Origin of the sequence: Oceanospirillum sediminis (genome assembly GCF_014164585.1) — a bacterium.
GTDB lineage: Bacteria > Pseudomonadota > Gammaproteobacteria > Pseudomonadales > Halomonadaceae > Oceanospirillum > Oceanospirillum sediminis.
On sequence record NZ_JACJFM010000009.1, the window covers coordinates 57,672 to 115,342 of the forward strand.

At 45.8% G+C, this 57,671-nt stretch carries 47 protein-coding genes; 18 read left to right on the top strand and 29 right to left on the bottom strand.

Translation table 11 applies throughout. The annotated features are described in order from the left end of the window. Positions 1–255: 255 nt before the first annotated feature. The 5 genes from H4O21_RS09145 to H4O21_RS09165 all read right to left on the bottom strand — a co-directional run bounded on the left by H4O21_RS09145 (position 256) and on the right by H4O21_RS09165 (position 8,776). Entirely contained in the window at positions 256–1,524 is a 1,269-nt protein-coding gene (locus H4O21_RS09145; RefSeq protein ID WP_182808555.1) for an SLC13 family permease, read from the bottom strand. A gap of 269 nt (positions 1,525–1,793) precedes the next feature. Next, a complete protein-coding gene (locus tag H4O21_RS09150) occupies positions 1,794–2,702 on the bottom strand; it encodes an NAD(P)-dependent oxidoreductase (RefSeq protein ID WP_182808556.1) in 909 nt (302 codons plus the stop codon). 285 nt (positions 2,703–2,987) lie between these two features. Then, positions 2,988–6,113, bottom strand: a complete 3,126-nt coding sequence (locus H4O21_RS09155; RefSeq protein ID WP_182808557.1) for an efflux RND transporter permease subunit — start codon at positions 6,111–6,113, stop codon at positions 2,988–2,990. Beyond that, the gene (locus tag H4O21_RS09160) at positions 6,110–7,312 is read right to left on the bottom strand and encodes an efflux RND transporter periplasmic adaptor subunit (RefSeq protein ID WP_182808558.1); all 1,203 of its coding nucleotides are present in this window, start codon (positions 7,310–7,312) and stop codon (positions 6,110–6,112) included. Before H4O21_RS09160 ends, H4O21_RS09155 begins: the two co-directional genes overlap by 4 nt. Before the next feature lie 66 nt (positions 7,313–7,378). After that, positions 7,379–8,776, bottom strand: a complete 1,398-nt coding sequence (locus H4O21_RS09165) for a TolC family protein (RefSeq protein ID WP_182808559.1) — start codon at positions 8,774–8,776, stop codon at positions 7,379–7,381. A gap of 732 nt (positions 8,777–9,508) precedes the next feature. Between H4O21_RS09165 and H4O21_RS09170 the strand changes: the two genes are divergently transcribed. Both H4O21_RS09170 and msrC read left to right on the top strand, forming a co-directional pair. Then, entirely contained in the window at positions 9,509–10,798 is a 1,290-nt protein-coding gene (locus H4O21_RS09170) for a cyclic di-GMP phosphodiesterase (RefSeq protein ID WP_182808560.1), read from the top strand. Positions 10,799–11,028: 230 nt separating this feature from the next. Then, positions 11,029–11,514, top strand: coding sequence for a free L-methionine (R)-S-oxide reductase MsrC (msrC, locus tag H4O21_RS09175; RefSeq protein WP_182808561.1), 486 nt, complete (start codon positions 11,029–11,031; stop codon positions 11,512–11,514). A gap of 113 nt (positions 11,515–11,627) precedes the next feature. Here the strand turns inward: msrC and H4O21_RS09180 are convergent, their stop codons facing one another. The 3 genes from H4O21_RS09180 to H4O21_RS09190 form a co-directional block, all read right to left on the bottom strand. Beyond that, positions 11,628–12,371: an amino acid ABC transporter ATP-binding protein gene (locus H4O21_RS09180; protein ID WP_368737539.1), complete on the bottom strand. Its 744-nt coding sequence runs from the start codon at positions 12,369–12,371 to the stop codon at positions 11,628–11,630. After that, entirely contained in the window at positions 12,364–13,314 is a 951-nt protein-coding gene (locus H4O21_RS09185) for an amino acid ABC transporter permease (protein ID WP_182808562.1), read from the bottom strand. Before H4O21_RS09185 ends, H4O21_RS09180 begins: the two co-directional genes overlap by 8 nt. Positions 13,315–13,413: 99 nt before the next feature. Next, entirely contained in the window at positions 13,414–14,223 is an 810-nt protein-coding gene (locus H4O21_RS09190) for a transporter substrate-binding domain-containing protein (RefSeq protein WP_182808563.1), read from the bottom strand. Positions 14,224–14,720: 497 nt separating this feature from the next. On the opposite strand from H4O21_RS09190, the gene H4O21_RS09195 reads away from it, so the two are divergent. After that, on the top strand, positions 14,721–14,930 hold the full coding sequence (locus tag H4O21_RS09195) for a hypothetical protein (protein ID WP_182808564.1): 210 nt from the start codon (positions 14,721–14,723) through the stop codon (positions 14,928–14,930). 128 nt (positions 14,931–15,058) lie between these two features. Beyond that, positions 15,059–15,874 carry an exodeoxyribonuclease III gene (xthA, locus tag H4O21_RS09200; RefSeq protein ID WP_182808565.1) on the top strand — a complete coding sequence of 272 codons (816 nt, stop codon included), beginning with the start codon at positions 15,059–15,061 and terminating at the stop codon, positions 15,872–15,874. Between the two features lie 154 nt (positions 15,875–16,028). Here xthA and gbdR read toward each other — a convergent pair whose 3' ends face one another. The 4 genes from gbdR to gbcB all read right to left on the bottom strand — a co-directional run bounded on the left by gbdR (position 16,029) and on the right by gbcB (position 21,668). Beyond that, positions 16,029–17,165 (bottom strand): choline metabolism transcriptional regulator GbdR, encoded by a 1,137-nt coding sequence (gbdR, locus tag H4O21_RS09205; RefSeq protein WP_182808566.1) that lies wholly within the window; start codon positions 17,163–17,165, stop codon positions 16,029–16,031. A 630-nt stretch (positions 17,166–17,795) separates the two neighbouring features. After that, entirely contained in the window at positions 17,796–18,512 is a 717-nt protein-coding gene (locus H4O21_RS09210; protein WP_182808567.1) for a 3'-5' exonuclease, read from the bottom strand. Continuing rightward, on the bottom strand, positions 18,509–20,389 hold the full coding sequence (locus H4O21_RS09215; RefSeq protein ID WP_182808568.1) for a DUF294 nucleotidyltransferase-like domain-containing protein: 1,881 nt from the start codon (positions 20,387–20,389) through the stop codon (positions 18,509–18,511). Before H4O21_RS09215 ends, H4O21_RS09210 begins: the two co-directional genes overlap by 4 nt. A gap of 148 nt (positions 20,390–20,537) precedes the next feature. Next, positions 20,538–21,668: a glycine betaine monooxygenase reductase subunit gene (gbcB, locus tag H4O21_RS09220; RefSeq protein WP_182808569.1), complete on the bottom strand. Its 1,131-nt coding sequence runs from the start codon at positions 21,666–21,668 to the stop codon at positions 20,538–20,540. 343 nt (positions 21,669–22,011) lie between these two features. Between gbcB and gbca the strand changes: the two genes are divergently transcribed. The 9 genes from gbca (at position 22,012) to H4O21_RS09265 (ending at position 31,789) form a co-directional block, all read left to right on the top strand. Further along, positions 22,012–23,283: a glycine betaine monooxygenase oxygenase subunit gene (gene gbca, locus H4O21_RS09225; protein ID WP_182808637.1), complete on the top strand. Its 1,272-nt coding sequence runs from the start codon at positions 22,012–22,014 to the stop codon at positions 23,281–23,283. Between the two features lie 540 nt (positions 23,284–23,823). Beyond that, the gene (locus tag H4O21_RS09230) at positions 23,824–24,555 is read left to right on the top strand and encodes a DUF6602 domain-containing protein (protein WP_182808570.1); all 732 of its coding nucleotides are present in this window, start codon (positions 23,824–23,826) and stop codon (positions 24,553–24,555) included. A 92-nt stretch (positions 24,556–24,647) separates the two neighbouring features. Next, complete coding sequence (locus H4O21_RS09235) at positions 24,648–26,384, top strand: ATP-dependent nuclease (RefSeq protein WP_182808571.1); 1,737 nt, start codon at positions 24,648–24,650, stop codon at positions 26,382–26,384. 147 nt (positions 26,385–26,531) lie between these two features. Beyond that, on the top strand, positions 26,532–27,518 hold the full coding sequence (locus H4O21_RS09240; protein WP_182808572.1) for a hypothetical protein: 987 nt from the start codon (positions 26,532–26,534) through the stop codon (positions 27,516–27,518). 85 nt (positions 27,519–27,603) lie between these two features. Continuing rightward, on the top strand, positions 27,604–28,041 hold the full coding sequence (locus tag H4O21_RS09245; RefSeq protein WP_182808638.1) for a GNAT family N-acetyltransferase: 438 nt from the start codon (positions 27,604–27,606) through the stop codon (positions 28,039–28,041). 610 nt (positions 28,042–28,651) lie between these two features. Then, complete coding sequence (locus tag H4O21_RS09250; protein WP_182808573.1) at positions 28,652–28,927, top strand: hypothetical protein; 276 nt, start codon at positions 28,652–28,654, stop codon at positions 28,925–28,927. A gap of 229 nt (positions 28,928–29,156) precedes the next feature. Next, on the top strand, positions 29,157–29,468 hold the full coding sequence (locus H4O21_RS09255; protein ID WP_182808574.1) for a hypothetical protein: 312 nt from the start codon (positions 29,157–29,159) through the stop codon (positions 29,466–29,468). A 505-nt stretch (positions 29,469–29,973) separates the two neighbouring features. Further along, positions 29,974–31,230: an EAL and HDOD domain-containing protein gene (locus H4O21_RS09260; protein ID WP_182808575.1), complete on the top strand. Its 1,257-nt coding sequence runs from the start codon at positions 29,974–29,976 to the stop codon at positions 31,228–31,230. Between the two features lie 148 nt (positions 31,231–31,378). Continuing rightward, positions 31,379–31,789, top strand: a complete 411-nt coding sequence (locus H4O21_RS09265) for a hypothetical protein (protein WP_220495590.1) — start codon at positions 31,379–31,381, stop codon at positions 31,787–31,789. 541 nt (positions 31,790–32,330) lie between these two features. On the opposite strand, the gene H4O21_RS09270 is transcribed toward H4O21_RS09265, so the two are convergent. From H4O21_RS09270 to H4O21_RS09285, 4 genes are all read right to left on the bottom strand, one after another. Continuing rightward, on the bottom strand, positions 32,331–33,509 hold the full coding sequence (locus H4O21_RS09270) for a TonB-dependent receptor (RefSeq protein WP_182808576.1): 1,179 nt from the start codon (positions 33,507–33,509) through the stop codon (positions 32,331–32,333). After that, a complete protein-coding gene (locus tag H4O21_RS09275; RefSeq protein ID WP_220495591.1) occupies positions 33,502–34,701 on the bottom strand; it encodes a methanobactin export MATE transporter MbnM in 1,200 nt (399 codons plus the stop codon). Before H4O21_RS09275 ends, H4O21_RS09270 begins: the two co-directional genes overlap by 8 nt. Further along, entirely contained in the window at positions 34,701–35,597 is an 897-nt protein-coding gene (locus H4O21_RS09280) for an MbnP family copper-binding protein (protein WP_182808577.1), read from the bottom strand. Before H4O21_RS09280 ends, H4O21_RS09275 begins: the two co-directional genes overlap by 1 nt. 181 nt (positions 35,598–35,778) lie before the next feature. Continuing rightward, positions 35,779–37,350 carry a BCCT family transporter gene (locus H4O21_RS09285; RefSeq protein ID WP_182808578.1) on the bottom strand — a complete coding sequence of 524 codons (1,572 nt, stop codon included), beginning with the start codon at positions 37,348–37,350 and terminating at the stop codon, positions 35,779–35,781. Between the two features lie 899 nt (positions 37,351–38,249). Here H4O21_RS09285 and H4O21_RS09290 point away from each other — a divergent pair. Both H4O21_RS09290 and H4O21_RS09295 read left to right on the top strand, forming a co-directional pair. Further along, the gene (locus H4O21_RS09290; RefSeq protein WP_182808579.1) at positions 38,250–39,125 is read left to right on the top strand and encodes an AEC family transporter; all 876 of its coding nucleotides are present in this window, start codon (positions 38,250–38,252) and stop codon (positions 39,123–39,125) included. A 105-nt stretch (positions 39,126–39,230) separates the two neighbouring features. Further along, positions 39,231–39,818 (top strand): GNAT family N-acetyltransferase, encoded by a 588-nt coding sequence (locus H4O21_RS09295; RefSeq protein ID WP_182808580.1) that lies wholly within the window; start codon positions 39,231–39,233, stop codon positions 39,816–39,818. A 185-nt stretch (positions 39,819–40,003) separates the two neighbouring features. Here H4O21_RS09295 and H4O21_RS09300 read toward each other — a convergent pair whose 3' ends face one another. From H4O21_RS09300 to efpL, 5 genes are all read right to left on the bottom strand, one after another. Beyond that, the gene (locus H4O21_RS09300; protein WP_182808581.1) at positions 40,004–40,888 is read right to left on the bottom strand and encodes a DMT family transporter; all 885 of its coding nucleotides are present in this window, start codon (positions 40,886–40,888) and stop codon (positions 40,004–40,006) included. 382 nt (positions 40,889–41,270) lie between these two features. Beyond that, positions 41,271–42,854, bottom strand: a complete 1,584-nt coding sequence (locus tag H4O21_RS09305; RefSeq protein WP_182808582.1) for a sensor domain-containing diguanylate cyclase — start codon at positions 42,852–42,854, stop codon at positions 41,271–41,273. Between the two features lie 278 nt (positions 42,855–43,132). Beyond that, entirely contained in the window at positions 43,133–44,191 is a 1,059-nt protein-coding gene (locus H4O21_RS09310; protein WP_182808583.1) for a GlxA family transcriptional regulator, read from the bottom strand. Between the two features lie 307 nt (positions 44,192–44,498). Continuing rightward, positions 44,499–46,436 carry a RecQ family ATP-dependent DNA helicase gene (locus tag H4O21_RS09315; RefSeq protein ID WP_182808584.1) on the bottom strand — a complete coding sequence of 646 codons (1,938 nt, stop codon included), beginning with the start codon at positions 46,434–46,436 and terminating at the stop codon, positions 44,499–44,501. A gap of 189 nt (positions 46,437–46,625) precedes the next feature. After that, positions 46,626–47,192, bottom strand: a complete 567-nt coding sequence (efpL, locus tag H4O21_RS09320) for an elongation factor P-like protein EfpL (protein ID WP_182808585.1) — start codon at positions 47,190–47,192, stop codon at positions 46,626–46,628. Between the two features lie 284 nt (positions 47,193–47,476). On the opposite strand from efpL, the gene H4O21_RS09325 reads away from it, so the two are divergent. Both H4O21_RS09325 and H4O21_RS09330 read left to right on the top strand, forming a co-directional pair. After that, a complete protein-coding gene (locus tag H4O21_RS09325) occupies positions 47,477–48,160 on the top strand; it encodes a pseudouridine synthase (protein ID WP_182808586.1) in 684 nt (227 codons plus the stop codon). A gap of 201 nt (positions 48,161–48,361) precedes the next feature. Beyond that, positions 48,362–48,937, top strand: coding sequence for a YceI family protein (locus H4O21_RS09330; protein WP_182808587.1), 576 nt, complete (start codon positions 48,362–48,364; stop codon positions 48,935–48,937). A gap of 115 nt (positions 48,938–49,052) precedes the next feature. Here the strand turns inward: H4O21_RS09330 and H4O21_RS09335 are convergent, their stop codons facing one another. From H4O21_RS09335 to H4O21_RS09355, 5 genes are read right to left on the bottom strand one after another with little or no spacing between them, the layout of a single operon-like run. Then, positions 49,053–49,385: a hypothetical protein gene (locus tag H4O21_RS09335; protein ID WP_182808588.1), complete on the bottom strand. Its 333-nt coding sequence runs from the start codon at positions 49,383–49,385 to the stop codon at positions 49,053–49,055. Continuing rightward, the gene (locus H4O21_RS09340) at positions 49,382–49,699 is read right to left on the bottom strand and encodes a Bor family protein (RefSeq protein WP_182808589.1); all 318 of its coding nucleotides are present in this window, start codon (positions 49,697–49,699) and stop codon (positions 49,382–49,384) included. Before H4O21_RS09340 ends, H4O21_RS09335 begins: the two co-directional genes overlap by 4 nt. Further along, positions 49,696–51,039 carry an ATP-binding protein gene (locus tag H4O21_RS09345; protein ID WP_182808590.1) on the bottom strand — a complete coding sequence of 448 codons (1,344 nt, stop codon included), beginning with the start codon at positions 51,037–51,039 and terminating at the stop codon, positions 49,696–49,698. Before H4O21_RS09345 ends, H4O21_RS09340 begins: the two co-directional genes overlap by 4 nt. A gap of 3 nt (positions 51,040–51,042) precedes the next feature. Further along, entirely contained in the window at positions 51,043–51,720 is a 678-nt protein-coding gene (locus H4O21_RS09350; protein WP_182808591.1) for a response regulator transcription factor, read from the bottom strand. 3 nt (positions 51,721–51,723) lie between these two features. After that, complete coding sequence (locus H4O21_RS09355) at positions 51,724–52,179, bottom strand: PepSY domain-containing protein (protein ID WP_182808592.1); 456 nt, start codon at positions 52,177–52,179, stop codon at positions 51,724–51,726. A 407-nt stretch (positions 52,180–52,586) separates the two neighbouring features. Between H4O21_RS09355 and H4O21_RS09360 the strand changes: the two genes are divergently transcribed. Then, positions 52,587–53,393, top strand: coding sequence for a MipA/OmpV family protein (locus tag H4O21_RS09360; RefSeq protein WP_182808593.1), 807 nt, complete (start codon positions 52,587–52,589; stop codon positions 53,391–53,393). Between the two features lie 502 nt (positions 53,394–53,895). Here the strand turns inward: H4O21_RS09360 and H4O21_RS09365 are convergent. The 3 genes from H4O21_RS09365 to pedF form a co-directional block, all read right to left on the bottom strand. Next, positions 53,896–55,680, bottom strand: coding sequence for a PQQ-dependent methanol/ethanol family dehydrogenase (locus H4O21_RS09365; protein WP_182808594.1), 1,785 nt, complete (start codon positions 55,678–55,680; stop codon positions 53,896–53,898). 588 nt (positions 55,681–56,268) lie between these two features. After that, positions 56,269–57,159 (bottom strand): substrate-binding periplasmic protein, encoded by an 891-nt coding sequence (locus H4O21_RS09370; protein ID WP_182808595.1) that lies wholly within the window; start codon positions 57,157–57,159, stop codon positions 56,269–56,271. After that, positions 57,146–57,577 (bottom strand): cytochrome c-550 PedF, encoded by a 432-nt coding sequence (gene pedF, locus H4O21_RS09375; protein WP_182808596.1) that lies wholly within the window; start codon positions 57,575–57,577, stop codon positions 57,146–57,148. The genes H4O21_RS09370 and pedF overlap by 14 nt, the downstream gene beginning before the upstream one ends. Between the last annotated feature and the right edge of the window lie 94 nt (positions 57,578–57,671).

A 57,671-nucleotide genomic window follows, 5' to 3' on the forward strand; every position in this document is an offset into this window, starting at 1 on the left:
TATGAACAAAAAAACATCCAGTGCTAATAACCTTCCGGAAAGACATAACCCTGTCAGAAGCAGAATAACCTTAACCAAAGCACATCCCTCTCTTAAGAATTGCTCATAGCAGCGTACAGCTTTTACGACCCTAAGTTTGAGAATAGCAGTAAATTCAAAAGACTACTTCAAATAAATTACCATGAATTCTCCGACATCTCATGACATAAACAACAAGCACACTCAGCCTCAGATCAGCTATAGCGACAGAATAGATCAGCGCAACCCGACTCCGACCAGAATGGGTAAAATAGCGACGCTGAGCAACGAGCCAACTCTGATCATCTCTTTCTGTGGAATAAAACCACTGCCGAAGACAATGGCATTGGGGGGGGTTGCCACCGGTAATGTGAAAGCACAAGAGGCCCCCACCGCAATGAGTACCGCCAGTGAACTGCTTTCCAGACCAATGCTCTCAGAGAGAGGCAAAAAGATCGGTAGTAATAGCGCTGCACTGGCAGTATTACTGGCTACTGCTGTCAGCACCATCACAAAGACAATCAGGCAGATCACAAACAACAAAACCGGAGTATCCTGAATAAGGCTGATTATTACCCCTGCAATCATTGCACTGGCGCCTGATACCGATAACACAGCGCTCAGAGTTAAGCCTCCTCCAAACAGCAATAAGATGCCCCAATCTGTTTGCTCATTAAGTTCTTTCCATTCCAATAATCTCAAACCGGCCAGCAAAATAATCGCTGAAACAGCGATCAAAGCATCAATGCTACCATTAATATCCAGCATAACAGCCAGAGGTTTACTGAAGATCCAGCCTGCAACAGTCAATAGAAAAACGGCTATCGTCATGACCTGCGGTAAAGTAAGCGGATCGCTGGCACTCAAATCTTCTGTGACTGCAACAGGGTGTTGCAAATCAGGTTTACAACATAACCGCAGAACCAGAATCATCACAGGCATCAGAATCACAACAACAGGCAAGGCGACCAGCATCCATTCGGTAAAACTCATACCTATAGCAGCCGCTGCAATTGCATTAGGGGGACTTCCGACAAGAGTACCAATACCGCCAATGTTGGCAGAAAATGCGATGCCCAGCAGAAAATAGATATAAGTCTTTCGATGCTCAGCGGAGTCCAGTGCAGACAACACTCCCAGGGTCAACGGTAGCATCATTGCAGCTGTTGCCGTATTAGAGATCCACATGGACAGAGCTGCCGTTGCTATGAAAATCAAGGTTGCAGCTTTGCTTAGCTTGCCTCTGGAGATGTGAAGAATGTAGCGCGCAATCCTTCCATCCAATCGCTGTTTATGCAAGGCAGCTGATAATGCGAAACCACCCAGAAAAATAAAAATAATAGGATTAGCAAAAGCAGCAAAAGCCTGTTTGACATCAAAAATGCCACTCAATATAGCCAGTACAGGTACCAGCAGAGCTGTCAGACTGACATGAATCCACTCTGTAACCCATAAGGCAGCTATCAACAATAAAATAAGGCAGCCAAGACTCGCTGGATCCAGCATGATATATCCTTTTAAAAGCAAAGTATTTGCACAACCAGGGCCTTAACCCTAAAAAATGAGTGGATTTTACCGAAAGATCTGTGTCAGAACAGTGATATTTTTTATTAATAACGATGAAAGCAGTAACGATATGTTTCTTCCTATCCTTACTGAGTCATAACTGGCAGCCAGCAGCGAAACAAAAGCCTCAGACTATATCTTATCCCAGTCCATACAGAAAAATATCAAAAGCCTTCTGTTTCGCTAAGCACGGGTATACAGAATGAAGATCAGTATAAATGATCCCCTCCAAGCTCTATATCCAGAATATCAGCCAGAACTTGTTTAATGGCATCATCGGCCTGAGTTGGTGCTGCAATATGAGGCGTGACAATAATATTGGACTGATACCAGAATGGGTGTTCCTCTGGTAAAGGCTCATGTTCAAAAACATCCAGTAACGCGCCTTTCAGGTGCCTTGTCTGTAGCTGCAAAAGAAGCGCATGTTCATCAAATACGCTCCCCCTTCCAGAGCTGATCACTACAGCATCCCTGGGGAGTCTCATCAGACGGTCAGCATTCAGTATATGAAAAGTATCTTCTGTTGCTGGTAGCAGGTTGATCAAAAAGTGGCTCTGTGAGATGAAGCCATTCAGAGATTCAATACCTGATGACTGAGGAAAAGAGAGATCCGTTTTCTCCGTCCGGCTCCAGCCAGCAACGGTATATCCCATGCCATAAAGCTGCTGGCCGACAAAGCGACCGATTGGCCCTAACCCCAGAATGCCAATTCTTTTTTCTCTCAGGTCACGAGTATTTTCTGGTTTCCAGTGATGATGCTCCTGATGAGTCCGATAACGGTCAAAATGCCGTCCAAAGTGCAGTATGCCGTACAGTACATACTCAAGCATCCACTGCCCCATACCAGCATCTCGTAGTTTATATAAAGGGGTATCCTTCGGGAGATCTGGCAAACACTCAAGGGCATCAATACCAGCCCCCAGATTAAAAATCGCAACCAGTTTTTTCTGCTGAATAAACAGACTGTTCTCTGGTTTCCAGACCAGAGCATACTCAGCTTGCCAATCCGTCCCACTTACCTCCTGCCAGAGACGTATATCAGCGTATGGGCAGTATTTTTTTAATGATTTGAGATATGGCTCCTGATCAGTTTCAGGGGTGGCAAGTAAAATTCTCATATATCAGAATCCTTCTGGCACAAAGTGCACTCACGGCAAATCCATCCCAGAATTCACCATGGAAAATAACAGAACAGAACTCCCTCTTACCTGTTCCGTTTATGCCGGGCTCCGAGCATAAGGCATTTGATAAAAACATTTCCAGGCCGAAAATATCAGCTTTTATCAGATACCTGGTCCGATATGTTCGGATCTTATATCTTATTGATAAATATATCTTTCAAGATATTTATAAAACTCTTACGACATTTTTGCCAGTAAAAAGCTGTAAATAAGAATTATTTTTTACTCACCCAACTCATTAGCGACACCTGAAATATGTTTGTTTTTCCAGCCAGGGTTTTTGAGATCCTCCAGAATCAGATAATTAACAGGAACCAGAATCAGAGTAATGAAAGTGGCAAACAAGATACCAAATCCCAGGGAAACTGCCATAGGTATCAGGAACTGAGCCTGAGTGGATTTTTCAAACAGCAGAGGCATCAGACCAATAAAGGTTGTCATAGAGGTCAGCATAACCGGCCTGAAACGCGATGGGGCTGCGATCAGCAAGGCTTTATAAAGGCTATAGCCTGCTTTACGCCTTTGCTGGTTAATAAAGTCCACCAGTACCAGGCTATCATTAACAACCACACCGACCAGAGCCAGTAATCCCATCAGGCTCATAATCGTTAACGGCATCCCCATGATCCAGTGCCCTACTACAGCACCAATAGCACCAAATGGAATCACTGACATCACAATCAGTGGTTGAACATAGCTGCCAAAAGGGATTGCCAGCAGAGCATAAATAGTTGCCAGCACCAGCATCAGCCCTAATTGAAGAGAGCCGAAAGAATCTCTCTGCTCTTTTGCTTCTCCTTCAAAGCTATAGTCAACGGCAGGAAACTGACGGGTGGTATTTTGCAGAAACTCACTCAGCTCCTGATTCATCAAAGTAACATTGACAGCCTCTTTGTTCATATCAGATGTCACATTCACTGTTCGAGAACCATCAATCCGATAAATCGCGGATGGACTTTTCGCAGGTTTCAGTACTGCCAGGTGATGAAGGGGAATCCCCTTACCTTCTGTTCCGGTAATTTCCATATCAAGCAGAGCTGTCAGCGAGGTTCTTTCCTCATAAGGCAATCGAAGAATCACTTTAATCTCCTCTCTGCCACGCTGAATTCGCTCTACTTCAATGCCAAGATAAGCCTGTTGAATCTGACGAACCAGAGTATCTCTGCTCAGACCAAGCTGATAAGCCTGCTCTTTCAATTCAATACGCAGCTCTTCCTTGCCATCAGACAGGTTGTCCGCAACATCAAATAACCCCGGATAAGTCGATAGCTTCTCTCTGACCAGCCCGGTAACCTGCTCCAGCTGGTGAAGATCATTTCCGGATAGCTGTATATCGACAGGATCACTACTTCGACCGATTTCAGCACGAAAAGCAATGGACTCAGCACCGGGAATATCACCAATCAGACTTCGCCACTCACGCACCAGCTGTACTGTCGTAATATCCGTTGTTCGTTCTTCAGCCGGAGTAATTTCAAAGCGGACCCGGCCAGTCTCTGAGCTGCCACCAGCCCCTCCGGTTGTCGAGAAAATATGTCGAATGACACTGCTCCCGGTCTTTGAATCAGAATATTTCTCCTGCAACTTTCTGGCCTGTTCCGTTATATGCAGTACGTATCTATCGGTTACCTCAAATGCTGTTCCAGCAGGCATTGTTAATGTTACCCGAGCTGTTTCACTGGGAACTTTAGGAAAAAAGGTAAACTTCATCCAGCCTGTCGACAGCAGGCTTACCAGAATCACCATTAACCCGATAGCTCCGGCTAATACGGTATATCGGTATTTCAGCGCCAGTTTCAGGATGGGTCGATAATACTTCAGAATGGCACTTTCAAATCCATCCGCGAAACGGGTCTGAAAACGCTCAAAAACACCTGATTTACGATCAGACCTTAGCCTCATATTTTTCAGATGCGCAGGTAAAACAAATTTAGATTCCACCAGAGATAACAGCAATACAGGGATGACAACCGCCGGAATCTGCAGAAACATAGCGCCGCGATGCCCTTCGATAAAGGCAAGGGGTAAAAAAGCAACAATGGTTGTCAGCACTCCGAAGGTGACAGGTACGGCCACTTCCTGCGTGCCGTGAATTGCAGCATGTAATCCTGAGGAACCATTTCTGGCATGACGGTAAATATTTTCTCCGGTTACAATCGCATCATCGACAACAATACCCAGTACCAGAATAAAGCCAAACAGACTGATGATATTCAGACTTATTCCCAGAAATGGCAGAACAATAAACGCGCCCATAAAACTGACAGGAATACCGATAAACACCCAGAATGCGATAGCAGGCCTCAGAAAAAGAGCCAGTAAGGCCAGCACCAGCACACCACCCTGAGCTGCATTTTCCAGCAATGTATTCAGGCGCTTCTTAACCACTTCGGAATCATCATCCCAGTAGCTTAGCTGAATACCTTCAGGCATCTGTCCTTGTTGTTGCTCCAGATACTCTTTTACTGCATCCGCTACCGAAATAGCGCTCTCCTGGCCGATTCGATACACATCAATCATCGCTGCAGGCTTGCCATCAAACCGGGTTCTTAACGCAGTTTCCTCAAAACCATCGTGGATAGTGGCAATATCTTTCAGATAAAGCACTCCGGCTGATTCGGATGATTTAATAGCGATATTGCCAAAGTCAGTCTGGCTGTAGGCCTGCCCACGGGAGATTAACAGCACGTCATTTCCGCGGGTTTTCAGGTTACCTGCTGAGAGGTCTGCTGAATCACTGGCAATAATGTCTGCGACCCGGGACAATGTCAGCCCGTACTCCTTCAGTTTTTGCTGTGAGATTTCGATCGCCACTTCGTAGTTGCGTACACCATCCAACTCCACCTGAGAAACCTCAGGCAGCTGCAACAGATCATCTCTTACTTTCTCTGCAACCTGACGAATTTCTGCCTCAGAAATATCTCCGGCAACGGTCACCGCAATCACTTCAGAGCGACGCTTGGCCAGAGAAATAACCGGCCGGTCTGCTGCAACCGGTAAATTACTGATGCCATCTACACGATTTTTTATATCAGACAGCAACTCTTTGGCATCGTAATCGCTATCAACATCGACATAGAAATTTACCCGACCTTCAACAGAACGATTAACGATACGCTCAATACCTTCAAGATCATCTATCGCCTGCTCAATAACAACCGCAACCCCCTGCTCCATATCCCCGGGGCTGGCTCCTCTCATGGTGACAGTAATATTAACCACATCGAACTCAATGGATGGAAAAACCTCCAACGGAACTTTAGTGTTCAGAGAGAAAATACCTGTGATGAAAATTGCAATCATCAGCAGGTTTGCAGCGACATGATTACGGGTAAACCATGCAATCATTGGCTTACCTCCGCAGCGGTCTGGGTGTCACGCTGATTTTTATTGACTTCATCAGAGGTGAGAGATTTATCTGTCTGAACCCTGGTGCCTGACACTACCTGCCCCAGAGGCGTCGTAATCAGTTCATCTCCTTCCTGAAGGCCCTGTTGAATAATACTGACGTCATCATCCCGCCACAGGACGCTGATCTTCTGACGTTTCAACTTTTGATTCTCAGCGAGATAGACATAACTCCCCTGATAGATACTGGTGTTAGGTACAACCAGGACCTGGTCTAACACCCGTCCTTTTATCCGTACCCGGATATAACGTCCCGGCCGCATCTGATATTTAAGGTTGTCATCCTCGTCAAATTCAACATGGCCAATGGTAATCAACTGCAGCGTCTCTGTGTCCAGGGCATCTTCAGTACGTGTCAGATAGCCGGTATTTTTCTGGTCAGTCATTTCCATCCCCCCTTGCTCATAAGCCAGGGTAAACTCTGCGCCTTTGTCACCATTCACTGGCAGATCCACAAAAGGCAACTCTCTTTCATTCAGAGCAATACGTAATTCATAGCCCAATTCAGCTCTCAGCTCACCCAGAACATTGCCCTGAGAAACCGGCTGACCAATATTTATAGCCTGATTAAGAACGATTGCATCAAATGGCGCTCGAATATAAGTTCTTTCCAGATCGTTTTCGACTTTCTGAACTTTAACCTGTTCAGATTTCACTCTGGCTTTTGCTGCAATCAATTGAGGCTTTCTTAATACCCGGTCACTGGGGCTATCCTTACGACCAGACAAACGCCACGCCTGCGCAGCATCTTCTACTCTGGCTTTCTCTTCATCCAGGGCCTGAACAGCTTCTGTAAGTGCAGCCCGAGCAATCAGCAAATCATTTTTCAGATCCGTCTGATCCAGTCTGAGCAGCAGATCATCTTTTTTTACCCTACCCCCGGAACGGAATAACGGATTAATGTAAAGGACTTCACCGGATACCCGAGCAATCAGCTGAGTCGATGTCTGAGCCTGAACTCTGGCCAGACGGTCAAAAGTCACCTGATAATTCTGTCTGTGCAATGTCAGACTTTGTACCTTGATACCCACCGGTTCAGGTGGTCGGAACTGCCCTTTTTCCGGAGGGTTCTGCATAATGTACCAGGCCAGCGCAACCATTGAAGCCAGAACAATAACAGGCTGTATTTTTTTAAACATAAAACAGATGATCCTTAACCTGGTTCTAATCAGACCCTGAGAGAATATAGAAAGACGTAAGCATTATCAGAATGCACTTTTTTCAACAGGGATGGGCAAAATAGCGCCTCCCATTAAACGATAAAGCTCGATACGATTACTGGTACGCTGATAAAGTAGTTCCAGAGCAATCGCTTCTGCTTCCAGCATACTTTTCTGTACATACAACAATTCCTGAAGAGAGATTAATCCGGCCTGAAATTTTCTCAGCTCCGATTCTGTTTGTTCTCTTTTAACCTGCAAAACCTGCAAAGACTTTTTATAACGCTGAAGAATCCGCTGGTGCTGCAACAGATTGTTTTCAGTATCAGCCAGACGGTTAAATAGCAAAGAAGAGTAAAACTGGATTAACCGGGTATTTTCACTATCACTCTGAATACTGAGCTTTTCCTGCAGACGCTGCCAGTTCAGACCCTTTTCTATATCAGGATTCATTATTATTTTCGGAAAACGACTTCTGATATGTTCAGCAGCAATACTGTCCTGCTGTAATACTGCCAGCCAGGCGTTATTCAGATCTGATGATCGGGCCAGGTAAGCCGAATGCAACTGTTTTTCCGGAATATCTGCCAGAGAAAACGTTGCGAATTGAATACGAGCAACAGGAGTATCGGAGTCATCTGTAAAGCCTGCCTGTCGGAACAGGTCTGCTTTGGCTTTATCTCGAACAGAGCGCTGCCGATTAACTTCTTCATCAAATGCCAGAGCCTCATTCCGGAAGGCTGACAGAGCGCTCATATCAATCTGCTGTTGCTGATATTTCTGCTCGATCACTTTCAGAGCATTACTCATAGTGTTCTGACGTCGCTGATAAAGCTCAAGCAATTTTTGCTGGTAGTGTAACCGATACCAGAAGGTCGTCAGATCAACGGCCAGTTGGTGCGTAAGGTGGGCAAATTCACTTTTCCTGAGAGCATACTGTAAATTAGCTGTCCGGGACTCTGACGTTAGTTGTTGCCAGTCGACACCAGAGAAAGGGAGTACACCCGGATCATTAATAGCCCGCACTGTATCTGGTTCAGTTGTAACACCTGAAAATAAGACAGGATAATACGAATAGCCGCTTTCCAGAACATTTCGGGCCGCAAACTCAACTGCGGCTGCTTTTTCGGAAAGCTCTGCGTTATTTTCAAAGGCATATCGTATAAAACCAATCAGATCACTATCAGCAAAATCATAAAGCCATCGTGTCTGACTGGCAGATGCCAGGGGGTGAGAAACAGATAATGAGATGATTGAAGATTGACTCTCTGGACGGTCAGAAACCTGAGATATTATAGCTAAACGATCATCGGTCTTCGGTACAATAGCTGGACTCTCAGACGTTACCTGCTGACCATCATGTGAGGAGCAGCCAGTCTGAAACATGATTAGCAGGGTGCATAATCCGGTTAACAGAAGCTGCAGAAATCGTGTAGTTGACACACATACTCTCACTATACAGATTTAACAAATGCAGAATCCGGTTATCTGATACCACGATCTACCGATACACATCATAAATGACTTACATACCCGGTCGATAGCAAATTTACATAATTTTTACCTGTCATTGGTTCCGGATAGCCAGAAATATGGGCAAACGCCTTACCTGAATAATACCTTTTATATACCTGAAAAGGGTGTTCCGATACATTTCTGTTATTGTATAAAAAACAGAGTGGCGTCTATAGAAGCACTTTTCGTCCGGTAAGCTCAGAATACCTGATAAATCGGGGCTCCGCTCATAGACTTCAATATTTCAGAACAGTTCCTCGCACTGATCAGAATTATCTGAATAAACAAATAGTCACAGCGCACTTATTTAATCATCAGAATAAATAATAAGTTGATATAAAACTCGCATAGAAAGAAATATATTACATAGCGGAGGTATTTTAAAAATATAATATTGCAAAAACACGTACTGATCTGACAAAATGTTACAAAATAAAATATAAGAAATTGTAAATACTATATATTCGTGTAATCTACATGTCTTAATATGAAGATGGTTCTGAATAAAGCCTGAACTTCTGACCAGCTCCGATATGGCAACTACTGCTCAGCCTGATTTCATCGGCGTCTGGAATTAAGCATGTGATAAAAAAAGTAATTCAGTGCACGACCAATTAACTCAGATGAGACAACAGGGAAGGCCTTAGGCCAGGTTTGTTTATGCGAAAACAAATATCAGTAGAAAATGTTCGTATCGGCATGCATGTTGTAGAGCTGGATATAAACTGGATCAAGTCCCCCTTCTGGCGAAGGGAGTTTATCGTTAAAACAGAACAGGAAATACAGCTACTGCGTGAGTTCTGTAAAACAGTCTATATTGATATTATGGAATCCACGCCATCCTCTCTTGCCCATTTACGCAGAAGAGCACCGGCTCCGGATAAATCTGTCCGACAACCTAATCAGAATACTTCTTCAGAGAAAGAGTCTCCGCGGGAAAGACAATCCAGTCACGATACGTCCTCTGAAAGAGAAGTCCCCCTGGAAAAAAGAAGTGGCCTGATTGCAGTGCCGGAACTGCTCAGTCGAAAAGAACTGCAAAAAATTGAAAGCCACATTGCGGTTTGTGTCAATGAGGTCAAGGAAGTATTCACCCGCATCAGCAATGGCGATACCGTCAGCTGTGAAAAACTAAACAATGCCGTTAAACGTCTGACAGATGATGCCCTGAATGATGCCGGATCTTTGCTTCTGCTGTCCCGTTTAAAAGAGAAAGAACTCTCACTGGCTGAAAAATCCGTGAATGTTTGCATTCTGACAATTGCATTTTCGCAATATCTTCAGCTGGATAAACACAGCACCCATGTACTGGGTCTGGGAGCTTTACTGCATGACGTCGGTATGCTGAAAGTTCCGGATTATCTGTTGAATCATCAGGGGCCTTTGAACAAAGCTCAGAGGCAAGCCATTGAGTATCATGTTATTGAAGGGATGAGTTTTGTTGGTTTGCATCATGAGTTGTCGGGTATTCGGGAATTGAGGGATATTATCGGTAGCCATCATGAGCGTTATGATGGCTCAGGTTACCCTAAAGGACTTAAAGGCGATAAAATCCCTTACCTTGCACAAATTCTGGGCATTACCAGCACCTATGAAGCGATGACGCGGGAGCGTTTTTACAGCGGTGCGTCCAGCCCGACCCAGGCGTTATCCCGCATGTACAGCTGGAGAGCGAAGCTGTTTGATGCTCAGCTGGTTCAGCAGTTTATTAAAGCATTAGGCGTCTACCCACCAGGTTGTATGGTTGAGCTGGCAGATAGCCAGGTTGCTGTTGTTACAGCAATCAACCCGGAAAACAGAACCCGGCCGGTTATTCGTATTCTGACCGGCCCACCATCATCAGAGAGTAGCTATGCTGATGAGATGAATCTTATGACGCCAGAACTGGCCCATGTCAAAATATCACGCACACTGGAAGACAGCGATCTGGCGCGTCTGAATATTGCGTAACCCCCCTTAGCTTCCTCTGGCTATCTCATCATAAATGCTTCTTTCCTTTCCGGCAGCATGCCGGAGAGGAAAGTAACACAAATATCGAATCTTTTCTCAGCCTGGCTCGCACAACAGGCAACCTGGTATTACTCGTTTTTACGTCATCTTCGGCCATCATGGAAATCAGTAGCAAAGCCCATTATTATCTCTACTATTAAAACCATTTAAAAAACATGTAAAGGTTAAAGATGGCAGAAAATCTGATTATTGATAAAAGCAAAAGCAGAAAAGACAGATATGAAGAGCTGCTTCCACAGATTGAATCACTTATCTCTTATGAGGATAACCTGATCGCCAATCTGGCGAATGTTGCAGCTTCACTTAAACAGACATTCGATTTTTTCTGGGTTGGTTTCTACATCACTGAAGATCAGGAAACTCTGGTGTTAGGGCCATTTCAAGGCCCCATCGCTTGCACTCGCATCCCTTCAGGTAAGGGTGTCTGCGGGACAGCAATGGCTAAGGCCTGCACCCTTCTGGTTCCCGACGTTGATCAATTCCCCGGACATATCGCCTGTAGCAGTGACTCAAAATCGGAGATCGTTGTGCCAGGCTTTAAAGATAATAAAGTCGTTCTGATTCTGGACATTGATAGCGACAAAGTGGAGGACTTTGATGAAACCGATCAGGTCGCCCTGGAAACACTCATGCGCATTATTGAAGCACGCCTCTGACATACTCATCTATACATGGCAAAAGATTAGCAGAACGGATCACCTGAATCATAAAAAAACGCCTGTCAGTGCTGACAGGCGTTTTTATTTTTCTGTATCAAAAAAATACAGTCTTACAGAACCTTGGACAGGAACTGCTTCAGACGCGGATGGCTCGGATTATCGAAGAAGGCTTCTGGCTTTTCATCGACCAGCAGTGCGCCATCTTCCATGAACAGCACCCGGTCAGCCACTTCACGGGCGAAGCCCATTTCATGAGTCACCACAACCATAGTCATCCCTTCTGCTGCCAGACCTTTCATGACATCCAGTACTTCACCGACCATCTCAGGGTCCAATGCAGACGTTGGCTCATCAAACAGCATGATATCAGGGCGCATAGCCAGAGCTCGGGCGATAGCGACACGCTGCATCTGTCCACCTGACAGCTGAGACGGATAGTTATCCATACGCTCAGCCAGACCTACTTTGTACATTAACTCGCGGCTATGCTCTTCTACCTCTTTTTTGTCGCGTTTAGCAACAATACGAGGAGACAACATAACGTTTTCCAGAGCGGTTTTATGCGGAAACAGGTTGAAGTTCTGAAACACCATACCTACATTTTCACGTAGTTTATTGATGTTAGTATCTTTGGCATACATGTCGATGCCATCAACAACCAGTTTTCCGTTCTGGATTTTCTCCAGCTGGTTCAGAGTACGCAGAAAGGTTGATTTACCAGAACCTGACGGCCCGACAATAACAACCACTTCGCCACGATGAACTTCAGTGGTGACATCCTTCAGTGCATGCAGCTTGCCGTAATATTTATCAACGCCTTCTGCAATAATGATTTTTTCAGGTGTATTAGTCACTGGCAGATAACCTCTTTTCAAGACGCTGAATAGCCCACGACAGCGCACTGGTCAGTACCAGATACAACAGGGCAACGGTAAACCAGACTTCGAATGGCGCAAAGCTGCCGCTTACTACCTCACGACCGGCTTTGGTCAGATCGGTAATCGAAATCACAGACACCAGTGAAGAGTCTTTAATCAGGTTAATAAACTGGCCAGCCAGAGGCGGCAGAGTACGTTTAAAGGCCTGTGGCAGAATGATGTAAATCATCGCTTTCGGGTAGCTCATACCCAGAGAGCGTGCGGCTTCCATCTGACCGACAGGAATCGACTGGATACCAGAACGAACAATCTCTGCAACATAGGCTGCGGTAAATACTGACAGTGCAATAACACCAGCGGTGAAGCGCTCCAGATCCAGTACCGTGCCAAAAAAGAAGTACATAATAAAGATCTGTACCAGCAGAGGCGTTCCCCGGATCACCTCAATATACAGAATCGCAAGGTTACGTACTGCCGGGTTTGCGCTGATACGCATCAGGCCCACCAGAAGGCCCAGTGCCAGAGCAATAACCAGGGAGTATAAAGAGATCTCGATAGTGACTATCAGACCCTCAATAATAGGTCCAGTCTGCCAGTCATCCAGCGTGGCGATAATATCGCCTTCAAAAATGAGGTCGCCTTCAGCGGCTACCATAGTGCTGTATTCGGTAACAATAAAGGGATCGTCACCACTATCCAGCACCAGTTGCAGAGATTTTCCATCGCTGCCCAGTTCTAAGGTGCCATCACCAGGTGCAGCAATCTCTTGCGGTTCAGTATTGATGATATAAGGTGCGACGCGATCCCAGCGCCACGTGTAATCGATTTTACCGCTGGCCAGGTACACAGAGTATCCCATGGCGAACACGATAGCGGCAAAAACAATATTCCATAGCCAGACTCTCTGCTGATCTTGCATAACTTTTTTAAGCCCTGGAATGTTGTATTAATATAAAGATAAAAAAATACAACCCGGTCGCACCGGGTTGTATTCACATGTCAGCAATAGCAAGTATTCTTACTGAACCTGTTTCAGCCAGGCATCAGATTTGAACCACTTGTTATATACACGCTCATAACGACCATCGCCTTTAATCTGACGCAGGTAGTTATTCAGGAAGTTCAGGAAGTCAGGATCGTTTTTACGGATCGCCCAGCCCAGTGGCTCATAGGTGAACGGTGTCTCAATGTGAGATACCTGACCCTTGTTCTGAGAAGAGTACAGAGCGTTGAATGGCAGATCGTATACGAAAGCATCAGCTTTGCCGTTAGCCACTTCCAGTACAGCGTCAGCCTGAGTTTCAAACAGGCTGATGTTTGCCTTACCGATCAGGCGTTTAACCGCTGCTTCACCGGTTGTACCCAGTTTGGTTGCAACCGTGTAGTTACCATTGTTCAGGTCTTTATAGCTGTTAACTTTACCTTCCAGCTTAGGATTCAGCAGGATGGTCTGACCGATAACAACATACGGGTCAGCGAAGTTAACTTTCAGGTTACGCTGAGGCGTGATGGTCATACCGCCCATGATAACGTCACACTTGTCTGTCAGCAGCGCAGGAATGATACCATCCCATGCCGTGTTAACCGGAGTAAACTCAACACCCATGTCTTTGGTCATCATTTTAGCCAGATCGATATCAAAACCGATAAAATCGCCATTCTTGGCTTTCATTTCGAAAGGCATATAACCCGCATCGAAACACACTTTCATTGCGCCACGATCCAGGATGTTGTTCAGAACAGAGTCACTTGCACTAGCGGTGCTGAATGCCGCACTTGCACCAACCAGCGTCACGGCTGTTGCAACAGACTTCAGAGTTTTCTTCATGTGATAAACCTTATATTTTATTTTTTTACCGCATACGCTCATCAGGCGAAGACCTTTTGTTACCCTGGTACGACCAGAGAGGTATTGCTAAAGAAATATATTGCATATGCGGAATCGTTATTGATTATCACGGCTATGACTGGCAAGTTCAATAGATGGATAGCAATTATGTTGCACCGGTATTAAATTTCGGACGATTCTACTAACTTCATTGATCTGTAATGATATTTTTTCTTTTATATGAAAATTATTATATTTACATGTACTTGTTGAATACCTGTAATCACAAGTCATCGGGTGTCGGTGAGGTATTCGGTTCTTGAGCACAATTCGCCTCTGGCCTAAAATGCCGCCCCCGACTAGCATAAAGCTAATCATAAATACCTGAATGAATATTCCTCTGCAAAGGTTGTCGTATTCTCTGATGACCAGCCAGAGAATATCGCAATATATTATTTCAGGCTGGCAAGAAACTAATTCACAGTGAGTATTTGTATATGTCACGTGCTAAGAAAACCCGCTCGCTGAAAGGCAAAGCTAATATCCGTACCGGAAAAAAAGACGACTTTAAAAAGTGGCGTGAAGAGCAGGCTGAGCTGGGCGGCCGTCCAAAAACCCCCAATCAGAAGAAAAAAGCGAAACAGCGTAAAGAACAGGCCGCTAAAAAACTGGCCCGCCTGGGAATAAAAAAAGAGAGCAGCGAATAATCAGAAAATGATATCTACTCCGGCAGGTTATTGAGCCGCCTGTTTCCGGATAAGCCATCAGGTGTCAGTATCCTGACCTCGAAGCGTAGTCAGAACTGGTATAAGTGAATTTTAAAGGAAGACTGCCCGTGAAAATTATCAGCTTCAACATCAACGGTATTCGTGCTCGCCTGCACCAGATTCAGGCCTTAATCGATCAGCAGCAGCCGGATGTTATAGGCCTGCAGGAGATCAAAGTACACGATGACGCCTTTCCTCTGGCCGATATTGAAGCGATGGGCTATCACGTCGAATACTTCGGACAAAAAAGCCATTACGGTGTCGCTTTAATGTCGAAAAAGGCTCCTGTTGCAGTACGCAAAGGCTTCCCCGAAGATGGCGACGACGCTCAGCGCCGAATGATTATCGGTGATTACCAGGCTGACGATGGTAGTATTGTGACAGTGATGAATGGCTATTTTCCACAAGGAGAAAATATCAGCCACGAAATAAAATACCCTGCAAAACGTAAGTTCTATGCCGATCTGCAGAAGATGCTGGAAGGTGAATATGATAACCAGCAACAGGTTGTGGTGATGGGGGATTTTAATATCTCCTCTACCGATCTGGATATTGGCATTGGAGAACCCAATCGCAAGCGCTGGCTGCGTACCGGTAAAACCAGCTTTCAGCCAGAAGAAAGAGAATGGTTTGACCGCCTGCTGGGCTGGGGCTTAACAGACAGCTATCGTGAGCAGCATCCGAATGACAACAGCCGTTTCAGCTGGTTTGACTATCGCAGCAAAGGCTTTAACGATGAGCCTAAACGAGGCCTTAGAATTGATACTCTGCTGGTAACCGCACCTCTGATGGAGAAGTGTATAGCAACCGGTATTGATTATGATATCAGGGCAATGGAAAAGCCGTCTGATCATTGCCCGGTATGGGGCGAGTTTAAATTCTGAGACCGTTATACAATCACCTGAAAGCGCATAGCTTTCAGGTGACTGGTATTTTTTATCCCAGACTCAGGTCATCGGCTTACCGACAGAATAAAAAGCACCGGCTATCTCTGACAGATAACCACAGAAAAACCGGTGATCTTATTGCTCACGACACTCAGCAGGCTGCAGGAATTACCAATGCAACCGAGCCGAAGCTGGGTTCAACCTGAGCACAGACGAGAGCCGCTCTGGCCCGGTCTGTCGTTTTTGGCAGCGCGTCATCAATCAGAGAATCCTGGATAACTGGCGTCTGGGCGACACCAAACTCATTTTTACGCTCATCCCTGGGCGATACGCCTATATGCTTTCGATAGCAGCGACTGAAGTGAGGCGTAGATATAAAGCCACAGGCCGCGGCTATCTCTACAATCGACATATTAGACTGTTTCAGCAATTGTCGCGCTCTGTCCAGGCGTAACCTCAGATAGTAACGGGAAGGAGAGCAGTCCACATATTTAAGGAACATCCTTTCCAGCTGACGCCTTGATACATCAACAAAACAGGCCAGCTCATCCAGGCTGATCGGTTCTTCCAGATTGTTTTCCATCAACTCAATCACATCGACCAGCTTAGGTTTAGACTCTCCTGATTTATGCACCTGTCGCAGAGGAATACGCTGCTGATCCTGATCACTGCGAATACGGTCACAAATAAACATATCAGAGACAGCTCTGGACAGATTCGAACCATGATCGCGGGTAATCAGACTCAACATCATATCAAGTGGTGCATTACCACCGGATGAAGTCAGACGCTTATTATCAATAGTGAACAGGCGATTATTACAGTGCACCTTAGGATATCTCTCCTGCAGCGCCGCCATACACTCCCAGTGAATGCTGCAATCATACCCATCCAGTAAACCGGCATGCGCCAGCACATATGCACCGGTACAGATCCCGCCAAGAGCGACCCCTCTGCGGGCCAGCGACTGCAACCACTGAACCTGAGCCGTCGTGTAGCTTCGTGTAATATTAACGCCGCCAACGACCAGCACCATATCCAGCTCACAAACGTCTGTAATTGAGAAGTCAGAATTAAAACTCAATCCATCACTGGCAGATATAGAATCACCTTTCTCAGAAACGATATGCCAGCTGTATAGCTCTTCCCCCGATAACTGGTTCGCCATTCTGAGAGGCTCGATGGCAGAAGCCAGAGCCATCATTGTAAAGTTGTCCAATAAAAGAAAACCGATGCGAGTGATCTTTTTTGGAGCTGAAGCAGGATTAAGGTCCTTAGTCGTTAACATACTTGTGCCCTCTTCAACGTTTATCCTGCTATTGGCAAAAAATGGGCCATCCAGACGGAAACGTTGGTATTTTTTATTATTTCAGGACTTAACGTCAGGTGATTATTTCAGGACTTAACGTCAGGTTTAGTGTTTTTATCTCCTCAAAGGCATCTCACTTTTGCTTACTTAAAGCAAAACACCCCTTGAGGGTAATAGTATGGCAGGTTCTGATTTTAGTCATGCAAAAAGCGGCGAAAAAATTGCTCAAAAGCGACAATAAAGCCTGAAAATGATTGACTAATGTTACGAGATCACTTTTTTATTCACACATATAAAACTCTGATCTGACCTGGTGATTGTTTTCTATTATTCAGAACATACACTCATGTCAGTAGCAAAAAATGGTAACCCGATACCAGAATCAGCCATCATGAAAAATATTTTGTATCATCCCGATAGCAGTAACAATACAGGTTATGCATCAGAGTGGCGCACTTTTCAACAGCGATGCCTTATTGTGTACCATCACCGGGTTGCCCCTTACTCTGACAGCCTTAATCGCGGGCCGCATATACCTGATACCAGAAAAAGAATTTTGATATCCTCCAGCCACTGGCAGGGCAAGATGACAAGCGTTTGTTCAGACCTTCAGCACCAGATAGCAGAAATCGGAGTATCCTCAGTATAACGATGCCGTATTTGTGCTTGCAGTAATTCGGCGGTGGCTATGGCATCGGTCAGCGCATGATGCTGGCTATAGCGAGGCAGGCTGTAACGCACCCGAGTGTCTGAAAGGCGAATTGAGGTTGGACGACGTCCAATCAGGCGATAGAGTACCCGTGACAATTTTTTTCGGTGAATACGAGCTTCCAGCTCCATAGTATCAACAACCGGAAAGCTGATACCTTCTTTAATACGCTGCCTGAAAGCGCTATCCAGAAAGGGACGTTCAATATCCCGGAAATGAACGACCACGACCCTCCCGGCAATCGCTTCCAGTACAGCACCGCTGACTTTGCCCAGATCCGGTGCATCATCTATATCAGTATGGGTAATACCGTGGTAAACCACGGATTCTTCCACCAGAGGTTTTCTCGGCTTTAATAACCAGTGGCGCGCCTCTCTCAGACGAACCCGGTTCAGATCAAAAGGCACCAGACCGATACTGACAATTTCATCGTGATCGGAATCCAGCCCGGTTGTTTCAAAATCCAGCGCCACAAAAGGGGTTTCGGATAGCGGAGTATCCGGTGAAATACAGCCATGTTCATAAAACGTTCGCAACCGGCTATCAGAACACACCAGAGCCTGCTCTTTAAAAAACAGCGGCCAGTCCATTGCGGCGTTCACATCTTCCCGTTTCATTTCTGCTTCCTGGTGTAGGGGTAACGGAACTTCAGGAAGCGCTGACTGTTACTCAGAACCTGAAACGCTTCTTTCAGATTGCGGCGTTCAAAATCAGACAGGTTTTCTGGCTCGATATTATTGTCAGGCCGACGCTCAGCCTCAATATCCAGCACCTGATGACGAATCCGGACCATAGAGATAAATTCCAGAGCATCTTTCAGATCGGTACCTCGTCCTTTCGGCAGAATATCGGCTTTGATAATGTCGTCCAGGCGCTCAAAAGAGTTCTGCGCGCGGGAGCCGACGGCCAGTGCATGCACCCTGATCAGGTCAGCAGTGGGTGCCGTACCCCGTCGCTTCAGATTGATGGAGTTACGGTGCTCCCCATCCTTTTCCATAACAAAGCTTTTGAAAAAGCCCAGAGGAGGAGTACGACTCAGAGAGTTACGTGCCAGGCAGCCCAGAAAGTGAGGAGACTTTCTGGCGCGACGAACAATAAAAGTATTCAGCTGATCAGCCCATTTGGTTTTGCCCCAGACACCGTCCAGGTCAAAAAAGATGGAGCTATTCAGCAAAGCTTCCGGGTCAGGATTATCGATCCAGTCCGCAAAACACTCTTCCCACTGTTTACGGGTTTTCCGCCAGCGAGGATTGGTGGCCATAATGCCGCCACTGCAATAGCTATAACCACAGGCATTCAGCCCATCACTGACAAACTGTGCCAGCGCTTCAAAGTATTCCCCATGCCGCGCCTTGTCGTAACTATTATCCAGAATCAGAGCGTTATCCTGATCCGTGACCACCAGCTGTTCATCTCTGGCCATAGAACCCAGCGCCAGAAAACAGTAACGTACCGGTGGCCGTCCCAGTTTATCTTCCGCCAGTTCCAGTAAACGCTGTTTAAAGCTACGACCAATAACAGCCATAGCGCTACCGATCATATGGGAGTTAGCATCTTCATGGACCATGCGTACAAAGCAGGATTTTACATCCTTGCTGAGCTGAACCAGCTCTTCCAGAGTCTGACGGCGCAGAATATTGCTGACCATATACAGACTGCTCTGGGATTCGTAACGAATAATATCTGACGTGGCCAGTACGCCCAGAGGGCGCCCGTTATCCAGAACAGGCAAGTGATGCAGATTGTAGCGCAGCATAGTCAGCATGGCTTCAAAGGCATAGGCATCATCATCCAGAGTAACCGGGTCGCGGGTCATCGCTTCTGTCACCGGAGAATCCAGATCCAATCCGGTAGCCACCACCCGATTGCGTAAATCTCTGTCGGTCAGGATACCCGCCAGTTCAGGCTCGCCGTATTCATTCAGCGCAGACGTCATAATCAGCAGGGAAGACACACTCTCTTCAGACATTTTCTGAGCGGCCTGCCGGATTGTCGCTTTATCATCCAGGTGCACAGATTCCCGGCTGATCAGCGCCGTTACCTTAGATATCATCAGCTCATTGCTTTCGTTATGCCTTGAAACAGCATTACTTAAGCGCGACCGATCATCGACCTCAACAAAGTCAGAAAAAGACTGATAGCGTTCGCACAATTCCGTAAACACACGTTCAGGAATAAAGTAAATCAGGGAGTCTTCAAGGGTTCTGGAAGGCAGGCGTATCTTATTCCCCATCAACAGTCCAAGCTGACCAAACAGATCACCGGTACTTAATCGGTTATACAGATCGCCATTACGACGATAAATTTCTATAGCACCACTACGAATCATGCAGAGTTCATGGATCTTGTCACCGAACTTAAAAACTTCGCTGCCCGCACGGTAGTAACTAATCTCAATCTGACAAGCCACATTATTGACGACCTCTTCGGGAAGCTCATTAAACGGCGGGTATTGCGCCAGAAAGCTGGCAATTTCTATCTGCTCGGATTCCATAGCATAACTCGGTAGTAACGGGGGATAAGGTGAGCACCTGCTCTGATAACTCAATAAGGAGGTTGCTATCTGAAAAACACGTTATAACAATCAGTATACCCGGAGTGAACAGGAGTAGCAGGCACTACTCCTGACTTTACTGACCGGATCAGTATTCAACAACAACATCACCTTCCGGTACACTACAGCAGGATAAAACGTAACCGGCTGCAACATCATCATCAGTGATACCGCCATTATGCGTCATAGAAGCCTCACCTTCTTTGACCAGCACTTTACAGGTACCACAGATACCCATACCACAGGCTTTTGGAATATTCAGATTCAATCGGGCTGCCGCAGAGTGGATCGTTTCGCCCGGCGCGATGCTGACACTTTCCCCATTGTTAGAGAAAGTCACTTTAGTCATATCCGACTTGGTCAGTGCATCCGCTTCTTCCTGAGCGATTTCCGCATCTTCAATGGCTTTTTCTTCAACGCCCGGAGGTGCCTCACCGAAGGATTCTTCATGGTAACGATCCATATCGAAACCATTCTGTTGCAGAAGATTCTTCACCGCATTCATATATGGCGCAGGGCCACAGCAATAAACCTCACGCTCCATAAAATCCGGGGCGATCATTTCCAGCTTGGACTGATCCAGATAGCCACGGTAGCCATGCCATGCCTGGCCATTTTCAATCCGCTCAGCAATCAGATGCAGGCTGAAATTATGGACCCGTGAAGCCATATGCTCCAGCTCACGACGGAACACAATATCATCCGGTGTTCTGGCACTGTGGGAGAACACCATATCGACATCAGCATTGGTATCAAACCACCAGCGGGCCATCGACATAACTGGCGTAATACCCACACCACCGGATAACAGCAGCACTTTCTCTGCCGGAGAATCAATGCAGTTAAAGATACCAACAGGGCCGTGTACTGCCAGCTCCTGACCTTCTTCCAGATTATCGTGTAACCAGTTTGAAACCAGACCACCCGGATTTCGTTTAACAGTAATAGAGAAACTGTAAGGCACAGAAGGCGAACTGGAGATAGTATATGAGCGCATTACCTGCTGCTCATCAATTTCCAGCTCCAGGGTGACAAACTGACCCGGTTTGAAAAAGAACATAACGGGCTGCTCTGCCATAAAGCAGAATGTACGTACATCCCGGGTCTCCTGAATTACCTTTACGCATCGGACCACATGGCGTCCGTTTACCCAGGTTTGGGTATTAACCGGAATAAAGCTGTCAGAGTTGGCTGGGCCAGGGGCAATTGAAGTAGTCATCTTGTTTCTCTCTTAAAAAAGGCGGTCCTACACCGGCAGGCTTTATTCTCTGCTCTCCCTTCCCATCTGAATTAACCATTTACGACACTTAGTTGCTTATTACGACCACCTCCCTGCGGGCTATGACTGGCAGGTCGATTTATGTACAGGCCTATGTCGCAATTGGTCATTCCGCCGGTGAAATCCTGGGCAAGAATAATCACCAATGGCAATGCCACACACTTTGTAAGGCAATGTCCAGATAACGATTAAAACCTATGAACAACAAAAATATCTGACATAAATAGTCTGAACAAAAAGCCTGGGCTCGTTCAGACATATGAGGACACGTAAGATGAGCAAGATGAACCAGATTGATTTGCTGAACACCACCTGCCCAACGCTCGAAGAAGCACGCAAGGAAATGTCCAGGCTGTTAGAAGAGAGACCGTCAAATTACTCTCTGCCACAACCTTTATATAACGACCCTCACATGTTCCGTATTGATATGGAAGAGGTATTCCAGAAAGAGTGGCTGTTTGTAGGTATGACCAGTGAAATCCCTGCAAAAGGTGATTACTTCACGGTTGAAATCGGCCAGAACCCTGTTCTGGTAGTGCGTGATGCAGATGGCGATGTACAGGCTTTCCATAATACCTGTCGTCACCGTGGATCTCGTATTTGTCAGGAACATCGTGGCAAAGTCGCTAACCTGATCTGCCCTTATCACAAGTGGGCGTATGACCTGAAAGGTAACCTGCTGTTTGCTGGCACCGAAATGGGCGACGCTTTTGATATGAAGCAGCATGGTCTGAAAAAAGCACACACGAAAGTGGGCGGCGGCTTTATCTTTATCTGCCTGGCGAAAGAAGAGCCAGAAGGTGATTTTGACGACTTCCTGAAAACAATGGATGAGTACATGGAACCGTATGATGTGGAGAACACCAAACTGGCTGTTGAATCCAACATGTACGAGCAAGCAAACTGGAAGCTGGTCATCGAAAACAACCGTGAGTGCTACCACTGCCACGGTGGTAACCACCCAGAACTGCTGAACACCCTGCTGGAATGGGATGATACCAACGACCCACGTGCGCCACAGGAGTTCCTGGATCAGTACGCCCGTCAGTCTGCAGAGTGGGAAGCGGAAAACATTCCTCACGAACGTCGTGATCATGGTAACAACCGTAATCGCGTTGTGCGTATGCCTCTGCAAGAAGGCAAAAAAGTAATGACACTGGACGGTGAGTCCGGCTGTAAGAAAATGCTGGGCCGTATTAAGAACCCACACCTGGGCTCTATGCGTATTCTGCACCTGCCTAACTCCTGGAACCACATGCAGTCAGACCACTTCATTGTGTTCCGTGTACTGCCGATTTCTGCACAGGAATCCATTGTGACAACCAAATGGTTTGTACACAAAGATGCGGTAGAAGGCGTTGATTATGACGTAGAACGTCTGCGTCTGGTATGGGATGCAACAAACGACCAGGATCGTGTTCTGGGTGAAGAAAACCAGCTGGGTATTAACTCTGTTGGTTATGAGCCTGGCCCATACTCTGAAACATTCGAATTCGGCGTAATCAACTTCCTGGATTGGTACAGCGATACAGTCCAGAAAAACCTGAAGGACTGATTCAGCCCTTCGTTACATAGCGCTCAAGCAATGAGTAGTAACACTTAAACCCTCGGAATTTGCCAGCAAGGAAACTTGCTGGCTTTTTTTATGCCTGAAAACAGAAAACCCTGACAGCGGGACAGACAGAAAACTTAAAAACAGGAGCTTTTCAGAGACGTCTTAACCGAACGATTAGTACAAATACTTAATTTCCCTTAATATTTTCATCCAATAAACATATATAAAAACTGGCCAAATATACAGTATATTCTGCGAGATTTATATAATTTTTCTCGGATAATCTGTCGCAATGTCTGGTTTGTGGGTGTATTATTTTTCTATGTTTAAGCAAATCAAAATATTGCAGCTTTCATGAAAACAAGGCGAGCATGCGTTGATTGGAAATAACAGACATACTCGTTTTCAGGGATGAGAAAGCAAAGATATTCTATTTTCCTCACCCTGAACAGCTAGTTATAACATTCCTCATTAAAGTAAAAGTTCGACAAGACACGCATACGTGATATTAAACGTATGTTTATTATAAGGATAATAAACATGAATCCGGTAAAACATACAATCCAATCTAGAATTAATTCCTTGAAAGAAATTTCTAAAGGGTTTGATGCAATTAATCATAGTGCGACTAAAGGAACATTAAGAGAAAATGGACTAATTGAATTTTTCAAAGAGGTTATACCCTCAAAACTTTCAATCTCTTCGGGCATAATTTGTGATGCTTCAGGTGGTGTTAGTAATCAGACAGATTTCATCGTATATGATAGAGGCGTGTTGCCTCCTTTATTTCTATCAAGTGAGATCTCGCTAATTCCTGTGGATTCAGTTTATTTGACTGCGGAAATTAAATCTAACCTGAGAAAAAAAGACTTAGATCAAATTAGTGATGCCAGGAAAAATTTCACTAAGTTAAAACTATCATCATTTTCTGATGAGTCAGAAAATAAATCCGATGTTAAAATTCCCACGGTCGTTTTAGCTTACGCTACCGATATTGCAGAAAACACTTTAGTTAAATGGATGGAAAAAGAGGAAGGAGTTGTATCCATCTGTGTAATCGATAGATTTACGCTTAGTAAAGAAAGAGATAGCATTAAAAAACATGAGTATTCATCAGAGAACAAACTCAACAATGAGACACTAATATTTATTTCTCAACTATTCAACCATTTAAACATTGAAATAACAAAAACCAGACCAAAATCCAATTGGGAAGCTTACATTTTAGGAGCTAAAGAATTTGCCAAAAAACATGGTATAACAATGAAATAACAAACCTTTTAAAATGCCATTTGATGGCTTTAGCATTGCATTTATAACACCTTAACGGGGCACTATAATAACTCATCTGGCAAAATAACAATATGACTCACTATATAAAAAAAATTGAAATCAATAATTACAAGTCTTGTAAAGAGCTGGCTGCCACCCTGACTCCATATACACCTCTAGTTGGTTACAACAACGTTGGTAAATCGAATATTCTGAGTGCATTAGAATGGTTGGTTAAAGATAAACTGCTAAGTGAGGGAGATTACAATGATATTAATCTTCCAGTTATCGTTGAAGGTGAGGTTGTTGGTGTTACTGAGGACGTACTGCAACGTCTAAATGAAGAGCATCGAGAACCACTTAGACCTTATATAGAGAACGGTGTGGTTAAAATAAAAAGAACCCAACCAGCCAATGCTACCAAGAAAGCAGAGATTAAGCTCGAAATCTTCAATTTCGAGGGAGGGCAATATGCTAAGAACCCAAGAGGTATTTGGAACGCAATAAAAGCATTGTTTCCTGAACCAATTAAAATTGGAGCGATGGAAAATGCAGCTGAAGATGCTGGTAAGTCAAAAAGTACATCCACTATTGGTAAGTTACTAAAAGAACTTAGTACAACATTAGCTGAAAACCATACATCTGTTGTTAACAGGCACTTAAATGCAATCAATCGTCGAATGGGAGCGGATGGCAATCGGCGCTTAGATGAGTTGACGGAAATTGATGACTCAATAAATGCAAAGGTAGAAAACCTATTTCCAGGTATTAGTTTAAGACTTCATTTTGATGTTCCTGACTTTAATGAAATTTTCAATGCAGGCACTGTGAAAGTGTATGAAAATGATACCGAGGGACGAGATGTCGCTTCATATGGTCATGGTGCTCAACGTTCAGTGCAGATGGCACTAATACAACATCTCGCTGAAATTAAGAAGAACGCTGAATCACCAACAACAACATTGTTGTTGATAGATGAACCAGAGTTATATTTACACCCTTTCGCAATTGAGCAAGTCCGTGAAGCGCTACATGTATTGTCGCAAAATGGATATCAAGTTCTTTATAGTACTCACTCAGCTCAGATGATTACTGCTGAACGCGCCCAGCATACTTTATTCGTTCGCAAGACTGATGTCATAGGTACACATATCAGAACACCTCTGAGAGATGCACTTGAAAGAGCTGTTCCAAATACGGAAGCACAAGCGGGGCACCTGTTCTCTTTAAGCCAATCAACACAGATATTGTTTGCAAATGAGGTTGTTCTCACTGAAGGAAAAACAGAACTCAGGTTGCTCCCATTCTTGTACCAACAGATCAAAGGGAAGACACTTGGCCAAAGCAATGCAGCACTAATTGAAACTGGTTCTGTAGATAATATTGGCAAAACAATGAGCATATTGCATGAAATGGATCTGCCTTCGAAAGCTATTGTTGACTTAGACTACGTTTTCAAAGGGGCAATACATAGTAACTACATCGATCGCGACGACGAAGATTTAGCTGTTTTGAAGCAGCTATTACGAAGTTTACGTGATGATAATGTTATTGAAATGCGCGGTGACTTACCTAATGCAAAACATTGTGAAACTATGGCTCAAGATATACGAAGTCATGATGCAATAAACTCCCTGCATAACAAACTTAAATCTAGGAATATTTGGCTGTGGAAGTTAGGGGCTATTGAAGCGCACCTTGGCTTGAGAGCAAAAAATGAACATGAATGGGCAAGGTTTAAGGCTAATACTGAAAATCCAGAGATTGGTCTAGAACAGACTTGCACTGATTTTATTAGTGTACAACAATTAGTTGAATGGCTTGAATAACTTCTTAGAATAAACAATTCAAGAAGATTCAAAATGCTCTGCACTTTGGGTTTAAACCAAATTTAATGATGACACCACCATATTTCAGGTAAGATGGTGGTGTTGCTCACTACTTAATTGAGCATTAATTATCTAGGGAGTTAAGTGATGCACCTTCTGGCACAGATAGCAGAAGAAATTAATAAAAAAGCTAATAAATACGAAATTGGGAATTTACAAAGTATTCGTAAGGAAATAGGTGGTCTGTCTCGACTACCATCTAGCCGGCTTTTCGATCAAAGGACTATATTCGAAGAATGGGGTTGGCACTACGGTGGTAGAAAGGAACTACAATTTAATATAGGTATTGAAGGGGTTGACCTTAGGTATGGAGTTGCTTTCTCACTTGAGTGCAGCCAGTCTCTGCCAAGCATAGATATTATAATACCCAAAATAGCACTATTTAATGAGTATTTATCTGATCATGGAGAGCATTTCTCTGATTTAAAAATGTGGCACTACCAAGGTGACAGAAGTCAAGATTATATGCCTTCTTCAATTCCTCTGGAGTTGGTTCGAGAAGGAGTCTTTATATTTCTCGGTGGTAAGCAAAATAAAAATTGCGTAAATTACTCTCTTATCCTTGAAACATTCGACCGGCTTTTACCACTTTATCTTTTCACTGAGACGGCTGGGTATGAGGTTTTCGATAAAAACCATGATAATGGTTTTCACTTCAAAGCAGGCTGTTCAATAAAAGCTTCTTCTACGTCGAGCTCTTTAGCTGAAAAGGAATTAAATATACTATTAAGACATAATGATATTCAGTACAAGCTTTATAAAGAGTTATCTGTAATATATGGTAAGGAAAATGTTGGTACAGAAGTTAAGGTTAATGGCCTAAGTATTGATCTCGTTGTGAAAGAGGATGACGAATACTGGTTCTATGAAATAAAAACATCTTCCACAGCTAAGGCATGTATACGGCAAGCCTTGGGACAAATAATGGAATATTCATATTGGCCTGGCCATCAGCAAGCAAAGAAGTTAGTTATTGTTGGTGAAGTTATGGCAACCGAGGAAGAGACTAAATATCTTGAATTTTTGCGCAATGAATTTGACATTCCAATTGAATATCAAGCAATAAATGCTTAACAAGCCAATCGACTTCGTACCTTTGGCGTCGGACACGCTAACGAGTGTCGGCTATTTAGGCGTCATATAGTATGATAAATTCAAAATAACTCAAACCTCAGATATTCCCGTCCTATGCAATCTGCTTGAGTCTTTATTCAGTCAGGAAGCTGAATTCAAACCTGACCGGGATTTACAGGCACAAGGATTAAGATCAGTCATCGAGAATGATAATGTCGGGGATATTTTAGTTGCTCGGGATAACGGCAATATCGTTGCCATGGTCAATATTTTATACACGGTATCCACGGCTCTGGGTGCTCGCGTTGGAATACTGGAAAATATGGTGGTATCTGATGCAGTCCGGGGTTCTGGTATTGGGAGTCAGTTACTCGAACAAGCGTTAATATTCGCCAAAGAAAAAGGCTGTCAGCGCATTACTTTGCTCACAGACCATGACAATACGTTAGCTCATACGTTTTACCAAAAGCATGGTTTTGATCTTTCTACTGTGGTGGTGTTTCGTCAAACATTGGACTTTTAAGTCAATCGCGACAAATCCTGCCAGTTACTTGTTTATCTTCAGTAAGATCCACACAAAAACACCAGATAGCAATTGCATTCAATCACTATCTGGTGTTTTATTGCTTGCTAATCTAATCAACAAAAGGAGTCCGCCTATCGCAAGCATTTAAATCTCACAAGCGCTACCCCTGAGTGTTTCGCACGCACCCAGAGGCAGCTAACCATCACCGATATTCTAGGTATCAATAAATGGCTTCGAACAATATTACGCCAGAGCTTCGCTCGGCTAAAGAAAAATTTATTCTTTATTTTCATGATCTTACGGCCTGCAATCGCATTTGCGGCGTCAGGTTTTTTTACGCCTTCAATTCTTTCCGGCTCTCGGGTCTGAACCTTCATTTTCCGTCGTTTTTTCATTATCGGGATGTTTTATCCCGAGGTGTTTTGACGTCTGGACGTGTCCTTGTTTTATCGGATTTTCGGCGTTATTCGCCTGCTTCGGGTCTATGGCACGGGTGTTATGCCCGGCTTAAATCCAGATCGGCGGTATTCGCGGTTAATCCATTCAAAACACTGATCCCTTTCAGCCAACAGGATAGCTATCTTGAAAACCACCGGAGGTTTACGTTATGAACCCGAGTCACAATGTCTCTGATATTAAAGACGGAGAGAAAAAAGAAGGCGTTGATCCACTGGATATGCACCAGCTCAGTCAGGCCTTTGAGTGTTTCCGTCATCGCAGCGCGTTTGTGATGACCGCACTGGGGCATATGGCCTTTAAAAATGAGCGCTCTTTGCATCATAAAGATGCAGCTTATGGGGCGGGCTATTTTATCTCTGACCTGATGGATGAGCTGACACTGATCCAGAAAATGGTGGATAAAGATCTGAAAACTGGCGATTAAACGTTAACCCTGTTTCTGAATGGCAGGGTGTTGAGTGATTTAAATGCTTTGCCGGTAGGAACTCCACCGGTGCCGTATTCTGTGGAGAGAATACGGCACTTACGGTGTCGCGCGTTGCTATCGGAATGATATTAAAGCCACCGATGCGTACAGGACGGGCTAATCGGGCTGTTTTGTCTGATTAAGCCGTATGGTTCTGCTATGCGGTGGACTGGTAACGAGGGATTGTATGATGTTACCCAGAGGCTGGTACAAAACCAGCGAGATTAGCGTCTGGTTACTGAGCGATAAATTAGACCAGGCCATAGGAAAAAGTCACGTCTTATACGGTCGATCACTTCGAATTATTGCTCACGAGGATCTGGTCAATAGCGGTCGGTTACTGTGCTGGCACCCGGATGAAGAGAATCTGTACACGCTGCTGCAACTCAGCTGGGCGCAGAATTCATCTGAGCTGTGTCATGCCCCGCCCATTGTAGAGATGCAGGGCAGCTTTCAGGATTTTCTGGATTATACCGAAGCGGAACAACTGAGCGATTGAACCTGGCTATCAGGCTGGTGGGAGGCTGTTGCTATACTGAAAGACTATCAGCCCCCATACAGCCGTTAACCCGTAGCAGAAGGCGATGATGATTGTGAACTATGGCCAATCTATCAGAGGTTGTGTCTGCTCCGGTTCAAAGGCCAGATAAATGATAATGCGCAAATCCTCAGGATTGACCAGCAAGGAAACTTGCTGGCTTTTTTTGTTGGGAAAACAGTTCAGTCTGACAAAATAAAGCGCTATTCTCGTTATGGCATGGTGTCTGAGTGCCAATACGTCTGCAACCGTTCAGAAGTTTGCGCGCAGCAGGCATCTTCTGGCTGACTCATATAAAAATTATAAAACAGGAAACTAATGTACACTTAAAGGGGTGTCTGCTTTTGTAACTAGCTGTTTTTATTTAAACACCATCAGGCTGCCAGCTATTTTCAGCCATCACAGGTAACGCAGTTATTTACGACAATAAGATAGTCTGTTTTGAACAGTATTCAGAGATCTGGTTATGACTTATCAAGAGAATTATTCTGCAGTTGTTGCTCAGGAGAATTATTGCCTGGCACGACAGCCCATTTGCAATACAGAATCTGAAACAGCCGCTTATGAGCTTCTGTACCGCAATAACCCTGATCAGACAGATGCACGGGTCAGCTGTCCCCACGAGGCAACAGCAAGAGTTCTGACACTGGCCTTTATGGATATTGGTATCAGGCCTCTGGCCGGAAAGCTTCCGGTGTATGTTAATATGACCGATGAGCTGTTGCTCAGAAAAGATATTTTGCCGAAGCCTGCTGATCAGATCGTGCTTGAGGTGCTGGAAGATATTCCTCCCACACCTGAAATCCTGGACGCTCTGAAAGATCTCAAGTCTCAGGGTTACAAGATTGCTCTTGATGATTTTGTGCTCAACCCGAAAACCCGCGCATTTCTGCCTTATGCTGACATTATTAAGCTGGATGTGATGTCCTGCTCGCGCGCGACTCTTGAAAAAAGAGTCTCAATATTGAAAAAACAGTCTGGCATCGTATTACTGGCAGAAAAAGTGGAAACCTGGGATGAGTTCCATGAATGCAAAGCAATGGGATTCGACCTGTTTCAGGGCTATTTCTTATCCAGGCCTGAAATATTGAATAATCGGCCAAAGTCAGATAGCGGTATGCTGATCGCCCAGCTACTGGCCGAAATTTATAAGGCAGACCCGGATGTGGCTGAACTTGAGAAGCTGATCTCCAGAGATCCTCAGCTTTACTATCGAATCATTAAATATGTCAACTCAGCGCTTTACTCTTTGCCTAATGAAATCAGCAGTCTCAGGCATGCCATCACGTTGTTAGGACTGGATCAGCTAAAAAGAATTGTCAGTATGCTGGCTCTGGCGGGTTCCAGTAAGCGTGCGCCATCTTTGATGCCTGTTGCATTAATTCGGGCAAAAATGTGCCAGAACCTGGCGGAAAGCAGAGGTGAACAGAACGCTGAGTCATTCTTTACCATCGGCCTATTATCCATGTTAGATGCTTTTTTTCAGCGCCCGATGGACATGATTCTTGAGGATTTACCTCTTCAGAAAAGCATCAAGGAAGCGTTATTAACCCATTCCGGTAAAGGTGGGGAAGTTCTGGACACTGTCATTACCTATGAAAAAGGTATGTGGGAAGACCTGAGTTCATCTGAAGAGCAAACAATACTAACCAATGCTTATATCCAGTCTGTCATCTGGGCCGATGAAGTTTCCGGGATCACGTCACTGGCAAAGGGTAAATAATGCCTCTGTTATATACTGCGTCTATTAATGCTATTCTGGGGCAATTAAATATCCAGGCGCAGCCCGTTTCGGGCTTGCGGTTCAATACCTGACAGCGGGTTCTGAAAAAGACAGGGCGCTCTGAATGAGCGACACAAGGAAATACAGCATGATGAAACAAATATCTCTGGCTGGTTTACTATGCTTGCTGACAATGACTTTAACGGCCTGCGCAGGTACGACAAAAGATAGCCACAATGCGTCTTCTGCAGATACTGCCGCAAAAATGACACTGTCTGAACGCGCCTACTCTCTGAAGACACGGGAAAGCTGTGAAGCTGAAGGCGGCACCTGGCAGCGGGTTGGCCTGGCAAGACGCTTGTCTTGCATTCTGCCAACAACGGATGCCGGAAAAGCCTGCACCGATGGCAGCCAGTGTCAGGTTGCCTGCATGCTGAAAGAGAGGAATATTGCTCCGGGTACACCTGCCACCGGGCAATGCCACGACTCAACACAGCGCTTTGGCTGTCGGGCATATGTCTCCGATGGCAAAGCCGGTCATGTACTCTGTATTGATTAGCGTCGGATCAGGGCAGGCAACGCATTATGATGTCAGCAAAGTGGATGAGGCTAATACTGCAGTGAAATGCAGCCTTTGCAGAGTCGGCTGATTGTCCAGCCACCATGATGATCATGATACTTGAAGTGATTACGGTTTTTTCTCTGCTGGCATCCCGGACACAGTGTCAGTCCGTATGCTGCGGTCTGGATTCGTCTGTCAATCATATGCTGCTGAGCTGTCGTGATATGCAATCTCGCTGCCATGCGCTTTATCTCCCGAATCGATCATTGTTTAGCTCATGTTATGACTTAAGAGAACATCTTTTTTCTGTGTCGTTTATGACAGATATCAAAAGGTATAGCGCATTGCCAGACTTTTTGCCTGCTCTGAATCGTTGAAATTGACGAATGATTCGCAGGCAAAGCCAGAAGATACAGCAAAATACAGGATATACATCCACTTATGCCTGATGAATATTGAGTTTGCAGATTCGATTAATTCTGAATCGATCAGAATATTGTCGATACTCAATACGCATCTGCCAGCCACGCAATGGGGATTATAATGTTTCTGCTGAGAAACGTAGCTGATAGCTCAGGCCGCCATACCAACCCCGATCTTTATTTTGCCACTGATCGTCATAGTATCCGGCATTCAGAGTCCAGACCTGATTGGAAGCAGGAGTCCAGCTGGCTGAAAACAAAAGATTAGCGGGTGTTTTATCAATGGGCAGTGCCAGGGCGGATATCAGGCTCTGGTGCCCGGAGCTTGTGCCATCAGTGGTGATCTGATCATATCGGCCTGCCAATGCCCACTCTTTATTCAGTTGATAGCGGATAAGCCCATAACCACCATAACTGTTATCGTCCAGCTGGAGCAACTGATCTGATGTAGTGATTCGGGCATCCTGCCAGCGTTTAAAGACTTCTGTCTGTATTGTCCATTGCTGCCAGTTCCAGGCCGCAGACAGCATCAACTGCTGCAGATCGCCTTTCAGTTGATAGCTAAGATCGGAATTACTGTGAGAATGACCATCACCGGATTGATAATTCTGATCTGAGTTCAATAAAGCAATTTTCAGGTCCAGATGCCCTGATTTTTCAAGATTGATCCCGTGGTCCAGATAGACAACCTGTGTCAGGCTGAACTGATCGTTATCCCGCTGGCCTGCCAGAGTGTTCTCACCGGAAAAGACCTCCAGTGCGACCCTGGTATCTTCAGAAATCGGAAACTGTAACTGAATCCCGTCGTCTCTGAGTTCTCCCCCCATAAATGCCTGATAAACAAGAGGGGCCGACGGTGCAATAAGTTCATTAAAGCCGGATTGGTTATAAAATGCGGCAGAAGAATAAAACCGCCCCAGTTTCACCGTGATTGGGCGCTCAGTGCCTGAGACATTAAAGTGGCCCTGAATAAATCCCTGATCAACTTCCAGTTCTGAATCACCACCATGACTATGGTTACTGATAGCAGCATGGGCCAGCCAGTTATTGTCGATGGCACTGGTGGCACTGAATTTAACATCAGCCGAGCTGATGCCGTTGTCCGGTGCTTCAGCGGCATCCATCACAGGTGTCAGCAATAAGTAGCGCTTATCCGGCACTCCGGCCATCAGATGCTGCTCTATTTCCAGCTCCAGGCCTATGCCTGTATCCGGGGTATTTACCTTGTTGCCATGAGCATGTGACAGTACAGGCAGGCTCAGTAATAACAGCCCATATAATTGTGTATTATTCATAAGGATTCGAGAAACGTTCATCACTGTTAAAACGGTGATCGGTTAAAGACTTCAGGAAATTAAGCAGGTCCTGTTTTTCCTGCTCTGTCAGGGTAAAACCACCAACAAAGCCACTTTTATTCGGGTTTTTGCGGCCATCGCCGGTTGGTACGCCATTAACCGTAGTGGGTGCACGCCCTCCAGCGGCATAAAACTCAATCACTTCTGCAAGAGTGCTGATAGAACCGTCGTGCATATAGGGTGCAGTAACTTCAATATTTCTCAGTGAAACAGGACGGAATTTGCCTTTATCTTCTTCTTTACCGGTCAGTTCATATAAACCCTGATTACCCTCCGGATAGCTGCCGTTGCCATCCAGGTTGTATAAGCCGTTGTTAAAGAAAGGCGCTTCAAAAAATACGGTTCCACTGTGCAGTGTAGATTGCGAAAAATTAAAACCGCCATGACAGTGAAAGCACTCTGTTTTTTCATCAAAAAACAATGCTCTGCCACGTTGCTGAGAGGCGGTTAATGCGCTGGTATCTCCACGCTCATAACGGTCAAAGTCAGAGTTAAACGACACCATGCTGCGAATAAAAGAAGCCAGTGCCTGACTGATATTACTGAAGTTGATCGCATCAGCGCTGTCCGGCCAGGCCTGGGCAAACATTGACTGATAATCCGGGTCGTTACTTAAGCGTAATAAAATCTCTTCCCGGTTCAGATCATTAATCCCCAGCTCAACCGGAAACTCAGCAAACAAAGGCACCATATGCTGATCTGACAGAGTAGTCAGTGAGTGATTACTCCAGGTGAAAGTTGAGTTGTAAGCCACATTGAGTAAGCCCTGAGAGTTTCTGGCCAGCTGTTCACCGGTTGATCCTGTGGGCAAAGCGACACCATCAGCAAAACCAAGAGCTTGCTCATGACAACTGGCACATGACTGGGTCTGATTGCCTGATAAACGATTGTCGTAAAACAGATGGCGTCCCAACCTGACTTTCGCTTCCGACATAGGGTTATCTTCAGGCACGAAAGGTTCAGGAATCGTATCCGGAATGGCAAAATCAAAATCGCTCTGGCTGGCTGTAAACTCTTCATGCTGCCAGTCTGAACTACCACCACAGGCTGTCAGAACAAGGCACGCACTGAGCGTGCCTGCCAGCTTCAGCCTGGCTGAAACAACCCGGTGACTGAACTGTATCTGACTCATCAGAGTGTTTCCGATGCAAAAAATGTCTGGCTGGTATCGGATAAGCCAATATTGGCCAGAGGACCGGCACAATCGGGATCAGCAGCACCAGACATACAACCGAATGGCATCGGTGTACTGGATGACAGATTAGTGCCTGACATCAGACGTCCATAATCCAGAGTGACTTGACTGGCTTCGGTATCGAAACTGTTCAGAGTAATGGTAGGGCGATTCGGATTGGCACAGGTGACCGTTTCTCCGGTTGTCGGGTCACCAGAGCAATCTGTACTTCCCAGATGGAAGAACCATTTATTAGTGCTTTGCTCTGTACCTTCACCGTCGGTATAGGTGTAAGGCGTCGCCAGATCAATATCTATGCGAGCATGCTTATAACCACTTTGCCAGCTCCAGAATAGTCCGGCGATGTTCAGAGGAGAAGCCGCGGCAGCCTGATCCTGGTGATTCAGATCACCCGGAACACCTACACTGAACTCAAGCCCGGTATAGTTTCCTTCCGCAACGCTGCCAATAATCTGCATATTGGTTTCAGTCGTGCCACCACAGGAACCATCTCCGGTTTCAAAATCCAGCAGCGCTACATTATCAGTCTGCCAGATACCATCATTGGTCAGTGACACAGCATGGCGATTGCCATCAGCATCAATTAACTTCACATCATGCAGATAAACACGAAAATCAGTAAAACTGGCCTGAGATTCCTGAGTACCCAGTCCACCATACGTTGTGGCGCAGGAAAATGGCTGGCCGTTCACTCGGGCTGCAAAGTGAATCGAGACATCCTTCTGAGCACTGTTAGCGGCGTTATTATCACTATTATTGCTACTGCCGCCACCATTACAACCTGCCAGTATGATAGAGCCTGACAGCAGGCTTAGCGCCATTATCTTTCTCATTGTTTTTCCTCCTTTTGAGAAGGAGGGATACTAATCAGAAAACGCGCGGGCTATAACCAGGCAAAATGTCGCGCGGCATTGCGTCTCAGTGGCAGAATGTCGCATGGCTTGTCGAAGCAGGAAAAACAAAGAAACCGGCAATCAGCCGGTTTCTTTGTTGCCTGAAGAGACTCAGTTAATGTTAAACCTCGGTTTTCAGGCCTTTATAGACGCTGACACACATCAGCAGCAGAATTACAGTAAATGGAAGTCCCGCAGTGATTGCCCCTGCCTGCAAGGCTTTCAGAGCTTCTGAACCACCGCCATACAGAAGAACACCTGCGATAACACCTTGCATGACTGCCCAGAAAATACGCTGAGGTACAGGTGCATCCACTTTACCACCGGCAGTGATGGAATCGATAACCAGGGAACCAGAGTCAGAAGAGGTAATGAAAAATACAAGTACCAGGACAATGGCAATAGCCGACGTCAGTTCAGCCATTGGCAGGTTTTCCAGCATTTGGAACATTGCCAGAGACACATCTCCCAGACCGTTAGCCAGTTCACCGGTACCCGCCTGAATCTGATCCAGAGCCTGACCACCAAATGCCCCCATCCATACGGCTGACACCAGAGTCGGGATCAGCAGAACAGCAATCATAAACTCTCTTACGGTACGTCCTTTAGAGACACGCGCAATGAACATACCTACGAATGGCGACCAGGATACCCACCAGGCCCAGTAGAATACTGTCCAGCCTTTGTAGAACTTCTCATCTGCACGATCAACCCAGTTACTCAGAGATAAGATATCTCCGGCATAGTTTGAAATGGTGTAGGCAACGTTTGAAAAGAAACCTGACAGAGAACCCGCCACAGCAACAAACAGCAGCAGGACACCCGCCATTGCCATGTTAATGTTACTCAGAATTTTAACACCGCCATCCAGACCACGTACTACAGAGAAGATAGCAATGGCAGATACGACAACAATGATCGCAACCTGAGTTGAGATGTTGTTATCAACACCAAACAGGAAATTCAGACCACCAGCAGCCTGAGATGCGCCAAGGCCCAGAGATGTCGCCAGACCAAAAATAGTAGCCAGCACGGCTGTAATGTCGATCACGTGACCCAGAGGACCCCAGACACGCTCACCAAACAAAGGATAGAACGCAGAACGAATCGTCAGCGGCAGTTCTTTGTTATAAGTAAAAAATGCCAGTGCCAGAGCAACGACGCCATAGATAGCCCACGGATGCAGGCCCCAGTGGAACATGGTTGCACCCATGGCTGCAGCAGCACCTTCCGGCGTTTTGGCTTCAGCATTCAGCGGAGTACCCCACCAGTCGGTGTAGTAAGCCACAGGCTCAGCCACACTCCAGAACATCAGACCGATACCCATACCAGCAGCAAACAGCATGGAGAACCATGACATACGACTGAAATCTGGTTTGGCGTTGGCACCGCCCAGACGGACTTTACCAACAGGAAGGAAGATCAGAGCAAGACAGAAGATAACGAAAACGTTACCGCCAATCATAAACAGCCAGTCAAAGGTCTCAATGGCCCAGGTACGGGCACCACTCAGCATTTTGTTGGCGTCTTCGGGGAACATAAGTGCAAGGACAATGAATGTCAGCGTTGCCAGTGCACTGGTGGTAAACACAGGATTGTTAATATCCATTCCCATGACCTGGATATTATCCTGGCCCGCTTTATAGTCGGAGGTATATTCCTTCGACTTAGAGGGCTGCTTAACTTGGTTCATAGAACGACTCCATTTATTGTTATTCCTCCCCTGGCGGGGAGCGTCAATCTGTAGCAATTAGTACGGATTAACGTTTTATTGTGCAGGCCGGGTAGCCTGAACTGATTAGTGGCTAATCAGCGAATTTTTATGTTACGAGCAGTCTTCTGAGGCGGGTTGACTTTTTGCGACGCTTACACAAAAAAAATGTCTGTTCTCGACAAGCCTGATATTTCAGTTTTTCAGAGTATCAACCCCTTTAGCCTGAGGGTTTTAGCTTCCAATCTGCCAACACTCTTTTATACATATTGTTTATTCTGAATAATCTTTCTGATGCAGTGTTATCCAATACTTACCAGGTGATTTCAGACTTTTTACTCTATTTTTCACAATTGCATCGGAATCGAGGGATTCAGAGTAAAAGCCGGTCGATGCTTGACATTGCAAAGCTCAGCTTACATATTATTTTTAATTGACCATTTAATTAAAAATAACTGTTTCCACATCAAGCAGAATAATGAGCACTCTGGTCTGTTACGGTTTCTGATTCATCCTATTAAGTTTGGTGCGAACGTTATGGTTCGGACTACTCCATGGTCCCTATGGATCAATTTCATGCAGGACGCGGCAACGCTCCTGCTTTTTTTGTTCTGATATTCTGGCCCCTCTTATTCAATGGCACGTCTTATCAGGACAATAACCCGAATGGGGGGATGCCCGATGGTTTGACAACGGACTATTCTTGAGGCTGGATAATCATCAGATGGGATAGTACATCGCTGGCAAAAAGCATTTCGATATTCTCCTGCCATCATCGAGAGAGTGCAGTCACTTTTAACCGGAACATTGTTGTGCAGCGACATAGTCCGGGATACAGTGATTCACCCCGATTAATAACACCCCCAATATAAGGCTTATTCATGTTTTCGGTGATTTTTTCAATTCTGGCACCAGTATTTGTCTGCGTCGGAATCGGCTATGGCTGGTCACGCAGTGGAAGAGACTTTGACACGTCTCTGGTGACGTCCATCGTGACTTATTTCGCAACGCCTTGTCTGGTGTTTTATGCTCTGGCCAAAGTTGAACTGGACCCGGCGGTACTCTGGGATATGGGACTGGCCGCGTTGATGGCTAACCTGGCATTTGCCCTGATTGGTGGTGTGGTTCTGGCAGCCTTCCGGTTGCCCCAGAGAGCTTTTTTACAAGCTCTGACCTGGCCTAATGTCGGCAATGTCGGGCTGCCTTTATGCATGCTGGCTTTTGGTGAAGAAGGGTTGGCTCTGGCCGTCGCTTTCTTTACGGTTTATGTCGTACTACAGATGACAATTGGGGTGGCTTTTGTATCCGGGAATTTTTCTCCGGGAGCTTTGCTGAAGATGCCGATTATTCCGGCAACCGTGGCCGCATCGGTATTTTTGTTCAGTGATCTGGAAGTCCCGGTCTGGTTGTTTAATACCACCAAACTGATTGGTGATCTGACCGTTCCTCTGATGCTTTTCACTCTGGGCGTATCTCTGGCAAGCCTTAAAATGGGAAGTCTGAAAACTGCTTTTGGTCTGTCAGTACTGCGTTTAGGTATGGGCTTTGGTGTCGGTGTCGGGTTGACCCTGATGATGGGCATGTCCGGCGCAGCTGCCGGAGTCGTTATTCTGCAGTGTGCTATGCCCGCAGCGGTGTTCTGTTACCTGTTTGCACAGCTTTATGATCAGAGGCCAGAAGAAGTTGCCGGTCTGGTGATTGTCTCTACTTTTATGGGCTTTGCAGCTTTACCGGCATTACTGTGGTACGTACTCTGAATATCCAGCTATAAGATAAAAGAGAAGCAGTCAGCATTATAAACTGCTCGCTGTAACAAAACCGATAAACAACACTATGGAATCTTTGACCTGATGCCGTACCAGATGAAATACCGCCCTCTTGCAGAAGCTTTATATCATGCATTAACCGCTGACGCCTTCTATCAGACTATGGAGCAATCTGTCGAAGATCCTGAGCAAAAGAAAGCACTGATGCTGTGCTACCTGGATTACTCCATGGTCGAAAGTGAGCAATACGGCGAGTTATTTATCCCGGAAGGGGAAGCTTATGGCACTTCCATCTGGTCGATGCCATTAGAGCGCGAGCTTCAGGCACAGAAGTCGGCACAGAAACAACACTTTTTACGTACAGTTATGGGAGAGAACAGCCTACGGACATACAATGATATCGTCAGTAATATGTCTGAACATACGGATACGGTTATTCAGGAAAATTACTGGTACTTGTCGATTGTAGGTGTTCTTCCGGCATTTCAGAATCAGGGACTGGGAGCGAAACTGCTTCAAGAAGTCTTACAGAAATCGGATAGTGCCGGAGTTGCAACTTACCTGGAAACCTACGTGCCTCGTAACAAAAGCTTTTATCAACGTCAGGGCTATCAGGACATCGCCACATTCTACGAACCGGTGACTGGTGCAGAATACTCTGTCATGGTTCGGGAAGCTCAATAAACGGCCGCTGTTTTTCAGGCCATCACCGTAAAAGGTAAGCGCTAAGGCGTATTTCTTCTCATCATATTTTACTCAGTGCCTGAACAAAAGCGGACCATTCACCAGATGTTGTCCGGGGAATATCAAAATGCTTTTGTTCAGGTATATACCACCTGTTATCTGATCCGGCGATAAGCGGAATGACGTTATCGGGTACCGGAGCGGGTTAATAAAATAGCAGCAATCAACACGAAAACCCCACCGACGATAGTCATAACTGACAACTCTTCCCCGATCAGAGACACCGCAATCAGAATCGCGACCACAGGTTCCAGAGTTGATAATGTTGATGCACTGGAAGCACCAATCAATGGAGAACCACTGATAAAGGTAGCAATAGGAGCAATAGTAGCAAAAATTGCCAGCCCCAAAGCGGCTATCCAGCCTTCGCTGCTTTGCGGCAGAGTGGCTCCTTGAAACAGGCTGGCACAGGAAAAGGTAATAACACCAGCCAACAGGATTACCCAGGATGAAGCGATCGGATTTTCCGGTTTAGCCGTATGTGAACCATAGATAATGGCAGAGCCATAGCTAAGTGCGGCAAACAGTGCCCACAGAATACCTTGCAGATCCCCTTCCAGGTTAATACCCGTTGCCAGCACTACACCAGTAATTGCCAATAACATACTGACGATATGGGTTCTGGTAGCAGACTCTCTGAGCACCAGGATCGAATACAGGGTGACAAATGCCGGAAATGAAAACATCAGGATCACCGCCAGACTGATCGATGTTGAGTGACTGGCGCTGTAATACCCCAGGGCAGCACCGGCGTAGCCAACACCTATCAGGCTGCTTTGCATAAAAATTCTGGGCCTGGGCAGGGCGATACCTTTAGCTTTTAACCAGAGCAGAAGTACGCAGGCAGCCAGTGTAAAGCGTGCCAGTAATAATCCAATAGGGCTGGCCCCGTCGTTATAAGCGAAATATGCAAAGAAAGGCTGCAGGCCGAAACAGATCGCTGAGATCAGCACCAGCAGATAGCCCCTGACAAAATCCTGCCGTTGTGCCACAGATGAGATTGACGTCATAACTGCCTCTGAGATAAAAGGTCCGAAAGTGTTTTCTCTGGTCGGAATAATGGTTAGAAAACCGGTGTCTACTACCTGTTAAAGCGCAATAACCGTATTTAAGCTTCTGAAAGAAGTGTCTCCGCTAAAGGTGTTGTACACTCCGCCAGTTAGCGAGGAGGAGAGAAAACGGCTTCAGGTATATGAAAATAGTGGCCGGAGAGGAGAGACACAATAGCTGATATCCGGGATGTCGTATCCAGTCAGCTAAGGGTCTTTTTTGAAACATATGCCTGATTAGCCAGCGAAAAAAACGGCATACTCTGAGGTAAAGGTATGCCGGGGTTTCATCTGAGCTGAGTCACAAGACATAGAAACTCAGGGTATGATTTGTCTTGTTGCTTCAGGCGGCGCAGGACTCAGTGATAACCTGCACGACCTGATTTCTGCCCTGATGTTTCGCCTGATATAAAGCCTGATCAGCCTGTTTAATGGTCTGGCTAATTTTACCCTGCCCTGACTCCCAGAGAGCAACACCACATGAAACCGTCAGACCTGATTGAATGGCTTCAAAGTGGCGATGCTCAATGTGTGTACGAATGCGCTCAGCAAGACCGGTTGCTGCCGATAGCCCGGTATCGGGCAACAGAATCAGAAACTCTTCTCCACCACTGCGGCAGATAAAATCTTCATTTCGAGAGCAATCGCGCATGACATCTGCGACGGTACGAATCACAATATCTCCTGCATCATGCCCCCAGGTATCATTCACCCGTTTGAAGTGATCAATATCCAGCGCAATAACCGAAAGACAACCGCTGTTGATCTGACAACGATTAATAATTTTATGCATTCCCCGACGGTTATATAGCCGGGTCAGAGGATCGGTCAGAGAGTCCAGATGCAGCTGGCTGATTTTTTCCTGCATCAGACTGATCCCTTCAGATAATCCCCGTTTTAGCTGAGCCGCTTCAAAGTACCAACAAGGAATACGGGATATACCCGTTTCTGCATCAGGTGTATCCATATGCTTCGCACTGTTCGCTAACTGCCACAGAGGACGGGAAATCACACGGGCCAGTAGCCAGATCATAAAGAAGGTTGCTATAGCGCAGGGAATGGTGTATTGAGCAACGGCTTCCATACGTTCAGACAGAATATTCAGCACCTCTTTTTCCGGACGCTGAGCAACAATTCCCCAGCCTGTAGCAGGTACAGGAGCAAACCCTGCCAGCATACTGACGCCTTTTGAGTTAGTCAGCAAAAGAGAACCATTTTGTCCGGCTATGACGGCTTCGATAGCTGGATTGTTCGTTACTTCTTCGCCAATTCGCTCTGGATCATGGTGGTGTAACAGACGTTTTTTCTGATCAACCACATAAAGATAAGAACCATCTTTATAGTCATGATCCCCAAGAAGGTGCTGCAGATTATTATTCTGGTTCAGGTAAACATCTCCGCCTATAAAGCCAAGATAATTCCCCTGATCTGAAATAATCGGGTAAGAAATACGGATAAAAAAGTGCCCCTGGGGCGATAAAACAGGCGCGCTGACATCAGGAGCAGTCCTATGCGAACTACTGCTGTCGCGGTTAATCACACCCGCGATATGACCAGATGAGATATCAGAATATGCCGCCACAATCTGGTTATTGCGATCAACAATAATCACAGAGTCAAAACTCAGATCCTGGCGGACAACACGATACGCTTCATCTTTTAACCAGTTCAGGTTATTAAAATGATCTTTAGCTTTATAAGCGCTGAATTGTAATTGATGCTGGGCATTCTGCAGAAAACGCTCAATATTAGCTGATAGCTTTGAGCTATAGACTCTGTTGGCTTCCAGAGTATTATCCAGCAGTAGCTGTTTTTGCACCTGGTAACTGGCAATAAAAGTATTCAGAAGCGTTACAGCAACGCCAAAAAGCGCAAGAATCAGAATAAGCCGCCTTAGGTTCAGTTGCAGCAGAGAAGAAACTGACATGTGGGAGTGATCCTTTCATAAAGCACCAGGCAGGGAAATATTCATCCATATGAAACCGCCTGAATTACAAAATGTATCCGATAGATTACTCTATTTTACATAACTAATAAGGGATTATCTCTCTGTATGCCCGGAGAAAGTGCATACAGATCAATAGATTGGTTGTTTCTGGGCAATTGGAAGGTTTTTATTCTGTATGCTTGATTATGCATTGATCTGAAACACTGGGTCAGATGAGAGCCAGTATCTCAGGTGAATACCTGGTCGCATTTAACCAATTAACTTTCCTGGCTACGGTGTTTTTGTCTGGCCTGACTGGGTGAAATACCAAAGAAGTCCTTAAAACAGTGGCTGAAATGCGTCGAACTCAAAAAGCCACAGGAAACAGCAATATTAGCGATAGATTCATTACTTTGCAGCAATAACCGACGAGCCTGAGTAATGCGCAGTTCAAGGTAATAACGGGATGGTGTCGTCTCCAGGTGGGTCTGGAAAAGGCGTTCGACACGCCTGCGCGAGGCATTAACACATCCGGCCAGCTCATCAATGCTGAGCGGCTCTTCGATATTAGAGTTCATCAGCTGCAACAGCTCTCTTAACAGATCCGGCAGATTCGGATTGTCACGGGTCTGAGTAATCTGGTTATTTTCACTGTCATTATTTTTATCACAACTGAGAATTTCACGGATGGCACGTACAGTGTCTTTGCCATACAGGCCTTCAATCAGTGACAGCATCATTTCCAGCGCACTGCTGGGACCGGCACTGGTAAAACGCTGGTTATCCGCAATCCAGGTCTGATCAGACAAAATAGCATCCGGAAAGTGTTCCTGCATATACGCATGATTATCCGGGTGCAGGGCACAATGTCGACGATCCAGTAACTGAGCATGGGCCAGGGCTATAGCACCATTCCACAACCCTCCCAGTGTCAGCTTATATCTTGCTGCACTTTTCAATGCACTGTTCAGTGCCGGGTTCTGGTTGATATCACAGCGAAATCCACCACAAACAAGCAGTATATCTAAACCGTTATCGCCCTCCAGGGTGATATGAGGCAAAGTGTCATTAACAGAAATATCAATACCAAGATCGCTGCGCACAGTACTCTGATCAATGCCATAAGTGCTGAAAGAAAACAAAGGCGTCGTATTCACCAGGTTTGCTGTCACAATTGCATCTACCGCGGCTGTAAACGCCATCATGGAAAAGTGTTCCTGAAGTATAAAGCCTACCCGTATAGGTCTTGTGCCTACCTGTTTCCCATCAGGTAAAAATGGACTGTTAGTATCGCGCATAGAAGTACTGAAGGTGCGTTTTGTCTGTGATTCAGTCATTGATCTGGTTTCTTATTATCATTACTGCAAACAAGTGCAGTGAATCGGTATAAAAGCGGCCCTGCATATTGCTTTTGTGCTCTTAAGACAGAGCATTGTAGCAACTTCTGTTTATTCAGACACGACTTTGGCAAAGTCCTTTGTATCCGTCAGAAGGTTTGTCAGAATAAAAGTAGCATTGGTGGTATGGTTTACAATACTTCTGGCTAATATCATTCAGAAACGGAGTACTTTTGCTCAGGTATATAGCCCATTTAAAAAACGCCCCGTCTATGAATAATGGCACATCATAAAAATCTGCATCAGGTTATACTGGATTCAATGACGCTATTTTATCTCTGATTTGTTGGTAGCCCTGTTGTTCACAACTGGCAAAACCAGGAAGCTGACTGACTTTATTTCTACTGAAAACGGGAATCCGGATACCTGCCAGAAAGCGACAACAGGTTTCCTGACTCATTTGTTGGCCTGTTTTACTCTTCATCGTGGTAATGAAATTATTCAGGTCATTCCGCAGTTGATCATCCGATGGCCAGGGCGGGTGTTCTGTTCTGCTCAGATGAGCGACCTGTCCCCGACAAACCGAACAGTGGCCACATTGTTCTGGTGACTGTGAATCATCAAAATAGCGTGCCAGATTATGGCTTAAGCAGCGATCCAGCTGAAAAAAACGAATCAGGGTCGCTATACGGCTGATCTCCTTTTTTTCCTTATCTGCAAAGTAGTGATGCAACCGACCGGACAAGTCAGACTCCTGTAGCCTGGTATCATCTACTCTGAACACTTCTGTCATTTTTGTTGCAGACAGCTCAATCATCTGTTTCTCTTGCAGATACTCCAGCGCCGCAATAATCCTGCTCCGCTCAGAGCCTGATTGATGAGTAATCCGATCAAAATCGGGTTGACCCCAGATTTTTTTCATCAGGGTAAGTTCAAATATTGTTGCCAGAAAGCTCTGACGCTCGCCACTAAACTGCGCCAGAATCTGCTGAGGCTCAAGCAGGAATTTATATTTGAACTCTGCGAAATAGGTGTACATCGACTGCAGTATTCCCATGAGCTCCAGTTGTACCAACAGGGTTTTCAAAGGCAACTGACGTATATTGGTTTCATTCGACAGGCTCAATAACTGCAATTCCCACTGCCCCTGGTGGCTATCCTGGCGAATATTCTGCAGAACGGCTTCGATACTGTCCTGTTCCGGTGTATCGCCATAGACAAAATTCTCTAATACAGGAATACCATCCAGACTGGCCAGCGTTATGCAATCCGATGCGGCTCCATCCCGACCTGCGCGACCAATTTCCTGGCTGTAGTTTTCTATGGATTTAGGCAGGTCATAATGAATAACATAACGAATATCTGCTTTGTCTATGCCCATGCCGAAGGCGATAGTCGCGACCACCACCTGGATATGGCCTGACATAAAGTCCGACTGGATCTGCTGGCGATGTTCATCTTTCAGGCCAGCGTGATAAGCCTGAGCCTGAATATTATTCTTATTCAGAAAGTCAGCCACCTGCTCAGCACTGTGCTGAAGGGTGACGTAAACAATACCGGCTCCGGATCTGTTGTGCAGACTCTGCAACAGTTGCTGTTGTTTATCTCCGGATACCGGCAGTACCGTCAGATCCAGGTTATTGCGGTAAAAGCCAGTCTGGACAATATGTTGCGGCTCAATAGCAAACTTTTGTGCCATGTCCCGCTTTACCTGTCTGGTGGCGGTAGCCGTTAACAGCAAAGCCAGAGGGATATTCAGTTGCTGGCGGTATGCAGGCAGCTTCAGATAGTCCGGTCTGAAGTTATGCCCCCACTCCGATATACAGTGAGCCTCATCAACCACCAGCATGGATACAGGAACAGACTCAATAAACTGTCGGAAACGTTCGTTTTTGAATCGCTCAACCGATACCATCAGGATTTTAATCTGTCCGGATCGTATCCGCGTCATCACTTCCTGGTTCTGTTGTGGTGTCAGAGTGGAATCAATACTGGCAGCAGGAATATTTTTCTGTTGCAGAAAGTCCAGCTGGTCTTTCATCAGCGCAAGCAGAGGAGAAACGACCAGGGTCAGGTGGGGTAACTTAAGCGCGGTAACCTGATAACACAGTGACTTACCTGAACCTGTCGGAAAGATCGCCAGAGAAGAGTGACCCTGTAATAGCTGACCGACTGTTTGTTCCTGGCCGGGGCGAAAAGCATTAAAGCCAAACGTCTGTTTGAGGAGGTTATTCAGGTCACTCATAAATCTTCAGCCATTGTTAATTAATCCACCCGATAACCATATTGCTCAGGCAATAACGGAACCTGTTATCGAAATAGCCATACAGCCTGTGATAAAACAGGGTTGAGACTGTTCACTGCCTGTATTCTTCAACCGTACTGGCTGAAGGATACAGTCGCTTTTTACAGAGACACTTTAATCAGGTAATGATTAAACCCGGCCAGTGAACTTACGCTCTTCTACATTTATTTTAATTCTGTCACCCGTAGAAATATGCTCAGGTACCTGAATAACCAGACCTGTACTTAATGTAGCCGGTTTGGTTCTAGAGGTCGCAGACTGACCTTTAATTGATGGATCTGTTTCTGTGATCTCAAGTTCGACCGTAGTGGGTAGCTCAATAGCAACTGCGGCATCATTAACCAACAGAACCTGTAACCCCTGAATTTCTTCATTAATAAACAGAATTTCGTCCGCAATAGCATCTTTGTTAATGTTGTAAGAGCTGTAATCTTCGCTGTCCATAAAGACATATTCATCACCATCAATATACGACAGTGTGGATGGGCGACGGACCAGGTCTGCCAGCGTCAGCATATCGGAGTCTTTAAAAGACTCATCCAGCTTGGCACCCGTTACCACATCATACATACGCATGCGATAGATGCTGCCACCTGCACGTCCCTGAGGAACAGAACGCTCAATATCCCGGACAAAATACACACTACCGTTATATTCAACCGCAGCATTCTTTTTAATTTCACTCGCTTTTGGCATAACCCTTCCCTCAGATGTTTCAGAAACAGGGAAGAGTACTATAAACAAACAGCTAATCAAGTATTCCCCATCGAATCACACCATCAGTGCCGAGTTCGATAGCAAAGAACATTCAACCCCCATTCATAACAAAGAGCCTGTTCTGCGGGGACTCAGAGCCCCCATATTGCTGACTGACATAATCGTGCTGGAGATACGGTGCGAAGAATAGAAACCCGATCTTGCGAGAAAAATACAAATGCGCATAATGGCCACATATTTAATTCTGACGTTATTGCCATCTTATGCGCCTTGATAAGTTTCTGTGTAAAAGTACCGATCTGTCCCGTAGCGAAGCCACCCATCAGATAATGCTGGGGCTGGTCTCTGTTAACGGTAAACCGGCAACAAACCCTTCTGTTCAGGTGCATGAAAACAACCTGGTCACACTGAAGGAACAACGTCTTATTGCCCGGCCATCCCGCTATATTATGCTGCATAAACCACCAGGCACTATCTGCTCCAATATCGATGAAGCCTATCCCTCTCTGTTTAACTACCTGGATATTGAGCGTGCAGAACATATGCATGTTGCAGGACGCCTTGATGCAGACACAACAGGTCTGGTGCTGATCACAGATGATGGCCGCTGGTCATTTAATATCATCAGACCAGACATGCAGTGTGAAAAAGTGTACCGGGTCGGGTTAAGGGACTCTATTACTGCCGATGCAGTTTCCCAGTTTCATCAGGGTATTCAATTGCAGGGAGAAAAGTCCCTGACACGTCCTGCCAGACTGGAAATACTTGATGACAAAGAAGTGCTGCTGACGATCACCGAGGGCAAGTATCATCAGGTAAAACGTATGTTTGCAGCCATTGGCAACCGGGTTGTTTCTCTGCATCGGCAGCAAATCGGCCCTGTTTGCCTGGACCAGGACGTTGGAGACTGGCGCCATCTGACTCAGGATGAGATCAATTACTTCTGAGAAGTACTCACCCTGCTAACTGAACTCAGGCAAAATAAGATCTCAGAACTATACTGAAAGACGATTTATAATACGGAGCCAGTCTGTTAAAAACAGACCGTTTTTCCAGGAAATTAATGCCTGCATACGTCATCCAGATCTCAGGAAAAGCATGACATTGCCCTCTGGCAAATAATGCAGCCCGGCTACAAGGATATAACAATGAAAAAACTGCTTACTGCACTGTGTCTTACCAGTATCGCATCTTTCGCTCAGGCAGACTGGCAGCTCAATCTGTCTGATTCTGATTTTAATTTTGCTTCCATTAAGAAAAATAATGCTTACGAAACTCATACATTTAAAGAGTTTCGGGGGTCCGTTGATGGCTCAGGCAAAGCGGTTCTGACACTGAATCTGGCATCTGTAGCCACAGGGATCGATATCCGGGATCAGCGTATGAAGACAATGCTGTTTGATACCCAGAAATTCCCGGCGGCTGAATATCAGCTTCAGGTCAACGCAAAACAGCTGGATAGTATGAAGGCCGGTGAACGTCTGCAGCTTGAAGCAGATGGCAACCTGTCATTATTCGGTACAGATAAAAAACAAACTGCTGCTCTGAATATCTATAAGTTGTCAGATCAACGCCTTCTGGTCAGCACAGCGCATCCAATGGTGATTAATGCCTCTGATTACGGACTGGATAAAGGCGTTGAAGCTCTGAGAGAAATTGCAGGCTTACCTGTTATTTCACTGAGTGTTCCTGTGACCTTTAATCTGGTATTCGATAAGAAATAATATTTGTTGTAAAACGCCGCATGGCCTGTAGTCCCTGCGGCGCGCTTATTTGAATACCCGTCTCTGTCAGATCATCTCTCAGCTTCAGTGCCTGCTTATCCACAATCAATGACTATCAATCAATAGGCTCACGACATTCATAGATAATCGTCCATGGATTGTACAGGGTGACAGGAACCGCAGGTGACACTGATGCAATCATATTCAAAAAAGAATACTCAATTGTTGCCGTATCCCACTGTTGCTGAGCACAGTTATATTTCAGGTTCATTGGCCGACTGAACTCTACTACCCCATTAAGCCCCAGATGATGCCATTGCTCTCGCTCTGTGGTCTGCTCCATTTCCGGGCCATTAACAAACTTCATCGTGCTGCAGGCTGACAGCAATAATGCCGAACTGACCACGACTACAACCGGAACCATTGACTTCCGAGACGTTATCGTCATGACGGATCTCCTTCACACCAGACACGAGCTGTTCTGGGCTGATAGATACCCAGGGTAAAAATAGCCGCCATCACATTAGGGATTGTTGCTACAGATTGCATCTGGCGGACTTTTCTTCCCTGACAGATTTCACGTACATTCACCGAGTGCTCTCCTTTCAGCCCCCACCACCAGTAATCATAGGTCTTCTGAAAATCCGGAGTATTTCCCGCTTTATCCTGAGCATCTGTTCGCAGGGTTACCGACGAACAGGCCCCCAACAGAATAGTCAGTATCAGTATCAGGGTTCCTTTGGTGTATTCTTTGCCTTTCATGTATCCTCCGCTTTACATGGAAACACTAACGTAAAACAGGCTCCGCCCAGTTCCGAACGCCCTGCTTTAATATATCCTTCATACGATGTCACAATATCAAATACCACTGACAGGCCGATCCCCTGCCCGAGGTCCTGACAATCCAGACGCTCACCACGCTTAAAAATCTGACCGGCCTGTTGATCTGAGAAACCAGGGCCATCGTCTTCAACAATCAGAATAAGCTGATCTTCCTGATGCTTAGCCCGGATATGAATCTCATCGCGGGCATAACGGAAAGCGTTATCCAGCAAATTACCCAGCACTTCCATCAAATCATTTTCATCACCATAAAAATTCAGCTCTGGCTGCAGGTCAGTAATCACAGATACCGAACTATCTCTGTGCGCATGATTCAGCACATTTATCAGATCATCCAGAACCTGAGCAACCGGTGTTCCCTGATATAACAGGCTATGGCCGGAAATAACGGCTCTGCGCAGCTGGTATTCTATGCTCTGATCAATACGCAGAATCGCTTTTTGCAGAACATCATTCTGCCCACTTGCAGACTTCAGTTCCCCTTTAACAATAGACAGGGGGGTTTTCAGACTGTGAGCCAGATCGGCCATACTGGCGCGGTATTTCTCTCTTTGCTCATGCTCTTTGCGGATCAGAGCGTTCAGATTCCCTGTCACCCCTCTGAGCTCCTGAGGATAGTTTTTCTGCAGCTCTGTCTGCTCCCCCTGTTCCAGTCTGGCAATTTCCTGCTCCAGAGTGTTAATAGGACGAAAAGAGGAACGCAATACCAGATGCTGCCCCAGTAACAGGCTCAGCGTCACCAGCAGAAAACCACCACCCAGCCACCAACGGAACCGGATCACCTCTTTACGCACAGTATCCTCCGTTTCAGCCACGACAAAGCGATAATACTCCAGGCCATCCGGAGTATCCCAGCCGATGCGATAGCTCATAATAATAAACCGATCTGCGCCAGGCATTTGCCGGTGTAATACCCAGCTGCCGGTTTCCTGAGCCGGGAAGTCTGACACAGGCCTGTCATCCAGAGACAGAGACTGCCATATTGGCTGATTATCATCATTCAGCACCATAGCCCATACCCCGGAGTTCAGAGTATTGAATCTGGGGTTACGCAGAATAGGGGGTAACAACAGGGTCTGATCCGCTTTTTCCGTCACCGATAACAGATTAAAAATATGCAGGCGTAAGCGCTGATCTGTTGAACGCTCCAGCTCAGAGCGATAACTGTAGTCCACAACAAACAGGCTCACCAGCATCACCATAACCAGCGTTACTGCAGTATGCAGAAAAAAACGGCGCCGGAGCGAAACCCTGGACATAGATTACGATGACCGGATAAAAAAGCGATAACCCCGGCCGCGCAGAGTTTCAATAGGCTTGAGCACATTATCCGGGTCCAGCTTACGGCGTAACCGGCCAATCAGCACCTCCAGTACATTGACGTCCCGATCACTTTCATCATCATACAGGTAATCCATCAACGCCGTTTTAGATACAATGCGTTTAGGATTGCGTAAAAAATAGTCCAGCAGTTTATATTCAAAGGCGGTCAGATCTACTTCCATATCATCCACCCATAACTCCTGAGTCCGGGTGTCCAGCCTGACAGGTCCATGCTCAATCAGATGACTGCTGAAACCAGAGGCCCGGCGCAATAATGCTTCCATACGAGCCAGTAACTCTTCAATCTCAAAAGGTTTTACCAGGTAGTCGTCAGCCCCGGCTTTCAGGCCATGAACCTTATCTTTCCAGCTACTTCTGGCTGTCAGGATCAGTATGGGCAGGGTATAGTTTTCTGCTCTCAGACTACGGATCACATCAATACCCGATATACCCGGCAAACCCAGATCAATAATGGCCAGCTGGTATTCAAACTCCCGTGCCAGATACAGACCATCATTACCCTCGGCACTGACCTCAGTTTCGTAGCCTTCAGCCCGTAACGAATCAGATAACTGGCGCTGCAGCTCCGGATCATCTTCAATAATCAGTATTTTCATATCTCAGTTCTCTTTCCGGTCAGCTCCGTTCACAGCGATTGTTCTGACAACCCCTTGTCCGGAAATAATTCTGATGTTGTAAGAAATCACGCCGTTATCCGTCACCTTTTCGGCATTTAATACCGTCCCCGGATAAATGCTGGTTGCTCTTTTTATCGCCGTTCTCAGATCAAGCTGCCCGGATACGGCATCAGCCGGATCTTTTGCCGGGCCGGTATCAGGAGAGCGAATCAGAGGTGTCTTGCGCACGGTCTGCTCAATCCAGCGCGTTGCTGGCCAGAAAAAACGCTCTACTTTCTGAGTGGTATCCTCGGCGCTCTGCGCTTCTTGCTGCTCCGGGCTGAATTCCGCCAGCATAAGATCAGACTCTGCGGACATGTCTGACCCTTCCACCAGCCCCGGCAGAAAAAACAGCAGCATAATCCCCACTCGAAACAGTGGCTTAAACAGATCAGTCATATTGTCTGATACCAGAAATCTACAGCATTGATGGCTTTGCATTATAACCTGATAACCTGAACCGGAACTGACAATACCTTTATATACCGGATCAGTCTTACCGCAAGACAGACAGAATATTTTCTGTCATTGATGATATAAAGACCTGTTTTCTTCTCTTTGGGTCCGTTCTGGTTTTCTGCCATTTAACCTCATCTCATTAAAACTCGCTCTGTAATTTCAGAAACGTTTACTTTTCAGGTTCAGTTCAGGTTACTGCCAGCTTGAGTTCAGCAGCCCGGCTTAAACTTATCTCCAACGACATTATGGCTACTGGTGAAACAGTCGCTGAAAACATCATTTTTATAAGATGTCTGATGACCTGATCACTCAGGCCGGGCATCCGAACAGGTAAGGAGAACAAGACTATGCTGAATCAGAAAAAACACACCGGCATTAAAACGGCAACAACCATGATCGCCGCTTTACTTTCTTTTAATGCACTGGCAGATTCTCATGCTATCAGTGATGGCATGAAACCGGGAGATAGTGACAGCAAGTGGGTTCTGGGTGGCAGCGTTGGCACTTTTAATAACCCTCTGGCAGGAGAAGACACAGAATATTTTGTTGCTCCCAATATCGAATATCGCGGCGAACGTTTTTTCCTGAAAGATGGTCAGGCCGGTGTCAGTCTGTATCAACAGCCAGCATACAGCATAGGCCTGTTACTGACGGCTAATGGTTCACTGCTGGCGGATAAAGATGACTACAAAGACAATGTCCGTTTAGCAGGCCTGAAAGAGCGCGACGGGACACTGGATGCCGGGGTTTACTTTATTCATCGTTCAGATGCCGGACGTTTAAAAATGACACTGATGGATGAGATTACCAACGAGCACAGCGGTATGACAGCGGATGTGAATTATGTCTTTGATATGAAGATGGAAGGCTGGAGCGTTAATCCCATTGTTGGAGCGACCTGGCTTAGTTCAGCCACCGTCGACCACTTTTTTGGTGTCGGTGAATCTGAAGTCAATGAACATAGAAAGGCTTATCAGGGAGATAGTGCGCTTAACCTGTATGCAGGGGTGCGTGGACGCTATGAAGTCACTGAAAACTGGGACGTTACCGCTGAAGCAACATACGTCCACCTGGGAGCCGGGATCAAAGACAGTAGCATTGTAGAAGATGATTATGTACTGGTCAGCAGCGTCGGCGTAAATTACAACTTCTGATTGATACAGCTTCATCTGGCGAAGCTCTATAGCCTGGAATCCTTATCGCAGATGAAAGAATACCGGTATCAATTTACTGCAGGTAGCTAATAAGCTACTTGCGGCCTTTAGTGTCGCTGGAAAAAATATTATTCTATACATTTGCTGCACATATATCCTTGTGAAACCCAGGGATTTTCCTGGTTAAAAAAGCACACAGCACAAGATACATTAGCTCTCGTTGGGTGTTAACACCGCATACACTGTTAATACTCATCAGCTAACCTGTATCGCTGGTAATGGAATGCCAGCTTTTTTATTGTTTATCTGACCTGATAAACCAGTATCAGAACAACACCAAACATCTCTTTTTATCCCAGGAAGATAACAGCTTCTTGCAGACCAGCATCAGTGCTGGTCTTCATCTGGTGCAAATTCAATCCGGAGCAGAACCGGTATTTCAGAAGGGAAAGGAGAAAACCGGCCTGCCCACGAATTGAAATTCAGGAGAAGTCAGCAGCGCTTATTTCTCATCTTCCTTCGGCAGTTTGAAGGTCCACACGGAACCACCCTGATTCAGGTGTTTAACACGCTTAGCCACTTCACCACCCCAAAGAGGTACAGCACCACCCCAGCCGGATACGACAGAAATGTACTGCTCACCGTTCTGCTCCCAGGTGATTGGAGTGCCGACAATACCTGAACCGGTATTGAACTTATACTTCATCTCACCGGTTTTAGCATCAAAGGCCATCAGGTAGCCTTCAGGGTTACCGGTAAATACCAGATTCCCCTTAGTTGTCATTACACCACCCCACAGAGGTGCATAGTTCTTATAGCGCCACTTCTCTTCACCGGTTTTCGGATCAATAGCACGCAACACACCGATATAATCCTCATTCAGAGGCTTAATGGTGAAACCGGCTCCTAAGTAGGCCGCGCCTTTCTTATAAGCTGTCGGCTCATTCCAGATATCCATCTCCCATTCATTTGATGGCACGTAGAACAGGCCTGTGTCCTGGCTATAAGACATTGGCATCCAGTTCTTACCCCCCAGGAAAGATGGCGCCGCTACAACGGAGTCACCTTTCTTACCATCAGCGCTCTTACGCGGATCTCCCGGACGACCATCTTCTGCATAAACAGGGCGACCTGTCTTCGGATCCAGGCCTTTAGCCCAGGTGATCTTATCGACAAATGGGAAGCCTCGGATGAAGTCGCCATTTTCACGATTCAGAACATAGAAGAAGCCATTACGGTCTGCAGAAGCGGCCGCTTTAATCGTTTTACCATTTTCCTGGTAATCAAATGCAATTACTTCGTTTACACCATCATAATCCCAGCCATCATGTGGTGTGGTCTGGAAGTGCCAGACAATTTTACCGTTGTCCGGATCAAGTGCCAGACGAGAAGAGGAGAACAGGTTATCACCAGGGCGCAGGTGTGAGTTCCATGGCGCCGGGTTACCGGTACCGAAGAACAGCAGATTGGTGTCAGCATCGTAAGTACCGCCTAACCAGGTCGCTGCACCACCGGATTTCCACAAATCACCAGGCCAGGTTTTTCCAGCTTCGCCACCGGAAATACCATTCTCTGTTTTCTTACCGTCTTTCCAGATATACCCCATATGTCCTTCAACCGTCGGACGGGTCCACTGGATTTTCCCGGTTTTAGCATCGTAGGCTTCTACTTTACCGACAACACCAAACTCACCACCAGATACACCTGTGATGATCTTGCCTTTGACAACCAGAGGTGCTGCAGAGATAGAGTAACCTGCTTTATAATCAGCTACTTTTTTCTTCCAGCGGACCTTACCTGTTTTCTGATCCAGAGCAACCAGTTTCGCATCCAGTGTTGCAAAAATTACCAGATCGTCATACAGAGCTGCACCACGGTTAATAACGTCACAACACGGCATAATGCCATCTGGCAGACGAGCATCATACTGCCACAGCTCATCTCCAGTTTCCGCATCAATAGCAAACAGACGAGAGTATGAGCCTGTTACAAACATGACGCCATCTTTAACCAGAGGCTGAGATTCCTGTCCACGTTGCTTTTCACCACCAAAGGAGAAAGACCAGACCGCTTTCAGATCTTTAACGGTTTCAGTATTCAGTTTGGCCAGAGGGGAGAAGCGCTGGCCACGATGCCCCATACCATTGGTAACTACATCGTTAGTGGTTGCCTGATCATTCAGAATATCCGTATCCGTAACTTTTGCAGATGCGGTGCCTGTCACTGCCATTGCAGAAATCAATGCTGTCGCTAATAGCGATTTTTTGCCTAAACCATTTGGTAACATGACTGTCTCCTGTGATGCCTTTTTTATTCGATTATTGGCACAGCCATTTGAATTCAGACACGTATTAGCAACAATACAACCAGGGACCTGTTTTATGACACACTTTCAGACCTGAAAGTATAAGACCCTGCAACTCAGGTCGTAAAAGATCATCCTCTGGTACTAGCCAATCACACCTAAAGAACTAGCCAGCACACCTGCTTTCGGGAAAATATCCCAGGAAGCTATCCCACCAGAATTACACCAACACGGATGCGGATACATCTTATTATTCGAAGAATGATGCCACTTGTTATTCGAAGAATATGCCACTTATTATCTAAAAGGTGATGTCACTTATCACCTGAGTAATGAAATGCAGGCAACAAAAAAAGCCGGTCAATGACCGGCTACGAAGAGGGTGAAAACCCATGAACAACAAGCGCGAACGCTTGAACGGAGAATTAGTGGGGCAATACCAGAGTATCTGGCATTGCGCATATAACACACTATAGCGGCTAATTTGCTGGCCTGCACAATTTTTTACTGTTTAAATCGAAAATCCTGTACATTGACGTCATAAGTCCGACCAGATTCAGAAAGAGCTTCTTATTGAGCTTTGTATAGCTCCGGCAAAAGATAATCAGCTCCATATCTGGCAGATATCTGTTTCACCAGTCCCTCTTTTGAAGCCTGCTCTACAATATCTCCCAGCGCATAAGCCAACTGACGATAATTCGTATGCACCGCCATACCTATATCCCAGTCGAGTTTATGGAGTCCAGGAAGCGCCACTGCAGACAACTCAAACGGTTTCTTCTGTACCGGATGATGGTGTTTCAGCCATTGAAGCTGACTTTGCATCCCCATTATGGCCGCAATTTCATTATTCTGCAGAGCATTCCAGGCTAATCTCAGGTCAATAAAGTGTTTTACTTTATTACGTACCTGACCGTTAAAAACGGACATCAGATATACATCCGGCAAGCTATCAGTCTCTACACCAACCGGGTAGTAACGTAAAACAGCCAGAGTTTCCAGAGTTTCTAATTGCTGCGTATCATACCCGACCCGCCAGCGCTCCTTCTGATAAGGACCAAACATGTGCACCAGATCATTTTTCACTTCACCAAACTCATTAGTCTGGTAAGAGTAATTTTTATCATAGGGCACCCGCATCATGACATCAGCAATACCCCCACCCAGATAATGTCCTTTCCAGACATGATTGCGTAAATCATCGTCCAGGGTTTCATCCGGTGTCATCCAGCGCAGTTTAAGGTCAAGATTCATAGAACGAGCAATATGCTGAGCCAGTTCGACATCAATGCCAATCGCTTTGCCCTGATCATTTTTGAAGGAATAAGGTGGGAACTGATCATACACCGCGATTTCAATAAATCCCGATGCAAGGACATCATCATAGGAACGTGCCAGCGCAGGATTCACCTGCACCAGCATCAGAAGCAGCAGTCCGATAAGATGACTACTGTTCAACATATTTTGTCTCCAACCAGGCACGGATAGACCACAGAGCCTCCTGACTCAGATGTTCAGCCATCTTCGGCATGTAAGGCACACCATTACGTACAGCTCCATTACGCACCCGGTAAACAAACCACTCGTCGCCGTCATAACCTGGCTCAAGGTAACGCAGATCCGGTGCAATACCACCTGAAATACCATCCAGACCATGACAACGGGCACAGTTCTGGGCATAAGCTGACTCACCAATTCTGATAGCGTCTTTGTTATCAGTATATGGGTTTTCCTCAAGCCACTCTTCACCAAGTTGAGGTAACATAGAGGTATCAATAGCCTGAGGTACAACATCGCCATGGGCAAATACCTGTGCACTCAGCAAACTGCCAAAGACCATCGCAGCACCGGTACGCAGTAGGTTAGTTTTAACGGTCATTATTGTTCTCCACAAAACAAATGGGGTAAATCCTGATTATTTTTATCCTTAGGAGGCTGCTGCCGGGCGCAGGGCAGTGAGACCAGCAACAACC

What these genes read in the sequence shown, in the direction of transcription:
- H4O21_RS09365 (WP_182808594.1), bottom strand. Translation starts at nt 55,680, where the DNA reads ATGTTACCAAATGGTTTAGGCAAAAAATCGCTATTAGCGACAGCATTG.
- H4O21_RS09235 (WP_182808571.1), top strand. Translation starts at nt 24,648, where the DNA reads ATGACTCACTATATAAAAAAAATTGAAATCAATAATTACAAGTCTTGT.
- H4O21_RS09335 (WP_182808588.1), bottom strand. Translation starts at nt 49,385, where the DNA reads ATGACGATAACGTCTCGGAAGTCAATGGTTCCGGTTGTAGTCGTGGTC.
- H4O21_RS09255 (WP_182808574.1), top strand. Translation starts at nt 29,157, where the DNA reads ATGATGTTACCCAGAGGCTGGTACAAAACCAGCGAGATTAGCGTCTGG.
- H4O21_RS09170 (WP_182808560.1), top strand. Translation starts at nt 9,509, where the DNA reads ATGCGAAAACAAATATCAGTAGAAAATGTTCGTATCGGCATGCATGTT.
- H4O21_RS09215 (WP_182808568.1), bottom strand. Translation starts at nt 20,389, where the DNA reads ATGGAATCCGAGCAGATAGAAATTGCCAGCTTTCTGGCGCAATACCCG.
- msrC (WP_182808561.1), top strand. Translation starts at nt 11,029, where the DNA reads ATGGCAGAAAATCTGATTATTGATAAAAGCAAAAGCAGAAAAGACAGA.
- H4O21_RS09230 (WP_182808570.1), top strand. Translation starts at nt 23,824, where the DNA reads ATGAATCCGGTAAAACATACAATCCAATCTAGAATTAATTCCTTGAAA.
- H4O21_RS09280 (WP_182808577.1), bottom strand. Translation starts at nt 35,597, where the DNA reads ATGAGAAAGATAATGGCGCTAAGCCTGCTGTCAGGCTCTATCATACTG.
- gbcB (WP_182808569.1), bottom strand. Translation starts at nt 21,668, where the DNA reads ATGACTACTTCAATTGCCCCTGGCCCAGCCAACTCTGACAGCTTTATT.
- H4O21_RS09330 (WP_182808587.1), top strand. Translation starts at nt 48,362, where the DNA reads ATGAAAAAACTGCTTACTGCACTGTGTCTTACCAGTATCGCATCTTTC.
- H4O21_RS09300 (WP_182808581.1), bottom strand. Translation starts at nt 40,888, where the DNA reads ATGACGTCAATCTCATCTGTGGCACAACGGCAGGATTTTGTCAGGGGC.
- gbdR (WP_182808566.1), bottom strand. Translation starts at nt 17,165, where the DNA reads ATGTTAACGACTAAGGACCTTAATCCTGCTTCAGCTCCAAAAAAGATC.
- gbca (WP_182808637.1), top strand. Translation starts at nt 22,012, where the DNA reads ATGAACCAGATTGATTTGCTGAACACCACCTGCCCAACGCTCGAAGAA.
- H4O21_RS09185 (WP_182808562.1), bottom strand. Translation starts at nt 13,314, where the DNA reads ATGCAAGATCAGCAGAGAGTCTGGCTATGGAATATTGTTTTTGCCGCT.
- H4O21_RS09150 (WP_182808556.1), bottom strand. Translation starts at nt 2,702, where the DNA reads ATGAGAATTTTACTTGCCACCCCTGAAACTGATCAGGAGCCATATCTC.
- H4O21_RS09155 (WP_182808557.1), bottom strand. Translation starts at nt 6,113, where the DNA reads ATGATTGCATGGTTTACCCGTAATCATGTCGCTGCAAACCTGCTGATG.
- H4O21_RS09240 (WP_182808572.1), top strand. Translation starts at nt 26,532, where the DNA reads ATGCACCTTCTGGCACAGATAGCAGAAGAAATTAATAAAAAAGCTAAT.
- H4O21_RS09360 (WP_182808593.1), top strand. Translation starts at nt 52,587, where the DNA reads ATGCTGAATCAGAAAAAACACACCGGCATTAAAACGGCAACAACCATG.
- H4O21_RS09350 (WP_182808591.1), bottom strand. Translation starts at nt 51,720, where the DNA reads ATGAAAATACTGATTATTGAAGATGATCCGGAGCTGCAGCGCCAGTTA.
- H4O21_RS09250 (WP_182808573.1), top strand. Translation starts at nt 28,652, where the DNA reads ATGAACCCGAGTCACAATGTCTCTGATATTAAAGACGGAGAGAAAAAA.
- H4O21_RS09370 (WP_182808595.1), bottom strand. Translation starts at nt 57,159, where the DNA reads ATGTTGAACAGTAGTCATCTTATCGGACTGCTGCTTCTGATGCTGGTG.
- H4O21_RS09270 (WP_182808576.1), bottom strand. Translation starts at nt 33,509, where the DNA reads ATGAATAATACACAATTATATGGGCTGTTATTACTGAGCCTGCCTGTA.
- H4O21_RS09195 (WP_182808564.1), top strand. Translation starts at nt 14,721, where the DNA reads ATGTCACGTGCTAAGAAAACCCGCTCGCTGAAAGGCAAAGCTAATATC.
- H4O21_RS09340 (WP_182808589.1), bottom strand. Translation starts at nt 49,699, where the DNA reads ATGAAAGGCAAAGAATACACCAAAGGAACCCTGATACTGATACTGACT.
- H4O21_RS09290 (WP_182808579.1), top strand. Translation starts at nt 38,250, where the DNA reads ATGTTTTCGGTGATTTTTTCAATTCTGGCACCAGTATTTGTCTGCGTC.
- H4O21_RS09305 (WP_182808582.1), bottom strand. Translation starts at nt 42,854, where the DNA reads ATGTCAGTTTCTTCTCTGCTGCAACTGAACCTAAGGCGGCTTATTCTG.
- H4O21_RS09310 (WP_182808583.1), bottom strand. Translation starts at nt 44,191, where the DNA reads ATGACTGAATCACAGACAAAACGCACCTTCAGTACTTCTATGCGCGAT.
- H4O21_RS09325 (WP_182808586.1), top strand. Translation starts at nt 47,477, where the DNA reads ATGCGCCTTGATAAGTTTCTGTGTAAAAGTACCGATCTGTCCCGTAGC.
- efpL (WP_182808585.1), bottom strand. Translation starts at nt 47,192, where the DNA reads ATGCCAAAAGCGAGTGAAATTAAAAAGAATGCTGCGGTTGAATATAAC.
- H4O21_RS09190 (WP_182808563.1), bottom strand. Translation starts at nt 14,223, where the DNA reads ATGAAGAAAACTCTGAAGTCTGTTGCAACAGCCGTGACGCTGGTTGGT.
- H4O21_RS09285 (WP_182808578.1), bottom strand. Translation starts at nt 37,350, where the DNA reads ATGAACCAAGTTAAGCAGCCCTCTAAGTCGAAGGAATATACCTCCGAC.
- H4O21_RS09160 (WP_182808558.1), bottom strand. Translation starts at nt 7,312, where the DNA reads ATGTTTAAAAAAATACAGCCTGTTATTGTTCTGGCTTCAATGGTTGCG.
- H4O21_RS09355 (WP_182808592.1), bottom strand. Translation starts at nt 52,179, where the DNA reads ATGACTGATCTGTTTAAGCCACTGTTTCGAGTGGGGATTATGCTGCTG.
- H4O21_RS09295 (WP_182808580.1), top strand. Translation starts at nt 39,231, where the DNA reads ATGAAATACCGCCCTCTTGCAGAAGCTTTATATCATGCATTAACCGCT.
- H4O21_RS09275 (WP_220495591.1), bottom strand. Translation starts at nt 34,701, where the DNA reads ATGAGTCAGATACAGTTCAGTCACCGGGTTGTTTCAGCCAGGCTGAAG.
- H4O21_RS09145 (WP_182808555.1), bottom strand. Translation starts at nt 1,524, where the DNA reads ATGCTGGATCCAGCGAGTCTTGGCTGCCTTATTTTATTGTTGATAGCT.
- pedF (WP_182808596.1), bottom strand. Translation starts at nt 57,577, where the DNA reads ATGACCGTTAAAACTAACCTACTGCGTACCGGTGCTGCGATGGTCTTT.
- H4O21_RS09315 (WP_182808584.1), bottom strand. Translation starts at nt 46,436, where the DNA reads ATGAGTGACCTGAATAACCTCCTCAAACAGACGTTTGGCTTTAATGCT.
- H4O21_RS09345 (WP_182808590.1), bottom strand. Translation starts at nt 51,039, where the DNA reads ATGTCCAGGGTTTCGCTCCGGCGCCGTTTTTTTCTGCATACTGCAGTA.
- H4O21_RS09265 (WP_220495590.1), top strand. Translation starts at nt 31,379, where the DNA reads ATGATGAAACAAATATCTCTGGCTGGTTTACTATGCTTGCTGACAATG.
- H4O21_RS09210 (WP_182808567.1), bottom strand. Translation starts at nt 18,512, where the DNA reads ATGAAACGGGAAGATGTGAACGCCGCAATGGACTGGCCGCTGTTTTTT.
- H4O21_RS09260 (WP_182808575.1), top strand. Translation starts at nt 29,974, where the DNA reads ATGACTTATCAAGAGAATTATTCTGCAGTTGTTGCTCAGGAGAATTAT.